The sequence below is a fragment of the Type-F symbiont of Plautia stali genome, assembly GCF_059731105.1.
This window is the reverse complement of record NZ_AP035909.1, coordinates 3308799-3365439: the sequence shown is the minus strand read 5'-3', so window position 1 is coordinate 3365439 and position 56641 is coordinate 3308799. Positions and strand designations below refer to the sequence as shown.

54 protein-coding genes and 1 other RNA gene (1 of these 55 running past the window's edge) are annotated in these 56641 nt (G+C 56.9%); 33 read left to right on the top strand and 22 right to left on the bottom strand.

What is annotated here, in order from left to right; all coding sequences use genetic code 11:
- Positions 1-91, top strand: the 3' end of a protein-coding gene (locus AC6I7A_RS15970; protein WP_009087151.1) for a YggN family protein. It extends 626 nt beyond the left edge of the window; only the last 91 of its 717 coding nucleotides appear in the window; its start codon lies off the left edge, out of view; it ends in the stop codon at positions 89-91.
- Between the two features lie 36 nt (positions 92-127).
- Here AC6I7A_RS15970 and hemW read toward each other — a convergent pair whose 3' ends face one another.
- Genes hemW through AC6I7A_RS15950 form a run of 4 tightly spaced genes read right to left on the bottom strand, consistent with a single transcriptional unit; the run spans position 128 to position 3149 of the window.
- The gene (gene hemW, locus AC6I7A_RS15965; RefSeq protein WP_046102514.1) at positions 128-1267 is read right to left on the bottom strand and encodes a radical SAM family heme chaperone HemW; all 1140 of its coding nucleotides are present in this window, start codon (positions 1265-1267) and stop codon (positions 128-130) included.
- Complete coding sequence (locus AC6I7A_RS15960) at positions 1260-1853, bottom strand: XTP/dITP diphosphatase (protein ID WP_058958118.1); 594 nt, start codon at positions 1851-1853, stop codon at positions 1260-1262. Before AC6I7A_RS15960 ends, hemW begins: the two co-directional genes overlap by 8 nt.
- A gap of 21 nt (positions 1854-1874) precedes the next feature.
- Positions 1875-2429 carry a YggT family protein gene (locus AC6I7A_RS15955; protein ID WP_009087146.1) on the bottom strand — a complete coding sequence of 185 codons (555 nt, stop codon included), beginning with the start codon at positions 2427-2429 and terminating at the stop codon, positions 1875-1877.
- Positions 2430-2441: 12 nt separating this feature from the next.
- On the bottom strand, positions 2442-3149 hold the full coding sequence (locus AC6I7A_RS15950) for a YggS family pyridoxal phosphate-dependent enzyme (RefSeq protein ID WP_058958119.1): 708 nt from the start codon (positions 3147-3149) through the stop codon (positions 2442-2444).
- A 14-nt stretch (positions 3150-3163) separates the two neighbouring features.
- On the opposite strand from AC6I7A_RS15950, the gene AC6I7A_RS15945 reads away from it, so the two are divergent.
- A complete protein-coding gene (locus tag AC6I7A_RS15945; protein WP_058958120.1) occupies positions 3164-4168 on the top strand; it encodes a type IV pilus twitching motility protein PilT in 1005 nt (334 codons plus the stop codon).
- On the opposite strand, the gene ruvX is transcribed toward AC6I7A_RS15945, so the two are convergent.
- The 6 genes from ruvX to AC6I7A_RS15915 form a co-directional block, all read right to left on the bottom strand.
- Positions 4162-4581, bottom strand: coding sequence for a Holliday junction resolvase RuvX (ruvX, locus tag AC6I7A_RS15940; protein ID WP_009087141.1), 420 nt, complete (start codon positions 4579-4581; stop codon positions 4162-4164). The genes AC6I7A_RS15945 and ruvX overlap by 7 nt on opposite strands.
- Positions 4581-5144, bottom strand: coding sequence for a YqgE/AlgH family protein (locus tag AC6I7A_RS15935; RefSeq protein WP_009087140.1), 564 nt, complete (start codon positions 5142-5144; stop codon positions 4581-4583). Before AC6I7A_RS15935 ends, ruvX begins: the two co-directional genes overlap by 1 nt.
- 87 nt (positions 5145-5231) lie before the next feature.
- The gene (gene gshB / locus AC6I7A_RS15930; RefSeq protein WP_009087139.1) at positions 5232-6176 is read right to left on the bottom strand and encodes a glutathione synthase; all 945 of its coding nucleotides are present in this window, start codon (positions 6174-6176) and stop codon (positions 5232-5234) included.
- Positions 6177-6279: 103 nt separating this feature from the next.
- On the bottom strand, positions 6280-7011 hold the full coding sequence (rsmE, locus tag AC6I7A_RS15925) for a 16S rRNA (uracil(1498)-N(3))-methyltransferase (protein ID WP_009087137.1): 732 nt from the start codon (positions 7009-7011) through the stop codon (positions 6280-6282).
- Between the two features lie 69 nt (positions 7012-7080).
- Complete coding sequence (endA, locus tag AC6I7A_RS15920; protein ID WP_009087136.1) at positions 7081-7785, bottom strand: deoxyribonuclease I; 705 nt, start codon at positions 7783-7785, stop codon at positions 7081-7083.
- Between the two features lie 75 nt (positions 7786-7860).
- Positions 7861-8373: a SprT family zinc-dependent metalloprotease gene (locus AC6I7A_RS15915; RefSeq protein ID WP_009087135.1), complete on the bottom strand. Its 513-nt coding sequence runs from the start codon at positions 8371-8373 to the stop codon at positions 7861-7863.
- A 249-nt stretch (positions 8374-8622) separates the two neighbouring features.
- On the opposite strand from AC6I7A_RS15915, the gene AC6I7A_RS15910 reads away from it, so the two are divergent.
- On the top strand, positions 8623-9729 hold the full coding sequence (locus AC6I7A_RS15910; RefSeq protein WP_058958121.1) for a glycosyltransferase: 1107 nt from the start codon (positions 8623-8625) through the stop codon (positions 9727-9729).
- Complete coding sequence (locus tag AC6I7A_RS15905) at positions 9719-10987, top strand: O-antigen ligase family protein (protein ID WP_058958122.1); 1269 nt, start codon at positions 9719-9721, stop codon at positions 10985-10987. The genes AC6I7A_RS15910 and AC6I7A_RS15905 overlap by 11 nt, the downstream gene beginning before the upstream one ends.
- 69 nt (positions 10988-11056) lie before the next feature.
- On the opposite strand, the gene AC6I7A_RS15900 is transcribed toward AC6I7A_RS15905, so the two are convergent.
- Both AC6I7A_RS15900 and metK read right to left on the bottom strand, forming a co-directional pair.
- On the bottom strand, positions 11057-12454 hold the full coding sequence (locus AC6I7A_RS15900) for a sugar porter family MFS transporter (RefSeq protein WP_009087132.1): 1398 nt from the start codon (positions 12452-12454) through the stop codon (positions 11057-11059).
- 520 nt (positions 12455-12974) lie between these two features.
- A complete protein-coding gene (gene metK, locus AC6I7A_RS15895) occupies positions 12975-14126 on the bottom strand; it encodes a methionine adenosyltransferase (RefSeq protein ID WP_058958123.1) in 1152 nt (383 codons plus the stop codon).
- A gap of 843 nt (positions 14127-14969) precedes the next feature.
- On the opposite strand from metK, the gene speA reads away from it, so the two are divergent.
- The 3 genes from speA (at position 14970) to AC6I7A_RS15880 (ending at position 18638) form a co-directional block, all read left to right on the top strand.
- Positions 14970-16946, top strand: a complete 1977-nt coding sequence (gene speA / locus AC6I7A_RS15890; protein WP_058958124.1) for a biosynthetic arginine decarboxylase — start codon at positions 14970-14972, stop codon at positions 16944-16946.
- Positions 16947-17114: 168 nt separating this feature from the next.
- Positions 17115-18035 carry an agmatinase gene (speB, locus tag AC6I7A_RS15885; protein ID WP_009087129.1) on the top strand — a complete coding sequence of 307 codons (921 nt, stop codon included), beginning with the start codon at positions 17115-17117 and terminating at the stop codon, positions 18033-18035.
- A 192-nt stretch (positions 18036-18227) separates the two neighbouring features.
- Positions 18228-18638 carry a YidB family protein gene (locus tag AC6I7A_RS15880; RefSeq protein WP_009087128.1) on the top strand — a complete coding sequence of 137 codons (411 nt, stop codon included), beginning with the start codon at positions 18228-18230 and terminating at the stop codon, positions 18636-18638.
- Positions 18639-18700: 62 nt separating this feature from the next.
- On the opposite strand, the gene loiP is transcribed toward AC6I7A_RS15880, so the two are convergent.
- Positions 18701-19456: a metalloprotease LoiP gene (gene loiP, locus AC6I7A_RS15875; RefSeq protein WP_058958125.1), complete on the bottom strand. Its 756-nt coding sequence runs from the start codon at positions 19454-19456 to the stop codon at positions 18701-18703.
- Between the two features lie 271 nt (positions 19457-19727).
- Between loiP and tkt the strand changes: the two genes are divergently transcribed.
- The 7 genes from tkt (at position 19728) to AC6I7A_RS15840 (ending at position 28159) form a co-directional block, all read left to right on the top strand.
- Positions 19728-21722, top strand: a complete 1995-nt coding sequence (gene tkt, locus AC6I7A_RS15870) for a transketolase (RefSeq protein WP_009087124.1) — start codon at positions 19728-19730, stop codon at positions 21720-21722.
- 315 nt (positions 21723-22037) lie between these two features.
- Positions 22038-23057, top strand: a complete 1020-nt coding sequence (epd, locus tag AC6I7A_RS15865; protein ID WP_009087123.1) for an erythrose-4-phosphate dehydrogenase — start codon at positions 22038-22040, stop codon at positions 23055-23057.
- A gap of 51 nt (positions 23058-23108) precedes the next feature.
- On the top strand, positions 23109-24272 hold the full coding sequence (gene pgk / locus AC6I7A_RS15860) for a phosphoglycerate kinase (RefSeq protein WP_009087121.1): 1164 nt from the start codon (positions 23109-23111) through the stop codon (positions 24270-24272).
- 105 nt (positions 24273-24377) lie between these two features.
- On the top strand, positions 24378-25457 hold the full coding sequence (fbaA, locus tag AC6I7A_RS15855) for a class II fructose-bisphosphate aldolase (protein WP_009087119.1): 1080 nt from the start codon (positions 24378-24380) through the stop codon (positions 25455-25457).
- A 191-nt stretch (positions 25458-25648) separates the two neighbouring features.
- On the top strand, positions 25649-26545 hold the full coding sequence (gene mscS, locus AC6I7A_RS15850) for a small-conductance mechanosensitive channel MscS (RefSeq protein ID WP_009087117.1): 897 nt from the start codon (positions 25649-25651) through the stop codon (positions 26543-26545).
- 123 nt (positions 26546-26668) lie between these two features.
- Complete coding sequence (gene argO / locus AC6I7A_RS15845; protein WP_058958469.1) at positions 26669-27292, top strand: arginine exporter ArgO; 624 nt, start codon at positions 26669-26671, stop codon at positions 27290-27292.
- A gap of 144 nt (positions 27293-27436) precedes the next feature.
- A complete protein-coding gene (locus AC6I7A_RS15840; protein WP_009087113.1) occupies positions 27437-28159 on the top strand; it encodes an oxidative stress defense protein in 723 nt (240 codons plus the stop codon).
- 266 nt (positions 28160-28425) lie between these two features.
- On the opposite strand, the gene AC6I7A_RS15835 is transcribed toward AC6I7A_RS15840, so the two are convergent.
- Positions 28426-29331: a LysR family transcriptional regulator ArgP gene (locus AC6I7A_RS15835; RefSeq protein ID WP_009087111.1), complete on the bottom strand. Its 906-nt coding sequence runs from the start codon at positions 29329-29331 to the stop codon at positions 28426-28428.
- A 182-nt stretch (positions 29332-29513) separates the two neighbouring features.
- Between AC6I7A_RS15835 and rpiA the strand changes: the two genes are divergently transcribed.
- Positions 29514-30173, top strand: a complete 660-nt coding sequence (gene rpiA, locus AC6I7A_RS15830) for a ribose-5-phosphate isomerase RpiA (protein WP_046102502.1) — start codon at positions 29514-29516, stop codon at positions 30171-30173.
- 279 nt (positions 30174-30452) lie between these two features.
- Complete coding sequence (gene serA / locus AC6I7A_RS15825; RefSeq protein ID WP_009087106.1) at positions 30453-31691, top strand: phosphoglycerate dehydrogenase; 1239 nt, start codon at positions 30453-30455, stop codon at positions 31689-31691.
- A 110-nt stretch (positions 31692-31801) separates the two neighbouring features.
- Here serA and AC6I7A_RS15820 read toward each other — a convergent pair whose 3' ends face one another.
- The 3 genes from AC6I7A_RS15820 to zapA all read right to left on the bottom strand — a co-directional run bounded on the left by AC6I7A_RS15820 (position 31802) and on the right by zapA (position 33040).
- Positions 31802-32410 (bottom strand): 5-formyltetrahydrofolate cyclo-ligase, encoded by a 609-nt coding sequence (locus tag AC6I7A_RS15820; RefSeq protein WP_140924980.1) that lies wholly within the window; start codon positions 32408-32410, stop codon positions 31802-31804.
- A 77-nt stretch (positions 32411-32487) separates the two neighbouring features.
- A non-coding RNA gene (gene ssrS / locus AC6I7A_RS15815) (6S RNA) lies at positions 32488-32671 on the bottom strand.
- 39 nt (positions 32672-32710) lie between these two features.
- Positions 32711-33040, bottom strand: a complete 330-nt coding sequence (zapA, locus tag AC6I7A_RS15810; RefSeq protein ID WP_009087102.1) for a cell division protein ZapA — start codon at positions 33038-33040, stop codon at positions 32711-32713.
- Between the two features lie 170 nt (positions 33041-33210).
- Here zapA and AC6I7A_RS15805 point away from each other — a divergent pair, with 170 nt between their 5' ends.
- The 8 genes from AC6I7A_RS15805 (at position 33211) to AC6I7A_RS15770 (ending at position 43257) form a co-directional block, all read left to right on the top strand.
- The gene (locus AC6I7A_RS15805; RefSeq protein ID WP_009087101.1) at positions 33211-33789 is read left to right on the top strand and encodes a YecA/YgfB family protein; all 579 of its coding nucleotides are present in this window, start codon (positions 33211-33213) and stop codon (positions 33787-33789) included.
- Between the two features lie 54 nt (positions 33790-33843).
- Positions 33844-35166, top strand: a complete 1323-nt coding sequence (gene pepP, locus AC6I7A_RS15800) for a Xaa-Pro aminopeptidase (RefSeq protein WP_084690459.1) — start codon at positions 33844-33846, stop codon at positions 35164-35166.
- Positions 35163-36341 carry a 2-octaprenyl-6-methoxyphenyl hydroxylase gene (gene ubiH, locus AC6I7A_RS15795; RefSeq protein ID WP_046102501.1) on the top strand — a complete coding sequence of 393 codons (1179 nt, stop codon included), beginning with the start codon at positions 35163-35165 and terminating at the stop codon, positions 36339-36341. Before pepP ends, ubiH begins: the two co-directional genes overlap by 4 nt.
- 13 nt (positions 36342-36354) lie before the next feature.
- The gene (ubiI, locus tag AC6I7A_RS15790; protein WP_058958034.1) at positions 36355-37557 is read left to right on the top strand and encodes an FAD-dependent 2-octaprenylphenol hydroxylase; all 1203 of its coding nucleotides are present in this window, start codon (positions 36355-36357) and stop codon (positions 37555-37557) included.
- A gap of 432 nt (positions 37558-37989) precedes the next feature.
- Positions 37990-39087, top strand: coding sequence for a glycine cleavage system aminomethyltransferase GcvT (gene gcvT / locus AC6I7A_RS15785; RefSeq protein WP_058958033.1), 1098 nt, complete (start codon positions 37990-37992; stop codon positions 39085-39087).
- A 23-nt stretch (positions 39088-39110) separates the two neighbouring features.
- Entirely contained in the window at positions 39111-39497 is a 387-nt protein-coding gene (gcvH, locus tag AC6I7A_RS15780; protein WP_058958032.1) for a glycine cleavage system protein GcvH, read from the top strand.
- Positions 39498-39576: 79 nt separating this feature from the next.
- On the top strand, positions 39577-42450 hold the full coding sequence (gene gcvP, locus AC6I7A_RS15775; protein ID WP_058958031.1) for an aminomethyl-transferring glycine dehydrogenase: 2874 nt from the start codon (positions 39577-39579) through the stop codon (positions 42448-42450).
- Positions 42451-42513: 63 nt separating this feature from the next.
- On the top strand, positions 42514-43257 hold the full coding sequence (locus AC6I7A_RS15770) for an SDR family oxidoreductase (RefSeq protein ID WP_058958030.1): 744 nt from the start codon (positions 42514-42516) through the stop codon (positions 43255-43257).
- 30 nt (positions 43258-43287) lie between these two features.
- On the opposite strand, the gene AC6I7A_RS15765 is transcribed toward AC6I7A_RS15770, so the two are convergent.
- Both AC6I7A_RS15765 and AC6I7A_RS15760 read right to left on the bottom strand, forming a co-directional pair.
- The gene (locus AC6I7A_RS15765; protein WP_058958029.1) at positions 43288-44727 is read right to left on the bottom strand and encodes a 6-phospho-beta-glucosidase; all 1440 of its coding nucleotides are present in this window, start codon (positions 44725-44727) and stop codon (positions 43288-43290) included.
- A gap of 115 nt (positions 44728-44842) precedes the next feature.
- Entirely contained in the window at positions 44843-45562 is a 720-nt protein-coding gene (locus AC6I7A_RS15760) for a MurR/RpiR family transcriptional regulator (protein ID WP_009087083.1), read from the bottom strand.
- A 168-nt stretch (positions 45563-45730) separates the two neighbouring features.
- Here AC6I7A_RS15760 and trhA point away from each other — a divergent pair, with 168 nt between their 5' ends.
- Positions 45731-46396, top strand: coding sequence for a PAQR family membrane homeostasis protein TrhA (trhA, locus tag AC6I7A_RS15755; RefSeq protein WP_058958028.1), 666 nt, complete (start codon positions 45731-45733; stop codon positions 46394-46396).
- Positions 46397-46442: 46 nt separating this feature from the next.
- Here trhA and ygfZ read toward each other — a convergent pair whose 3' ends face one another.
- Positions 46443-47429, bottom strand: a complete 987-nt coding sequence (gene ygfZ, locus AC6I7A_RS15750) for a tRNA-modifying protein YgfZ (protein WP_058958027.1) — start codon at positions 47427-47429, stop codon at positions 46443-46445.
- 226 nt (positions 47430-47655) lie between these two features.
- Between ygfZ and sdhE the strand changes: the two genes are divergently transcribed.
- Complete coding sequence (gene sdhE / locus AC6I7A_RS15745; protein ID WP_009087078.1) at positions 47656-47922, top strand: FAD assembly factor SdhE; 267 nt, start codon at positions 47656-47658, stop codon at positions 47920-47922.
- Positions 47897-48307 carry a protein YgfX gene (locus tag AC6I7A_RS15740; protein WP_046102493.1) on the top strand — a complete coding sequence of 137 codons (411 nt, stop codon included), beginning with the start codon at positions 47897-47899 and terminating at the stop codon, positions 48305-48307. Before sdhE ends, AC6I7A_RS15740 begins: the two co-directional genes overlap by 26 nt.
- A gap of 110 nt (positions 48308-48417) precedes the next feature.
- Here the strand turns inward: AC6I7A_RS15740 and fldB are convergent, their stop codons facing one another.
- Positions 48418-48936: a flavodoxin FldB gene (fldB, locus tag AC6I7A_RS15735; RefSeq protein ID WP_046102492.1), complete on the bottom strand. Its 519-nt coding sequence runs from the start codon at positions 48934-48936 to the stop codon at positions 48418-48420.
- 102 nt (positions 48937-49038) lie between these two features.
- Here fldB and xerD point away from each other — a divergent pair, with 102 nt between their 5' ends.
- From xerD to AC6I7A_RS15705, 6 genes are all read left to right on the top strand, one after another.
- Complete coding sequence (gene xerD / locus AC6I7A_RS15730) at positions 49039-49932, top strand: site-specific tyrosine recombinase XerD (protein ID WP_009087070.1); 894 nt, start codon at positions 49039-49041, stop codon at positions 49930-49932.
- 21 nt (positions 49933-49953) lie between these two features.
- Entirely contained in the window at positions 49954-50667 is a 714-nt protein-coding gene (gene dsbC / locus AC6I7A_RS15725; RefSeq protein ID WP_009087068.1) for a bifunctional protein-disulfide isomerase/oxidoreductase DsbC, read from the top strand.
- Between the two features lie 3 nt (positions 50668-50670).
- On the top strand, positions 50671-52407 hold the full coding sequence (gene recJ, locus AC6I7A_RS15720; protein WP_046102491.1) for a single-stranded-DNA-specific exonuclease RecJ: 1737 nt from the start codon (positions 50671-50673) through the stop codon (positions 52405-52407).
- A 225-nt stretch (positions 52408-52632) separates the two neighbouring features.
- Positions 52633-53731, top strand: a protein-coding gene (gene prfB, locus AC6I7A_RS15715; RefSeq protein WP_153009225.1) for a peptide chain release factor 2 whose coding sequence is annotated in 2 segments (ribosomal slippage) — positions 52633-52707 and positions 52709-53731 — 1098 coding nt in all. Because the reading frame shifts where the segments join, the coding sequence is not laid out codon by codon here.
- Positions 53732-53740: 9 nt separating this feature from the next.
- On the top strand, positions 53741-55261 hold the full coding sequence (lysS, locus tag AC6I7A_RS15710; RefSeq protein ID WP_009087062.1) for a lysine--tRNA ligase: 1521 nt from the start codon (positions 53741-53743) through the stop codon (positions 55259-55261).
- Between the two features lie 139 nt (positions 55262-55400).
- Positions 55401-55895, top strand: a complete 495-nt coding sequence (locus AC6I7A_RS15705) for a cupin domain-containing protein (RefSeq protein WP_058958026.1) — start codon at positions 55401-55403, stop codon at positions 55893-55895.
- On the opposite strand, the gene AC6I7A_RS15700 is transcribed toward AC6I7A_RS15705, so the two are convergent.
- A complete protein-coding gene (locus AC6I7A_RS15700; RefSeq protein ID WP_046102490.1) occupies positions 55892-56518 on the bottom strand; it encodes a S1 family serine peptidase in 627 nt (208 codons plus the stop codon). The two genes, AC6I7A_RS15705 and AC6I7A_RS15700, sit on opposite strands and share 4 nt — an antisense overlap.
- Between the last annotated feature and the right edge of the window lie 123 nt (positions 56519-56641).

Here is a 56641-nt window from a genome sequence, read left to right as displayed (position 1 = left end):
GGATTTCCAGAACTTCGGTCACGAGGTCTGTAATCGCGTCATTTCGCTGGAAGATCAGCGTAAGCAGCTTACGGGCGCCCTGAAAAAATAGTGTTACGCCTCAGCCTGCCGGGCTGAGGCGCCTTTGTTACTCTTCCGCCAGAAACAGCTCCAGCAGCGAATTCAGAAACAGTTTTCCTTTCTCTGTAATCTGCCACTGATCCGCCGTTTCCGTCACATAACCCGCAGCGATCGCGGCATCCATCTGCGGACGGATCGCCTGCTCTGACAGACCGGTGTAGCGGCTGAACTCGTCGCGCGGTGCCGCTTCCAGCAGGCGAAAGCGGTTCATGAAATATTCAAACGGCTTGTCGCTGTCGGCCACCTCATACTGCTTCTCGCGGTAATTTCCCTGCATGAATCCACGCGGATGACGGGTTTTCACCGTGCGTACAATGCGCCCATCCGGTTGCGTCAGCTTGCCGTGTGCGCCACAGCCGATCCCCAGATAGTCGCCGAAACGCCAGTAGTTAAGGTTGTGCTCACAGCGATAACCCGGCTTCGCGTAGGCGGAGGTTTCATACTGCTGATAACCTGCCTCCCGCAGCAGCTGATCGCCCTGTTCGAAAATGTCCCACAGCGCATCATCATCCGGCAGCACCGGCGGACGGGAACCAAACAGGGTGTTGGGTTCGATGGTCAGCTGATACCAGGAGAGGTGCGGCGGATTGAGTGCAATCGCCTGACGCAAATCGTCGAGCGCCTCTTCCAGCGACTGGTCCGGCAGGCCGTGCATCAGGTCGAGGTTGAAGCTGCGCAGCGACAGCGACTGTGCCAGCTGGGCGGCACGGGTCGCCTCGTCAGGCCCGTGAATGCGGCCGAGGCGCTGCAGCTTCTGCGGACTGAAACTCTGAACGCCAATCGAAATACGGTTAATGCCGGCGCGCTGATAGGCGCTGAAGCGATCGGCTTCCACGGTGCCTGGGTTGGCCTCCATGGTCACCTCCGCATCGGGAGCCAGCGTCAGACGCGCCCGCACCCCATCCATCAGCATCTGCATCGCGCTGCTGCTCAGCAGGCTGGGTGTGCCGCCACCAATGAAGATGGTGCGCACTTCGCGGCCATGAATCAGCGGTAAATCGATCTCCAGATCGCGCAGCAGGTGCTGCACGTATTCAACGTGCGGCACCTCATCCTTCAGCGCATGGGAGTTAAAATCGCAGTAGGGACACTTCTGAACGCACCACGGAATATGGATATAGAGACTTAACGGCGGCAGATTAGGCATTACGCATCGCTTCCAGCAGCAGCGTCAATGCTTTACCCCGGTGAGAAACGGCACCTTTTTCCGCTTTGCTCAGTTCAGCGGCCGTTTTACCCAGCGCCGGAACAGAGAAAATCGGGTCATATCCAAAGCCACCGGCACCCGCAGCGGAACGGGTAATTTCCCCCTCCCAGCTGCCGTGGAACACCAGCGGCGTAGGATCGTCCGCATGACGCAGATAGACCAGCACGCAGTGGAACTGCGCCTGACGCTGACCGTCCGGCACATTTTCCAGCGCCTGCAGCAGCTTCTCCAGATTCTGCTGATCGCTGGCATCTTCTCCGGCGTAACGCGCCGAATAGATACCAGGCGCGCCACCCAGCGCATCAACGGCCAGGCCGGAGTCGTCGGCAATCGCCGGCAGTCCGGTGATCCGCGCCGCGTGACGCGCTTTGAGAATGGCATTCTCGATAAAGGTCAGGCCGGTCTCTTCCGCCGACTCAACCCCCAGGTCACTCTGAGCGACGATATCCAGACCAAAGGCGGAGAGCAGCTCCGCCAGTTCACGCACTTTGCCGGGATTACCGGTGGCGAGCACAACTTTTTGCATAACAGTTCCAGTTTGATTCATTTACAGCAGGTACCAGAGACCCGGGAACAGGTCCATGCCGAGAAAGTTCAGGGCATACAGCACCAGGATGACGATCATCGCGGAGAAATCGATACCGCCCATGGCAGGCAGAATACGGCGAATCGGTGCCATCATCGGTTCGGTCAGCTGCACCAGCAGGTAGTCGACCGGGCCGCGACCCTGGCTGATCCAGCTCATCAGTGAGCGAATGATGATCACCCAGAAGACCAGATAACCGGCCGATTTAATCAGCGACAGCAGGCCGACCAGCAGGTTGGTCGGATCAACCGAGAACACGCCCACCTGAATCAGCAGTAAAATCGGGTATTTCAGCGTCGTCAGGACAAAGGCCAGCAGCAGCGAGGCGGTATCAATCGGCCCCAGTGCCGGAATGATGCGGCGCAGCGGCTTAACAATCGGCTGCGTGACTTTGACGACGAACTGCGCCACGGGATTATAAAAATCGCAGCGTGACCACTGCATCCAGATGCGCAGCAGCAGCACCATGACGTAGAGATCGATCAGCGTTTTTACTAAAAACGTCAGTGTTAACATGAAGTTCCTCTGTTATTGTTGTGAGTTGTGCGCATAATCGCGTGCGCCAAAAATGGCGGTGCCGATGCGCACCATCGTACTGCCTGCGGCGATGGCCGCCTCCATGTCATCGCTCATTCCCAGCGAAAGCGTATCAATATGCGGATAGTGCTGCTGCAGCTGACGGAATGCTTCCGCCATCTGCTGACACACCGCCAGCTGCTTCGTGTAGTCACTCTCCGCCGCCGGAATCGCCATTAATCCCCGCAGTCGCAGCTGCGGCAGGGCCGCTATCGCCTCTGCCAGCCCGGAAACGGCCTCCAGCATGATGCCAGATTTACTCGTCTCGTCACTGATATTTACCTGAATTAACACATTCAGCGGTGGCAGTGAGGCGGGACGCTGATCGCTGAGCCGCTGGGCAATGCGCAGACGGTCAAGGGTGTGGCACCAGGCAAAATTTTCCGCCACCAGCCGGCTCTTATTGGACTGCAACGGACCGATGAAGTGCCACTCCAGTTCCGGATGTGCGGCCAGCGCCTGAACCTTTTCAACCCCTTCCTGCACGTAATTTTCGCCAAAGGCGATCTGACCCGCGGTAAAGGCTTCTTCGACCGCGCTCGCAGGTTTGGTTTTACTGACGGCAAGCAGGGTAATTTCTTCTGGTGCGCGGCCGCAACGCGCGGCAGCGGCCGCAATGCGCTGCCGGACTTGCTGTAGGTTGTGCTGGATTGAGGTCATAGTCAGGAGACATTATGAATCTGGATGAAATGGTGGCGCTTAGTGTAAAGCATAATGCGGCCGATCTGCACCTTTGCAGCGGACATTTGCCCTACTGGCGGCGGCAGGGGAGGCTGGAGGCGATTCCGCAGCAGAGCCCGCTCTCGGCGGCCTGGATGACGGAGTTTATGGCCCGCTGGCTCAGTGAACCCCAGCGCCAGCAGCTGGCGCGTGACGGGCAGATCGATTTCGCCCTGAGCCTCGCCGACGGTCAGCGTCTGCGCGCCAGTCTGTTTATGCAGCGCAATGGCCTGTCGCTGGCGCTGCGCCTTATCTTTGCGGTCTGTCCCACGCTGGAGAGCCTGCAGCTTCCCGCCGTGGTGCCGACGCTGCTGGAGCAGCAGGATGGATTGATTCTGGTCACCGGGGCGACCGGAAGCGGCAAATCCACCACGCTGGCGGCGCTGGTGGATGCGCTGAATCGCCAGCATGCCCGTCATATCATCACTCTGGAAGATCCCATTGAATTTATCCACCACAGCCAGCAGTCGCTGATACAGCAGCGTGAAATCGGCCTGCACTGCTCCTCTTTCTCACTGGGCATCAGAGCGGCGCTGCGGGAAGATCCCGATGTGATTCTGCTGGGCGAGCTGCGCGACAGCGACACCATCCGTCAGGCGCTGACGGCGGCGGAAACGGGGCATCTGGTGCTGGCAACCCTGCACACCCGTGGCGCGGCGCAGGCGGTGGACAGGCTGGTGGATGTTTTTCCGGCGGAGGAGAAACCGCTGGTGCGAACGCAGCTGGCGGGCAGCCTGAAAGCGGTCATTGCGCAGCGGCTGGTGCCTGCCGTTGCCGGATCGCGCATCGGGCTGTTTGAGATCCTGGTTGCGACACCGGGCATCACTCATCTGATTCGTGAGGGCAAGATGCACCAGATCCCTGCTCTGTTGCAGACCGGCGCACAGGCCGGTATGCAAACCTTTGAGCAGAGCAGGCTGGCGCGTGAGGCTGCCGGACTGATCGCGTCAGGTCAGTAGTGGTTCTCGAACCAGTCCTGCAAAATGATGGCGGCCGACTGTGAATCCACCGACCCTTTACTCAGCGCACGATAACCGCCACGTTCGAAGAGACCCGCACGCGCTTCGACGGTGCTGAGGCGCTCATCCTGTAGCTCGACCCGGATGCCAAACCGACCGTGCAGGCGATTGGCAAATTTTCGCGCCCGGGCCGTTAACGGCTGTTCAGTGCCATCCATATTGAGGGGTAAACCCACCACCACGAAATCGGGCTGCCACTCTTTCAGCAGCTTTTCAATGAGCAGCCAGTCTGGCGTACCATCCTGGGCTTTCAGCGCCGCCAGGGGGCGGGCGCTGCCGGTGAGTTGCTGACCGACGGCGACACCAATGCTTTTGGTGCCGAAGTCGAAACCTAACAGTGTTTGCGTTGACATCAGGCGTGTCCGGCGTCGCTGGCCATGTTGTGAATATCGACGCCGATACTGCGCGCCGCTTCGCGCCAGCGCTCTGCGATAGGCGTCTGGAACAGGATATTGCTGTTGGCTGGGGTCGTGAGCCAGGCATTTTCCATCAGCTCATTCTCCAGCTGATCTTTTTCCCAGGCGCAGTACCCCAGCGCCACCAGCACATTTGTGGGCTGAGAGGCGGTGCCAATCGACTCCAGCACGTCACGGGATGTGGTGATGACGGTGTTGTCGGAGACACGAATGCTGGAGGTAAAAGTCCGTTGCGCTGAGTGCAGAATAAAGCCGCGATCTTCCGCCAGCGGGCCACCGGTGAAGACCGGCTTATCCAGCCTGATGGCCGGGTCGCGATCGTCAGCAGAGATTTTCAGCTTCTTCAGAATGCCTTCAACCGTCAGGTTTTCCATGGGTTTATTGATGATCAGTCCCATTGCACCTTCTTCGTTATGTTCGCAGAGATAGACCACGGAACGCTTGAAGAAAGGGTCCTGCAATGAAGGCATGGCAATCAAAAAGTGATGTTGTAAATTCATTCTCACACGATGTACCAAAAAAATAACCGGCACGTGACGGCCGCACCGGTATTGGGTTGATCACGGAGCCTCGCCCCGGCGTCTTGCTCAGCCCAGGCGTTTCTCAATGGCATCCATCAACATGCCGGTGATGGAAATCGGGAACGCAGCCTCAATTTCACGAATGCAGGTCGGGCTGGTCACGTTAACTTCAGTCAGTTTATCACCGATGATGTCGAGACCGACAAAAATCAGTCCTTTTGCTTTCAGCGTCGGGCCAACACGGCGCGCAATTTCCCAGTCGCTTTCGCTCAGTGGACGGGCTTCACCGCGCCCACCGGCGGCGAGATTGCCGCGCGTTTCACCGCCCTGCGGGATACGCGCCAGGCAGTAAGGAACCGGCTCACCATCCACGACCAGCACACGCTTGTCACCCTCTTTGATAGCCGGGATATAGTTCTGCGCCATGCAGAAGCGGCTTTCGTGCTCGGTCAGGGTTTCCGTGATGACGCCAAAGTTAGGATCGTCCTGCTTCACGCGGAAGATAGAGGCGCCGCCCATGCCATCCAGCGGTTTCATGATGATGTCGCCGTGCTCCTGCCAGAAGGCGCGCAGCTGCTCTTTGCGGCGGGTCACCAGGGTCTCAGGCGTGAACTCCGCAAACCAGGCGGTGTAGAGCTTTTCGTTACAGTCACGCAGGCTCTGCGGTTTGTTCACGATCAGCGTTCCCAGCTCTTCTGCGCGCTCCAGAATGTAGGTCGCATAGATGAACTCGGTGTCGAAAGGGGGATCTTTACGCATCAGGATCACATTCAGGTCAGCCAGCGGGATCTCCTGCTCGCTGCCGAACTGATACCACTTATCCGCATTCTGCTCAACGCTCAGCAGGCGGGTGCGGGCAGAGGCCACGCCACCGCGCATCGAGAGATCGTGCATCTCCATGTAGTGAATTTCATAACCACGGCGCTGTGCTTCCAGCAACATGGCGAAGCTGGAGTCTTTTTTAATATTGATGGACGAAATAGGGTCCATCACGATGCCAAGCTTAATCATTATTATCTCCTCGGTAAGGCGTTGATCGCCTCGTTCGGTTCGGTCTGCAGTGGGCCGAACAGTCAGGACACTATGCCTGCTCTCTCACCGCCGAAAGTATCGCTTAACCCAGGTCGCCAAACCTCACCTGAAGTGCCGTAATGGCGGTCAGCGCGGTGGTTTCGGTTCGCAGAACCCGTGGGCCAAGCAGGATGTCCGTAAAATCGTGCTGCGCCGTCATCGCAATCTCGTCCGCTGACAGGCCGCCTTCCGGGCCAATCAGCAGCCGGACCCGCTCCACAGGCTGTGGCAGCGTGTTAATACTCTGGCTGGCACGCGGATGCAGGTTGAGCTTCAGACCGCTGTCCGCTTCCGCACACCAGGCTTCCAGCGTCATCGCTTCACGAATTTCCGGCACGCGATTGCGGCCACACTGCTCGCAGGCGGCAATCGCAATTTTCTGCCACTGCTGGATCTTCTTCGCCAGACGTTCAGCATCAAGCTTTACGCCACAGCGCTCGGAAAACAAGGGTGTAATGACGTTCACGCCCAGTTCAATTGATTTCTGGATAGTGAATTCCATTTTTTCACCGCGCGACATCACCTGACCTAAATGCAGATGCAGAGGTGACTCGCGATCGTCCGGCTGGCTCTCTGTGACCGATACTTTTACACGCTTTTTATCAACATGCGTGATCTCTGCTGCAAAAGTCAGATTAGTGCCATCAAAGAGTTCCAGACGCTGGCCTGCCGTCATCCGGAGGACCCGGCCTACATGGTTGGATGCATCTTCATCCAGAGTAATTTCACTGCCGATGTTCAGAGGCGCGGCGTGATAGATGCGAGGTATGCGCATAAGGTTCCTGAGACCGGACGCCGCGCTGCAGCGGCGTCATGGGAAAAGAGCTAGTGTAGGGCAGGGATTTTAGCGCTGGCAAGCCTGCTGCACATAAGGATTGTGATTGCCCTGCACCCTGGCAATCCGCTGGTCGCGTTCGCACTCCCACGGCGTGACAGGATAGAGCTTATCCCAGGCGGTAAACAGCTGCGTCTGCTGGCGTGAAATGCGCAGATGGTATTGGTCGCGCATATAGAAATAGGTGCGGGCAATCGCGCCCCGCGCCCGCGCAGGCGGCTCCGCCTGCTTCAGTTTAAAGTCGATCTTCATCTCACACTGACCATACTGCTTCTCGCTGCCGTTCCACTGACTGTAGGCGAAGTTGCCGCGGTCGCCATTCACTTCACCCACCGCAGGCTGCAGGTTGTGCAGATCGGTTTCGATGCGGCGATAGTCGGGGTCTTTGTTGCAGTTTTTGCGGCCACCGTCCTGCCAGCACTGGCGCTGATGTCCAAACTCCCACGCAGGCATCACATGTTCCCACTCAATGCGTGCGGCGCGATTCGCATTTTTGCGCACCTGATAGCCACAGCTGTTGAGATCGGGGATGCCCTTTTTTCCCTGCCACGTAATTTTACAGCCACAGTAAAAGGAGCCCGGTGCATCGGCATTAATCGCCGCAGCAAAGGTTTTGGCCTGCTGAAAGTTATTCTGATGATAGTTATTCAGGTTGATAGCGTCAGCGGCAGGGGCAAACAGCAACGCCACCGCCAGACTTAAAATGCGAGACATATTCCAGCTTCTGTTCAGTACAAAAAAGGGCGGCAGGTTAACAGAATGTCCAATAGGGCGGAATGGGGATTAGTCTCAGGCTGGCACAAACTCGCCCGCGGTCAGCAGGCTTCCGCAGTGCACGCAGCGATACTCACTCTCTTTGCGCACCACCCGATTGTGGCGTCGCACCGTAAGCTGGTGCTGCTGGCACTGACAGCGATAGGCAAAGGTCTTGCTGCGCACGGAAGCGATCTCAAACTGATGGGTGCGCCGCGCCGGCACGCCCAGCACCTGCTCCATCATCCACTTCCACTCTTTGCCGTGTGGCGCAACGCGACCAAACTGTTTCCAGACCAGCAGATGCGCCAGCTCATGCGGCACCACTTCATCAATAAACGCCTGCTGATTTTCCAGCAGCAGCACCGGATTAATGCGGATTTCCCAGGCGGCCAGCCAGGCCGTGCCCGCCGCCGTGCCGCGCTGCTGGTAGAGCAGGGCAGGTTCCGGGTAGTCCGTTTTCAGGGCCTGATTGGCACGCGCAAGCGACTGGCGCAGCGAGCGCATCACCGCCTGCTGCAGGGCAATAGGGAGACGAGGTGTTTTCATGGCGTTCAGGATAATCATCGCTGTCCGGGAACTCAACATAACCCGCGAAAATGGCAGCAGCGTGGCTATAATCTGCCGCCCCGTTTCCGGCACGGCAGGCGGCGGCCACAGGGTGGTCAGACGAGGCGCGGCAGCGGCGGAAATTTCCGGATTCAATATGGTTATCGGCGTTTTTAGAATATCCTATTGATAAGGTTCACTGCAGCGTGAACCGATGAGATGCGACAGGCACAGTGTACGGACAACGCAATGAAAAATAATAACATCAGGAAGCAGCGCATTGTGCTGGTGACCGATTTGATGGCAGGTCGCGGCGGTATGGAGAATGTGACCGGTCAGCTGATTACCGCGCTGAATGCGGAGGCCGGAACGGAAGCGGGGCTGTTTATTATCAACAGCGGCGAAGAGAGCCACTCCCGCGCCTGGACCGCCAACGCTGTTTTAGCCGAGAGCGTCTGCACGCTGCGCAACAAAAAGATAAAAAATCTGATTCATACGCTGCGAATGGCCGCCTTTTTTCGCCGCTATCAGCCCGATCATGTCCTGACCCTGAATACGATTCCCTGCCTGATGACGCGCCGCGCCATCAGCCTCTCCGGCCGTAAAATCATGCTGTCGAGCTGGATGCATCTGCCCCCGCGTGAACGTTACCGTCCCCACTATCTGCTGCGGGCCGATCACCATTTCGCCATCAGCCAGCAGATTAAACAGCAGCTGGTGGAGCTGGGCGCGCGCGATACAGACGTTGATGTGATCTATAACCCGGTAAAGCGCACTGAGGTGGTCATTGGCCGCCCGCAGGGGCTGAAGTTTCTCTATATTGGGCGCATCCACTTCCAGCGACAGAAACAGCTGAAAGATCTGTTTGATGCCCTGCAGCAGGTCAGCGTCCCCTGGACGCTGGAGATGGTGGGAGATGGCGAGGATCTGGCGCAGTGCCAGCACTACGCGGCGCAGCTTGGGATTGCGGATCGCATCACCTGGCATGGCTGGCAGGAGAACGCCTGGGAGTATGTCCTCCACCACATCAGACAGGTCAGCTGTCTGCTCATGACCTCCAACTTTGAGGGATTCCCGCTGATCCTGCTGGAGGCGATGTCGCGCGGCGTCTACTGCGTCTCATCCGACTGCATCAGCGGTCCGGCGGAAATTATTCAGAACGGTCACAATGGTCAGCTCTACCCTGTCAATGACAGCATGGCGCTGGCCGCTATTCTCAACGCCATGAGCGGGGATTTCCGTTTCCCTGACCATCAGGTTATTAAAGCGAGCATCACCGGTTTTTATGAGGAAAATTATATGAAGCACCTGATGACCGTGCTTAATCGCCTTACTGAGGTTAAGCATGACGAATAAAACCGAACGCAATGGATTAACGTTACTGGTTAATTTCTCCGTGATTGCGCTCTGCCTGGCACTCTCACTGAATATGTTTGTTACCGGTCTGCCGCAAAAAATATTCTACTTCGTCTCCTATCTCTCCGTTGCCTCCATACTCTATGGCCTGGTGCGCAGACGGATCGACTTCAGGGGAGCGGGTTTTTATCTCGCGCTGTTCGCTGTTCTGGTTATCTTTGCCCTGATCCGTCTGTTCTGGGCCCTCCACGTTAAGGGGATTGAGACAGCCCCCTCAACCGATGCGATAACCAATATCGGCAACTACCTGCTGGGCGCGAAGCGGCTGTTGCTGGGCGCGTTTATTCTCCTCAGCCTGGCTATTTATGGCGATCGGGTTTCCCTGACCACACTGCGTATCGGGAGAGTGCTGATTCTGATCGGACTGCTGATTACGCTGGGCTTCGGTATTCATGAGCATCTCTACACCGCGAACATCCGCATCAAACTCACGACTGAAGCGGCGTCGATGTCCTCCTACATGATTCTGTTTATCTACTGCGCCTGGCTATGGCTGAGTCGTTTTGAGACGCATCGCTACTGGAAGGTGGCCGATGTGGTGGTGCTGGCTGTCACCTTCGCGCTGCTCTACCTGTGTGCGACCCGCGTGACCCTGATTGCGCTGATCGCCACAGGCCTGCTGTTTGTGGTGCAGAGTTACCGGTTGTCGCTGCTCACTAACTGGCGTGTCGGCACGCTGGCGGTGGGCGTCGTGGCGCTGCTGATCCTGATGACCAGTAACCGCTGGGTGGAAGGGGTGCAGGATATTGAGAACTTTGGCTCCAACAGCTCGACCTCGCTGGGTGCACGCGTGGCGATCTGGGGTGGAGCGATGAATTTTATTGAGCATCACGGCGGCTTCGCAACGCCGGATGCGCGCACCACGGAGGCGCGTCAGTTCATCATCAAACACTATCCGCTCAATGTGGAAGGCTACACCAACGTCAAATACAACATGCACAACGAGTTTCTCGAAGTGACGACGTTACAGGGATGGCTGGGGACGCTGTCGCTGGCGCTGCTCTATCTGACGATGCTGGCGGGCTGGCTGAAGAAGTGCGATCTGCGCGGGGCGGCGCTGCCGATGCTGGCGCTGTTTATCACCGGGCTGACCGATTCGGTGCTGCCCTATAACCAGACTGCCACCATCTTTATCATGGCGCTGGCGCTCTGCTGCCTGCCGCGGCCTCGGCCGGACGTGCGGGTCACCCCGGTATGATGAGGGGCTGAACCAATAAAAAGGGCGGGGTTTCCAGAAAAACCCCGCCCTTTTTTTAATGCTTAACGGTTAGTCGCGTGCACCGATGTCGCGCAGTTTTTTACCGGCCATCAGGTTACGTTCGATGTGTTCCAGCGAGACGTTTTTGGTCTCCGGAATCAGCATCAGCGTCAGCAGAATGAAGAACAGGTTAAGCAGCGCGTAGACCCAGAAGGTGTTGGCGTTGCCCAGGGTATTCAGCATCGTCAGGAAGGTCGCACCCACGATCATGTTGGCGATCCAGTTGGTGGTGGTCGAGACGGTGATACCGAAATCGCGGCCTTTCAGCGGCTGAATTTCAGAACAGAGTACCCAGATCAGCGGACCGGCTGACATCGCGAAGCCAACGATGAACATCAGCAGCATGCCTACCGCGAAGTACTGTGCGCCCGGCGAGGTAATGCCAAAGTGCAGCATCGTTCCCAGCACGCCCATACCGGCAGCCATCACCATAAAGCCCAGAATCAGGGTCGGTTTACGGCCCCAGCGATCCACCAGGCCAATGGCAATAAAGGTCGCCAGCACGTTGACCAGACCGACGATGACCGTACCCCACATCTGCTGCGTGGTGTTGGCGAAGCCGGCAATTTCAAAGATTTTAGGTGCGTAGTACATGATGACGTTCATACCGGTAAACTGCTGCATAACCTGCAACAGAATGCCGAGGTAGACGGCACGACGGAAGTGGCTGCTGCTGGTGAACAGACCCCAGCCAGACTGCTTGATCTTCAGGCTTTCACGAATCTCATCCAGCTCACGTTTTGCCTGCTCACTGGTGTCGCGCAGACGGTCCAGTACGCGTTGCGCATCGCGGAAGTTGCCACGCGCCGCCAGCCAGCGTGGGCTGTTTGGCAGGAAGAAGACACCGATCAGCAGCAGCAGGGCAGGGATGGTGATGACGCCCAGCATCCAGCGCCAGTTGCCGGTAAAGCTGAAGGCGGTATCAGACAGGTAAGCACCCAGAATCCCGATGGTGATCATCAGCTGATAGAGCGAAATCATACTGCCGCGAATTTTTTCTGGTGCGATTTCAGAAAGATAAAGCGGGGCGGTATAAGAGGCGACACCGACTGCCAGACCCAGCAATACGCGGGCGCTGATCAGCATTTCCGGGTTTGGCGCCATCGCCGACCAGAGAGAACCGATAACGAACAGAATCGCACCGGCCATCAGGCTCTTTTTACGGCCCAGGCGGGAGGACATCCAGCCGCTGCCGATAGCCCCCACCGCAGCACCAAACATCATGGAACTGACGATCCACTCCTGCTGATGAGCGGTAACGTTGAAGTCCTTTGCGATAAACGGCAGGGCACCGGCAATCACGCCGATATCCAGACCGAACAGCAGACCCGCAAGGGCTGCCAGAAAGCAGACAAATAAGGTCATCGCCTTATTTGAAGTTCTGCTTTTGTGTGTATTGCCAGGCATTTTAGCCTCCAGGTTTATCCATCATTGTTTTTATCAATGTTAAAAAACCTTTTACGGGAAAAAAGTGAGTCTGATCACATCAGTGTAATCGCTTACACACGCTGAAACCCTGAAATTCAGCATATTTTACCCGTAAAGATTAATTAACCAGTGAGGTATAGCACTCATTAAGTTTCTGACAATGCTCTATTTATTGGCTATCAGACGACGCTGAAAATAACGCATTTTGAACAGAATAACCACGTGCGTTAAATCTTAAATGTCAGATAAACAAAGCATTTCAATTTGTAATCGTTAACATTTTGTTGTCAGAAAAAGCGCAATGAAGTGTAGCTGAGATTAGAAAACCTGCTGAGGAGCGGCGGGAAGGTCGGGCAGAAGCGTTTTATCCGGTCAGGAGCAGGCAGGCCGGGAGTGCAAAACAGATAACAATCTGCCCGTGCTGCACGAAGGCAAAGCCACTGAAAAAGCAATAAAAAACCCTGCCGGCGTGGCAGGGTTTCATGATCAGCCGGAAAACTTACAGGCCAGCCGCTTCACGCAGCAGGGCGGCTTTATCGGTTTTTTCCCATGGGAAATGTTCGCGACCAAAGTGACCGTAAGCGGCGGTCTCTTTGTAGATAGGGTGCAGCAGATCCAGCATCTGAATCAGACCATATGGACGCAGGTCGAAGAATTCACGCACCAGCAGCGTCAGCTGTTCGGTCGCAATTTTCTCGGTGCCAAAGGTTTCCACCATGATGGAGGTCGGTTCAGCAACGCCGATCGCATAAGAGACCTGAATTTCACAACGGTCAGCCAGACCGGCTGCGACGATGTTTTTCGCGACATAACGCGCTGCATAGGCCGCAGAGCGGTCAACTTTTGACGGATCTTTACCGGAAAACGCACCGCCACCGTGACGCGCCATGCCGCCGTAGGTGTCGACGATGATTTTACGACCGGTCAGACCGCAATCGCCCATCGGGCCGCCGATCACAAAGCGGCCGGTCGGGTTGATGTGATATTTGGTTGAGGCGTTCAGCCACTCGGCAGGCAGAACCGGCTTGATGATCTCTTCCATCACCGCTTCCTGCAGATCTTTCTGGCTGATGGACTCCGCGTGCTGCGTTGACAGCACGACCGCATCGATGCCGACAATTTTGCCATCGTCATACTGGAAAGTGACCTGGCTCTTGGCATCCGGACGCAGCCACGGCAGGGTGCCGTTTTTACGCACTTCTGCCTGACGCTGAACCAGACGGTGTGCATAGGTCACCGGTGCAGGCATCAGAACGTCGGTTTCGTTGGTCGCATAGCCGAACATCAGGCCCTGGTCGCCCGCGCCCTGTTCGAGCGGATCGGTGCGGTCAACACCCTGATTGATATCCTGAGACTGTTTGCCAATCGCACTCAATACGGCGCAGGAGTTGGCATCAAAGCCCATATCGGAATGAACATAGCCGATTTCGCGAACGGTGTTACGGGTGATCTCTTCGATATCGACCCAGGCGCTGGTGGTGATTTCACCACCAACCAGTACCATACCGGTTTTAACGTAGGTTTCGCAGGCCACACGCGCTTTTGGATCCTGTTCCAGGATCGCATCCAGCACGGCATCGGAAATCTGGTCGGCGATTTTATCGGGATGTCCTTCTGATACGGACTCGGACGTAAAAAGGTGTTTAGCCATTCTGTTCTTTACCTTAAATATGGTTTGAATTCGACTGCATAGCGCCAGTGAGGTTATCTGACCTGACGCCCCTTCAGGCAAAGCCGCGAGCAGTGAGGTTGTGTCAGCACAGCAGGCCAACACCGCCTGGATATTAACCTGTTTAGATGGAAAACCATCTGGACGGCTATTTTAGGATAGAGGATAAACCAATTACCAGCCCTTTTTCTGTTTCGGCATTTTACCTGTCAGCTTTATCGGCATAATTTGCTGACACTCCACGGAATTACCCGATAATCTTTTTGCTTTTTAGCGCCGTAAACGGTATAAAACGCCGCTGCTTCGCTAGCCGCAGCAAGGATGACGCCACTGAGTGCGTCGCGCCCGTCAGACACCGCTCTGGCTTTCACCCTGGTTGTTCTCCATGTGCCCCTGGCATATGCGGAGGTGATACAAGTAATGAACCACGCTTTTTCTTCTCCCGGTTCTCTGCGCTCTGGCGCAACACTGGCGCGCTCCTGCCTCCCCTCTGTTTCTCTTTCCAGCCGACAATATCTGCGATGCGGTAATTTTACCGACACGAGCGCTGGCTAATCTTTACCTCTGTTCTCAGGGCTTTGTCTCTTCTCTGCGTCCCCGCAGCGGAACGAGACCGGTTATCTATGGTCAATAAAGATCGGGTAAATGTTCTCTGTTTAAACGGATCTGGCCAGGGTGTTTTACACTTAACTCATATGCGTGAAGCGTGCTGACGGCAACGTCAGGTGAACAGGACATGACGTTTAATGGGGTATCTGCGTTTCAGATTAGCGGCCATAAAGCCGGTTAACAGTTTCATCTTTCAACGGAAAATTGAGGTTCGCGATGTCTGACGACATGAAGAATATCAAAGGTTCGTCAGCTGGCGAACAGGGTGCACTCCGCTCCATGCAGGAGGTTGCAATGAACGATCAGGACGCGAGCAAAATGTTGCGGACGTACAACATCGCCTGGTGGGGCAACAACTATTACGACGTCAACGAACTGGGCCACATCAGTGTCTGCCCGGATCCGGATCGCCCGGATGTGCGCGTCGATTTAGCCCGGCTGGTGAAAGAGCGCGAAGCACAGGGCCAGCGTCTGCCCGCGCTGTTCTGCTTCCCGCAGATTCTGCAACATCGTCTGCGCTCTATTAACGGCGCGTTCAAACGTGCGCGTGAATCCTACGGCTATACCGGTGACTACTTCCTGGTTTACCCGATTAAAGTCAACCAGCATAAACGCGTCATTGAATCCCTGACCCAGTGCGGTGAACCGCTGGGCCTGGAGGCTGGCTCGAAAGCGGAGCTGATGGCGGTGCTGGCACATGCGGGTCAGACCCGCACGGTGATCGTCTGTAACGGTTATAAAGACCGGGAATATATTCGTCTGGCGCTGATTGGCGAGAAGATGGGCCACAAGGTCTATCTGGTGCTGGAGAAAATGACCGAAGTGCGGCTGGTGCTGGAAGAGGCGGAGCGTCTGAACGTGGTGCCGCGTCTGGGTATCCGTGCTCGCCTGGCGTCACAGGGCTCCGGCAAGTGGCAGTCGAGCGGCGGCGAAAAGTCGAAGTTTGGCCTGTCAGCGACGCAGGTGCTGAAGCTGGTTGAGATTATGCGCGAAGCGGGCCGCATCGACAGCCTGCAGCTGCTGCATTTCCATCTCGGTTCACAGATGTCCAATATCCGCGATATCGCCACCGGTGTGCGTGAGTCGGCGCGTTTCTATGTCGAACTGGCGAAGCTGGGCGTAAACATCAAATGTTTCGATGTCGGCGGCGGTCTGGGTGTCGATTATGAAGGCACGCGCTCGCAGTCTGACTGTTCGGTCAACTATGGCCTCAACGAGTACGCTAACAACGTGATCTGGGGCATCGGGGCCGCCTGTGATGAGCACGGCCTGGAGCACCCGACGGTGATCACCGAGTCCGGTCGCGCCGTGACCGCACACCATACGGTGCTGGTTTCTAACATCATCGGCGTGGAGCGCAACGAGTTCAGCGAACCTGAAACGCCGGATGCCGATGCGCCGCGCCCGATTCTCAGCATGTGGGAAACCTGGCAGGAGATGCACGAGCCGGATACCCGCCGTTCGCTGCGTGAGTGGCTGCACGACAGCCAGATGGATCTGTTCGATATCCACACTGGCTATTCCTCCGGCGCTTACGATCTTAAGCAGCGTTCATGGGCTGAGCAGCTCTATCTGAGCATCTGTCACTATATTCAGCAGCATCTCGATCCGAGCAACCGTGCGCATCGTCCGATCATCGACGAACTGCAGGAGCGAATGGCGGATAAGATCTACGTTAACTTCTCGCTGTTCCAGTCGATGCCGGATGCATGGGGTATCGATCAGCTCTTCCCGGTTCTGCCGCTGGAGGGGCTGAATAAGAAGCCGGAACGCCGCGCTGTGCTGCTCGACATCACCTGTGACTCTGACGGTACCATCGATCACTATGTGGATGGCGACGGTATCGCCACCACCATGCCGATGCCGGAATATGACCTGGATAACCCGCCGATGCTGGGCTTCTTCATGGTCGGGGCTTATCAGGAAATTCTGGGCAACATGCACAACCTGTTCGGTGACACCGAGGCGGTGGATGTCTACGCACGCGAAAATGGCGAAGTGGAAGTGCAGCTGTCGGATGAGGGTGACACCGTGGCAGACATGCTGCGCTATGTGCAGCTTGATCCTAACCAGCTGATGTCGCTGTTCCGCAATCAGGTGCAGGCGTCCGATCTCGACGAAGAGCTTCGTGCCCAGTTCCTGGAAGAGTTTGAGAGCGGCCTCTACGGATACACCTATTTAGAAGATGAGTAATCGCATCGTTCAGCCCGCAATCGTATATTGCAGTTGCCGCTGACTATGCCGATAATCTGACTCACTCAATCCCTTCCTCGTCGGGCCTAACGACGCGGAGGGGATTTTTTTCATCTATATCTTAATGGCTTGCGGGCCTGGCCCGACTTACGCATAGAGAGAGCAATTATGTATAACACGCTTGGCAATCAGTACGACAACTCCCTGGTCTCTAACGCCTTCGGCTTCATGCGCTTTCCGCTGAACTTCCAGCCTTATGACAGCGACGCAGAGTGGGTGATTACCGGTGTACCGTTTGATGCTGCCACCTCTGGTCGTCCGGGCAGCCGCCTGGGGCCGGGCGCCATCCGCCAGATCTCCACCAACCTGGCCTGGGAAGGCTGCCGCTGGCCGTGGGATTTCGATTTGCGTCAGCGTCTGAACGTTGTCGACTGCGGCGATCTGGTTTACGCCTTCGGTGACTCACAGGATCTCTCCGATAAATTACAGGCTCACGCCGAAAAACTGCTGGCCAGTGGCAAGCGCATGATGACCTTTGGCGGCGACCACTACGTGACGCTGCCGCTGCTGCGCGCGCATGCGAAACATTTCGGCAAGATGGCGCTGGTGCACTTTGATGCCCACACCGACACCTACTCCAACGGCCCGACGTTTGACCACGGCACCATGTTCTTTACCGCGCCGAAAGAGGGGCTGATCGATCCTCAGCACTCGGTGCAGATCGGTATCCGTACCGAATTTGACCGGAGCCTGGGCTTCAACGTGCTGGATGCGGCGCAGGTCAACGATCGCAGCGTTGACGATATCCTCGCTGAAGTAAAACGCACCGTCGGCGATCTGCCGGTCTATCTCACCTTCGATATCGACTGTCTGGACCCGGCTCATGCACCTGGCACCGGTACGCCGGTCATTGGCGGCCTGACCACCGATAAAGCCACCAAACTGATCCGTGGCCTGCAGGGCATGAACATCGTGGGTATGGATCTGGTGGAAGTGGCACCGGGCTATGACCATGCAGATTTAACCGCGCTGGCCGCGGCGACGCTGGCGCTGGATATGCTGCATGTTCAGGCGGCCAACAAGGGCTGATTTGCCGCACCCCTCTGATAAGTCTGCCGGGATAATCCGGCAGGCTTTGCTGCCGTCTCCCGCCATTCCCCCTCTGCGTTTTCCCCACGAATACCCTGTCTGACCGGCTGCTGGCTTCGGCCATGCGGTTCAGGCGCAACTGCACATCAGCAACTAAACTTAGTGACATCAATTTTCGACGTGGAGGCAACCATGGGCTTTCTTGATGAACTGGCGGGCTCACTGCAGGGCAGTCAGAGTGACGGGCATCTGCCCGGCCAGCTGCAGGCGGTGTGGCACTGGGTACAGGAGCAGGGCGGCATTGAAGTGCTGCTGCAAAAATTTCAGCAGGGCGGGCTGGGTGAAGTCTTTAGTTCGTGGATTGGCACCGGCAGCAATCAGCCGGTCGCGCACAGCGATATCCACTCGGCGTTTGGTCAGGCGGAACTGCAGTCACTGGCGGATAAGCTGGGAACCGACGTTAAGGGCGCAGCAGGCACGCTGGCGGTGATTCTGCCGCAGCTGATTGACAGGATGTCACCGCAGGGGCGCATGGATGAGGCGTCACTGCATGAGAATAAACTCGATTTAGGCTCAATGGTGGATCAGATATTTAAGCGCTGAATCAGCCAGAGCCGGAAGGTATCAGGCGCATCGCCCTGAAGGATGATGCGCCTGATTGTCTCTTATTTCGCGTCGGCAGCAATGCGATCGCGGATATGCTGAGCGCGCGCTTCTGAAGCCGGGTGGGAGTCAAACATCGAACTCTGACGGCCCTGTTCCAGCTTCGCCAGTTTCTCAAAGCTGGTGACCAGCCCCATCGGGTTAATGTTGCGCTTCTTCATCAGGTCATAGGAGTAGTCATCCGCCTGTGACTCCTGCGACTGGGAGAACTGCGCGTTGACCAGTTTCTCACCCAGTTCGCCCAGCTGCGACTGCGACAGCGAACCGATCACCCCGCCAACCGACGCGGCAGCCGTGCGGGCCGCAGTGGTGGCATACGCCAGCTGCATCGCTTTACGGGTGTGGCCCAGCGCAACGTGACCCATCTCATGGCCCAGTACCCCTTCGACTTCATTGTCGGTCATCATATCCATCAGTCCGCTGTAGACACGGATACAGCCATTTGCCATCGCCCAGGCGTTGACATCTTTCGTCTGGTAAACCTTGTAATTAGCCGGGACGCCATTGATGTTGTCGCCCAGCGCGGCGGCAATCTTGTTCAGACGCTGCTGATATTGGCTGTCAGCCGGCGCGATCTGATTCTCTTTGTCCATCTGCTCACAGGACTTATCGCTCAGCTGCTTAACCTGATCGTCGCTCAGCGTGTAAGCCTGATAGGCCTGAGCGCCTGACTGCATCAGCGCGTTATTGTCCAGCCCCTGACAGCCGCTCAGCAGCGTCGCCAGTCCAAGCGCTAATACCGTTTTCTGGATTTTCATGCTCTATCCCATTCATAACAAGGTAAGAAAAACAAACACCTGAAACCGTGCCAGGTGAATAAACGTTTTGGTTATAGCCTGCCAGTCTGCACTTTGCTAGCAGAGTTGGCCGGAAAAGCCATACGAAGCGGTGACATTTAGCGTTTTACAGCATGTACTTTTGCCCCGATTTTCATGTACATTGATGGGCAACTTTTTCCTTGTTTTGCCCGGTAACTCATTAATAACAATAAGTTAAGGCGCGAAGCATTAATCCGACCTGGAGTAGAAAATGCCCTCTCGTAAAGAGCTTGCCAACGCCATTCGTGCGTTAAGTATGGATGCAGTACAGAAAGCGAAATCGGGACATCCGGGTGCCCCAATGGGTATGGCGGACATCGCTGAAGTACTCTGGCGCGGTTACCTGAACCACAACCCGACCAACCCGCAGTGGGCTGACCGCGACCGTTTCGTGCTTTCCAACGGTCACGGCTCCATGCTGATCTATAGCCTGCTGCACCTAACCGGCTACGATCTGCCGATGAGCGAACTGGAAAACTTCCGCCAGCTGCACTCAAAAACTCCAGGTCACCCGGAATATGGCTACACCGCCGGCGTTGAAACCACCACCGGTCCGCTGGGGCAGGGCATCGCTAATGCGGTCGGCTTCGCTATCGCTGAGCGCACCCTGGCCGCGCAGTTCAACCGTCCGGGTCATGACATCGTAGACCACAATACCTATGTCTTCATGGGCGATGGCTGCATGATGGAAGGCATCTCGCACGAAGTCTGCTCACTGGCGGGTACGCTGAAGCTGGGCAAACTGGTGGCCTTCTATGATGACAACGGTATCTCTATCGACGGTCACATTGATGGCTGGTTCACCGATGACACCGCTAAGCGCTTTGAAGCTTACGGCTGGCACGTTGTGCGCGGCGTTGATGGTCACGATGCGGATGCGATTGCTAAAGCGATCGACGAAGCGAAGAGCGTCAGCGACAAGCCATCACTGCTGATGTGCAAAACCGTCATCGGCTTCGGTTCGCCGAACAAAGCGGGCACCCATGATTCACACGGCGCACCGCTGGGTGATGACGAAGTGGCGCTGACCCGTAAACAGCTGGGCTGGAACCACGCACCGTTCGTTATCCCGTCAGAGATCTACGCTGAGTGGGACGCGAAAGAAGCGGGTCAGGCGAAAGAGTCCGCCTGGGATGAGAAATTCGCGGCTTACGCGCAGGCTCACCCGGAACTGGCCGCTGAGTTTAAGCGTCGCATCAGCAATGAGCTGCCTGCTAACTGGCAGGAAGAGTCTCAGAAATTTGTTGAGCAGCTGCAGGCGAACCCGGCGAAGATCGCCAGCCGTAAAGCCTCACAGAATGCGATTGAAGCCTTCGGTAAAATTCTGCCGGAATACCTGGGCGGTTCAGCTGACCTGGCGCCGAGCAACCTGACTGTCTGGTCGGGCTCTAAGCCGATCAATGAAGATGCGGCAGGTAACTACATCCATTACGGCGTGCGTGAATTCGGTATGACCGCTATTGCTAATGGCCTGGCGCTGCACGGCGGCTTCCTGCCTTACACGGCCACCTTCCTGATGTTCGTTGAGTATGCGCGTAACGCTGCGCGTATGGCGGCACTGATGAAGATCCGTCAGATCATGGTCTACACCCACGACTCCATCGGTCTGGGCGAAGATGGCCCGACGCACCAGCCGGTTGAACAGATGGCCAGCCTGCGCACCACGCCAAACATGAGCCTGTGGCGTCCGTGTGACCAGGTTGAGTCTGCCGTGGCGTGGAAATACGCGATTGAACGTCAGGATGGCCCGACGGCACTGATCTTCTCCCGTCAGAACCTCGCGCAGCAAGCGCGTGACGCTGAGCAGCTGGCTAACGTGGCGCGCGGCGGCTATGTGCTGAAAGATTGCGACGGCACGCCTGAGCTGATCCTGATCGCCACCGGTTCAGAAGTTGAACTGGCTGTCGGTGCGTGGGACAAACTCACCAGCGAAGGTCGTAAGGTGCGTGTCGTCTCTATGCCTTCAACGGATGCCTTCGACAAGCAGAGCGATGCGTATCGCGAAGCCGTTCTGCCAAAAGCGGTCAGCGCGCGCGTGGCTATCGAAGCGGGCATCGCAGATTACTGGTTCAAATACACCGGTCTGAATGGGGCCATCGTCGGCATGACCAGCTTCGGCGAATCAGCGCCTGCGGATCAGCTGTTTGAACTGTTTGGCTTTACCGTCGACAACGTTGTGGCGAAAGCCAAAGCGCTGCTGGCGTAAAAACCGGTCAGGCGGGCCTGAACCCGCCTGGCGCTAAACGCAGAGGGACGACTTTTTCGTCCCTCTCGCTCTTTTATTCCTGCAGTAATAACCTGTTTTCGCCTCAATTTGTGACGCAGATCTAAATATAAGCAGTCAGATTGATCACAGTCATTCCCGTTATTCCTTCCTTCTATTATTGTAGCTGAACCGTTTCAGTCGCCAGGCAACTTGCCCTGGTTTCGGACAATGCCGGGTAAGAATCTCCTGTACAAAATGCAGTGAAACGCTCAGGCTAACGGCACGTTTTTTTCAGTCTGACGTGGCAGGAGAGAAATGACGGTACGGGTAGCAATAAATGGTTTTGGCCGGATTGGACGCAACGTTCTGCGCGCGTTATATGAAACGGGCCGGCGGGCGGAGATTACGGTGGTGGCGATCAACGAGCTGGCGGAAGCCACCGGGATGGCGCACCTGCTGAAATATGACACCAGCCATGGCCGTTTTGCTTTTGATGTGCGGCAGGAGCGCGATGTGATGTGGGTGGGGGGCGATACCCTGCGCATTCTGCACCGTGCAGAGATTGCCGATCTGCCGTGGCGTGAACTCGACGTTGATGTGGTACTGGACTGCACCGGCGTTTATGGTTCGCGCGCGGATGGCGAAGCGCATCTTCAGGCGGGTGCCAAAAAAGTGCTGTTCTCTCATCCCGGCGGAAACGATCTCGACGCGACCGTGGTGTATGGCGTTAATCAGCAGGATTTGAGCGCCAGCGACCGCATCGTCTCCAATGCCTCCTGTACCACCAACTGCATTATTCCGGTGATTAAACTGCTGGATGATGCGTTTGGCATCGAATCCGGCACCGTCACCACGATTCACTCGGCGATGCACGATCAGCAGGTGATCGACGCTTATCACAGCGATCTGCGCCGCACCCGAGCAGCCAGCCAGTCGATCATTCCGGTCGACACCCGGCTGGCGGCGGGCATCACCCGCATTTTTCCGAAATTCAACGATCGCTTTGAGGCGATAGCGGTTCGCGTCCCGACGATCAACGTGACGGCTATTGATCTCAGCGTTTCTGTTCGTCAGGCAGTGAAGGCGTGCGAGGTTAACACCCTGTTGCAAAGCGCGGCAGAGGGGGCATTTCGTGGTATAGTTGACTATACGGAATTACCGTTAGTCTCAGTAGATTTTAACCATGATCCGCACAGCGCCATTGTGGACGGAACGCAAACGCGGGTCAGCGGTCAACACCTTATCAAGACCCTGGTCTGGTGTGACAACGAATGGGGCTTTGCTAACCGAATGCTCGACACGACGTTAGCCATGGCCGCAAGCGGTTTCAGGTAAGACGCGGTTTGCGTCTGGCAAAACTTATGAGAATCAACGAGAGGGTTCACCATGTCTGTAATTAAGATGACCGATCTGGATCTGGCTGGCAAACGCGTGCTGATCCGTGCCGATCTCAACGTACCGGTTAAAGAAGGTAAAGTGACGTCTGATGCACGTATCCGTGCTTCTCTGCCCACCATTGAAGCGGCGTTGAAACAGGGCGCGAAAGTAATGGTTACCTCTCACCTGGGTCGTCCGACCGAAGGTGAATACAACGAAGAGTTCTCGCTGCTGCCGGTCGTGAACTACCTGAAAGAGAAGCTGAGCGGCACCAATGTGACCCTGGCAAAAGATTACCTCGACGGCGTGGAAGTGGGCGCTGGCGAACTGGTGGTGCTGGAAAACGTTCGCTTTAACAAAGGCGAGAAGAAAGACGACGAAGCGCTGTCTAAAAAATATGCTGCCCTGTGCGACGTCTTCGTGATGGACGCGTTTGGTACTGCACACCGCGCGCAGGCCTCTACTCACGGCGTCGGCAAATTTGCGCCTGTTGCCTGTGCCGGTCCGCTGCTCTCCGCTGAACTGGAAGCGCTGGGCAAGGTGATGACCAACCCTGAGCGTCCGCTGGTCGCTGTCGTAGGCGGTTCTAAAGTTTCAACCAAATTTGATGTGCTGCAGTCGCTGGTGAAAATCGCAGACACCGTGATTGTCGGCGGCGGCATCGCCAACACCTTCGTGGCTATCGACAATAAAGTCGGTAAATCCCTGTATGAGCCAGACTTCGTTGAAGCAGCGAAAGGCCTGCGCGATCAGCACGGTATTCCGGTTCCGACTGACTCACGTGTCGGCACGGAATTCTCTGAAACTGCACCAGCGACCGTGAAAAAGGTTTCGGAAGTGGCGGATAACGAAGAGATTATGGACTTCGGTGACGAAACCGCACAGGCGATGGCTGCCATCCTGAAGGATGCGAAAACCATCCTGTGGAACGGCCCGGTGGGCGTATTCGAGTTCCCTAACTTCCGTAAAGGCACCGAAATCGTGGCAAACGCCATTGCAGACAGTGAAGCGTTCTCTGTGGCTGGCGGCGGCGACACCTTAGCGGCGATCGACCTGTTCGGTATCGAAGACAAAATTTCCTACATCTCTACCGGTGGCGGCGCGTTCCTTGAGTTCGTGGAAGGCAAGAAACTGCCTGCCGTCGCCATGCTGGAAGAGCGTGCGAAGCAGTAAACCTTTGGGGGTGATGCCCTGCGGCATCGCCTGAAGTCTTGCCCGTCTGGGCGTTTAAATCGACGTTCCTTAAGGGGAACAACGGTCACGAAACAGGACACAATCATGTCTAAAATTTTTGATTTCGTAAAACCCGGCGTTGTCACTGGTGATGACGTACAGAAGATCTTCAAAGTCGCGAAAGAGAACAAATTCGCACTGCCAGCCGTAAACTGCGTCGGCACCGACTCTATCAATGCCGCATTGGAAGCTGCTGCGAAAGTTAAAGCACCAATCATCATTCAGTTCTCAAACGGTGGTGCGGCTTTCATCGCGGGTAAAGGTTTCAAGACTGACAAACCACAGGGCGCCGCTATTTTCGGTGCAATCTCGGGTGCACACCATGTTCACCTGATGGCTGAGCAGTATGGCGTGCCGGTAATTCTGCACACTGACCACTGTGCCAAGAAACTGCTGCCGTGGATCGACGGTCTGCTGGACGCGGGTGAAGAGTACTACCAGAAAAACGGTAAACCGCTGTTCTCTTCTCACATGATCGACCTGTCAGAAGAGTCTCTGGAAGAGAACATCGAAATCAGCAGCAAATACCTGGCGCGCATGGCGAAACTCGACATGACCCTGGAGATTGAACTGGGCTGCACCGGCGGTGAAGAAGATGGCGTTGATAACAGCCACATGGACGCATCCGCACTCTACACCCAGCCAGAAGATGTGAACTACGCGTACGAAAAACTGCATGCGATCAGCCCGCGCTTCACCATTGCGGCGTCATTCGGTAACGTTCACGGCGTGTACAAGCCAGGCAACGTGAAACTGACCCCGACCATTCTGCGTGATTCGCAGAAGTTTGTGTGTGAAAAACATGGCCTGCCGCACAACGCGCTGGACTTCGTTTTCCACGGCGGTTCAGGTTCTTCAGCAGCAGAGATCGAAGAGTCTATCAGCTACGGCGTGATCAAGATGAACATCGATACCGATACCCAGTGGGCAACCTGGGATGGCATTCTGCAGTACTACAAAAAGAACGAAGGCTATCTGCAGTCGCAGCTGGGTAACCCGGAAGGCGACGACAAGCCAAACAAAAAATACTACGACCCACGCGTCTGGCTGCGTTCTGCCCAGGCGTCTATGGTGGTCCGTCTGGAGCAGGCTTTCAAAGAGCTTAACGCTGTCGACGTACTGTAACACCCAAGTGGTTACCGTATAAAAAAGGCCCGAAAGGGCCTTTTTTTTGCCTTTTTTTCAGCAGATTTATGTCAAAGGTCATGCAGGTTTGGCACACCGGCATTTATTGTTTACCCTTTTGTCAGGGATTGTCAGAGCGGTTCTGACAATGTGGTCTCATTCCCTTTGGGATTTAATTACAGGATGGTTACATGCAGGATACGGGCATGATCGATGAAATCAACAACGCGGGAAACTGGATTATACGAAATCAGGAACTCCTGATTAGCTATGCGGTAAACATCGTCGCCGCGATTGCGATTATCGTGGTAGGGCTGATGATTGCGCGCATCATCGCCAATGCGGTCAATCGTCTGCTGCGCGCGCGTCACATTGATACCACGGTCGCTGACTTCCTGTCTGCGCTGGTACGCTATGGCATTATCGCGTTCACGCTTATCGCCGCGCTGGGGCGTATCGGCGTCCAGACCACCTCGGTCATTGCTATTCTGGGTGCAGCCGGTCTGGCTGTAGGCCTGGCATTAAAAGATTCCCTGTCAAACCTCGCGGCGGGTGTGCTGCTGGTGATTTTCCGCCACTTCCGGGCCGGTGAGTTTGTCGATCTGGGCGGCATCATGGGGACGGTCATGAACGTACAGATCTTCTCTACGACCCTCAAATCGGCTGACGGCAAGCTGGTGGTGGTGCCTAACGGTAAAATCATCACCGGTAACATCGTTAACTTCTCGCGCGAGCCGGTACGCCGCAATGAATTTATCATTGGCGTCTCTTACGATGCGGATGTTGATCAGGTGCTGACGCTGCTGCGCGAAGTGGTGGATGCTGATAGCCGTGTTCTGCAGGAGAAAGGCGTGCAGGTGGGTCTGAATGAGCTGGCGGCCTCCTCAATGAACTTTGTGGTGCGCTGCTGGAGCAACAGCGGAGACCTGCAGGATGTTTACTGGGATCTGCTGAAGAACTTTAAGCGTGCGCTGGATGGAAAAGGGATTGGCATTCCTTATCCTCAGATGGATGTGCATCTGCACCGTGTTAAAAAGCCGGAGACCGCCGCGCCAGAGACAATCGCGCCACAGGCCCAGCCGGAGTAATCGTTTATGGGCGACCCCGGTCGCCCATTCATTTTGCTAATCGCAGATTAATTCTTTCAATTTCCGCTAATCATCGCCCCCTCTTATACTGCTTCACATCTGACGATGTGAGGACATAATTCTGTGATATCTCTCTACTTTCAGGGGCTTGCCCTGGGTGCCGCACTGATTCTGCCGCTGGGTCCGCAGAACGCCTTTGTCATGAATCAGGGGGTAAAGCGGCAGTACCATCTGATGACAGCGGCGCTCTGCTCGCTGAGCGATATTTTGCTGATTTGCGGCGGTATTTTCGGCGGAAGTGCACTCCTGAGTCACTCTCCGCTGCTGCTGGGGGCAATCACCTGGGCGGGCGTGGCCTTTCTGCTCTGGTACGGCTGGGGCGCACTGCGTCACGCCTTTCGCGGCGATGTCGATCTGGCAGAGGGGACGTCGCGCAGGCAGAGCAGGGGACGGATCGTGGCGACGCTGCTGGCGGTGACCTGGCTCAACCCGCACGTCTATCTTGATACCTTTGTGGTGCTGGGCAGCCTTGGCGGTCAGTTGCCGACCACCGCGGCGCGTCAGTGGTTCGCGCTGGGAACCATCAGCGCCTCTGTCCTGTGGTTTTTTGGCCTGGCCCTGCTGGCCGCGTGGCTCTCACCGCGTCTGCGCACCGCGACGGCACAGCGCATCATTAACCTGCTGGTCGGCGCAGTGATGTGGTTTATTGCCCTGCAACTGGCGCGCCAGGGTATCGCCGCTTTCTGAACAGAACGCGAATAGCCTGCGGTTATTGCCGCACCGCTGGCGAACTTTTGCCATAATGACCACTCAAAGCATGGCGCATACCGATGCGCTGCTGGGCTTCGCCGGTTAGAAGCCGTCATAGTGACCTTTTCAAGGAGGACTTTCATGAAACTGAAAGCATTGGCTCTGGCCGCAATCATGAGCGCCGGAGCACTGCCTGGCGTACACGCTGATGAGTTACCAAATGGGCCGCACGTGGTGACCTCAGGCAAGGCAACAGTCGATGCCCGTCCCGATATCGCCACGCTCTCTATCGTGGTGAATGTCTCATCCAAAGATGCCGCCGATGCGAAAAAGCAGGCGGACAGCCGGGTTGCACAATATTTCGATTTTCTGCAGAAAAACGGCATTGAGAAGAAAGATATCGATGCGGCTAACCTGAGTACCCAGCCAGAGTACGATTACACCAAAGAGGGTAAATCCGTCCTGAAAGGCTATCGCGCGGTGCGTCAGGTTCAGGTCACTCTGCGTCAGCTGGACAAGCTGAACGATCTGCTGGATGGCGCACTGAAATCGGGTCTGAACGAGGTGCGCAGCGTCGAGTTAGGCGTAGCAAACCCGGAGAGCTACAAAGAGCAGGCACGTAAAGCGGCGATTAAGAATGCGACTCAGCAGGCCTCACAGCTGGCTGAAGGCTTTAACGCGAAGCTGGGCCCGATCTACAGCATCCGCTATCAGGTCGCTAACTATCAGCCGATGCCGATGAACCGCATGTATAAAGCGGCGGCAGCCGCCGATACCTCAGCCCAGGAAACCTACGATCAGCAGAGCATTAACTTTGACGATCAGGTCGATGTGGTGTTTGAACTCAAGCCCAACGCGCCATAATGCAAAACGGGGCTGATGTCCCGTTTGAAATTGTTGACAAAACCTGGCCCGGTTCGCTGTGAGACGGTGCCTGCACAGGAAACAGGGTCAGATCGGAAAGTCGCTAAGGCCAATCCCTGGCCGCTCGGCCCGCACCCATCCCTGGCGCGGGACGCTTTCCTCTTCTGACCCTGCTCCCTGCGCGTTTAACTTTTCTGTTGTTGTAAGAGTCTTCTTTATCCCGATTTGTCAGCAACAAAAACGGGGCTTTCGCCCCGTTTTTGTTTTCAGGCTGCCACGTCATCCTGACGCAGCACCCGATGTCCATGCGCTATCAGCGCATCGGTGACCCGACGCATCAGACGGCTCTCCGGCGCAAAACGATGCCAGTAGAGCATCCGGCGCTGATACAGGCCAGGCGTCAAATCGATTAACTCCCCGCTTGCCAGCTCGCGCTCAATCTGCAGATGCGGAATCATACAGCAGGTCGATCCCTGTCGCGCCATCTGCACAAAGGCTTCCGATGAGTTGACGATGTGGCAGGGCACGCTCCCGGGTGAGAGGTCGAAATTCTGCTGCAGAAAGGCCTGATGCATATCATCAAGGTGGTCGAACGCGACCGCAGGCGCCTTCAGCAGGGCAGAGCGGGTCACCCCGTTGGGGAAGAAGCGATCGGCAAAGTCGCGCGACGCCACAAACAGATAGTCGAGCGCGCCGAGCTGGTCCACCAGGCAGCTGGGCAGCGGCTGCGGCTGAATACTGACCGCGCCCACCACCTCACCGCGGCGCAGACGCTCCTGGGTGCGGGTTTCATCTTCCACCTGCAGATTCAGGCGCACGGGCGAGTCGGCCAGCACATCTTTCAGGGCGGGCAGCAGCCAGGTCGCCAGACTGTCGGCGTTGACCGCCAGCGACAGCAGCAGCGGCGTGGTTCCACTGTTCTCATCACCCAGCCACTCCTCTTCCAGCAACTCGACCTGATGCAGTAATGCGAGCAGTTTCTGGCCCTGTTCGGTCGGACGCGGCGGCACGGTGCGCACCAGCAGCGGCTGACCAAACAGGTTCTCCAGCTGCTTGATACGCTGAGACACCGCCGACTGGGTGATGCAGAGTTTCTGTGCGGCTCGCTCAAATCCGCGTTCGCGGATCACTGAATCCAGCGCCTGAAGCGTTCGATAATCCGGGCGTTTCATTATTCTTCTCTCTCCTTCAGGGTGGACGTCACTATGCCACAAAAGTGCCGCCTGTGATGGCTCACCTGTTTTTTGTGGGCTGGCTTCCAAAGCGTTAAATCCGCGTCGGTCAGCCGAGCATTTTCAGCCAGCCTTGTTTTATACTACGCGCACTTCGTTGTCGCACAGGTTTTAAACATACCATGACCCAGGATGAACTGAAAAAAGCCGTTGGCTGGGCTGCACTTGAGTACGTGCAGCCGGGGACGGTTGTTGGCGTAGGCACCGGATCCACCGCTGCCCACTTTATCGATGCGCTTGCCACAGTCAGGCATCAGATCGAAGGTGCCGTCTCCAGCTCGGATGCCTCGACCCTGAAACTGAAAAGCCTGGGCATTCCGGTGTTTGACCTGAACGAGATCGATCTGCTGTCGGTTTACGTCGATGGTGCGGATGAGATCAACCCGCAGATGCAGATGATCAAAGGCGGTGGCGCGGCGCTGACGCGTGAAAAGATCGTGGCCGCGGTGGCGCAGACCTTTATCTGTATCGCCGACGCCTCTAAAGAGGTCGATGTGCTGGGCCGCTTCCCGCTGCCGATCGAGGTGATCCCGATGGCGCGCAGTTACGTTGCGCGTGAGCTGGTTAAAATGGGCGGCCTGCCGGAGTATCGCCAGAATGTCATCACCGATAACGGCAACATCATTCTCGACGTGCATAATCTGACTATTCTCGATCCGATTGCGCTGGAAAAGAGCATCAACGCTTTGCCTGGCGTGGTCACCGTGGGCCTGTTTGCCGCACGCGGCGCCGATATTGCGCTGATAGGCGGTCCGGATGGCGTGAAAACCATCAAAAAATGATCTGTCCGGCGTCGATACGGCGCCGCTTATTTCTGCCTGCAAATCATCTTTTCTCGCCCGAGTGAAATTTGGTGACTTATGTCACATAACCGTTATCCGCAACGGTTTCATTCTCTGTTCAACCCTGACCCCGTGATTTTGTCTGGCATTGTGGTGCTGCCAGCCGTTGCCGTGCTGGCTCCCGGGCAATCGTTTGTATTGCCCGACGCGATTTTTTTGATATTTTGACAGAAGGCTGGCTTATGGTACTCCTCATTGAATGCTGAATAGGATCGGGAAATGGCAAAGGTATCACTGGATAAAGATAAGATTAAGTTCCTGCTGGTGGAGGGTGTGCATCAGAGCGCGCTGGACAACCTGCGGGCTGCAGGCTACACCAACATCGAATTTCACAAGGGCGCGCTGGACGCTGACGCATTAAAAGCCTCCATCCGTGATGCGCACTTCATTGGTATCCGTTCCCGCTCCCAGCTCACTGAAGAGATTTTTGCGGCGGCTGAAAAGCTGGTCGCTGTCGGCTGTTTCTGTATCGGTACCAACCAGGTTGACCTGCAGGCCGCCGCCAGCCGCGGGATTCCGGTCTTCAATGCGCCATTCTCCAATACCCGCTCGGTCGCTGAACTGGTGATTGGTGAGATGCTGCTGATGCTGCGTGGCATCCCGGAAGCGAACGCCAAAGCGCACCGTGGTATCTGGAACAAGAATGCCAAAGGCTCATTCGAAGCGCGTGGGAAAAAACTCGGCATCATCGGTTACGGCCATATCGGGATGCAGCTGGGCGTGCTGGCAGAGAGCCTGGGCATGCACGTTTTCTTCTACGACATTGAAAACAAGCTGCCGCTGGGTAACGCCACTCAGGTTCGCCATCTGGCGGAACTGCTCAACATGAGCGACGTTGTGAGCCTGCACGTACCGGAAACCGTGTCGACACAGGATATGATCGGGGCGGAGCAGCTGGCGCAGATGAAGCCTGGCGCGCTGCTGATTAACGCCTCTCGCGGCACGGTTGTGGATATCCCGGCGCTGTGCGAGGCACTGGCCAGCAAGCATGTGGGAGGCGCGGCCATCGACGTCTTCCCGGTCGAGCCAGCCACCAACAGCGATCCCTTTATCTCTCCGCTGAGTGAGTTCGACAACGTGATCCTGACGCCGCACATTGGCGGATCGACAGAAGAAGCGCAGGAGAACATCGGTATTGAAGTTGCGGGCAAGCTGGCGAAATACTCCGACAACGGTTCCACCCTGTCGGCGGTCAACTTCCCGGAAGTTTCACTGCCGATCCACGGCATCAGCGCCAGCCGTCTGCTGCACATCCACGAGAACCGTCCGGGCGTGCTGACGGCGATCAACCAGATTTTCGCCGAGCAGGGCATTAACATCGCCGCTCAGTATCTGCAGACGTCGCCATTTATGGGCTATGTGGTCATCGATATCGATGCTGAGCCGGAAGTGGCTGAGAAAGCTCTGCAGCTGATGAAGGCTATTCCGGGGACTATCCGCGCGCGTTTACTTTACTAAGCGCTACCCGTCTGGAGAGGCGCTTAATCGCGTCTCTTCAGGTTTCATTGCAGACAGATGCGCCCGGACAGGGGATTAAGCCATCTGAAAGTGTCGTAATATCACTTTCTCTACTCCCACTGCCACAGCTTTGACGGCGTCATTACGGCCGGCAAAGGCACATCCCATTCTGCCACCGGCAGGCTGTCAACCTGCTGACAATCGTGGGCCAGACCCACGGGCAAAAAGCCGTGCTGCCGCCAGTTCTGCAGCGTGCGATCGTAGAAGCCTCCGCCCATCCCCAGACGCTGACCGGCGTGATCAAACGCCACCAGCGGCACCATCATCAGATCCAGCTGATCCAGGGTGATTAACTGCCGGATATCCAGCGGCGGTTCGGGAATACGCAGCTTATTGGTCTGCAAGGGGGTATCGGGCGAATAGCGCAGAAACAGTAAATTACCGGGAGAGAAGGGGTGCAAAACCGGCAGACAGACCGTTTTTTTCAGATGCCACAACCGGGCAATCAGCGGACGGGTATTGAGCTCCCCATCCACTGACAGAAACAGCGCAATGTTTTGTGCGGCAGTAAGCGGGGCGTAGTTCAGGGCCAGCTCCGCAAGCTGTTCGGCCGCCTGGGCCTGCTGCTCGTCCGTCAGCGCCCGGCGCAGATGACGCACCTGCTGGCGAATTTCCTGACGCTGTAACATGGAAGGTGCAGAGATGGAAGGTTCAGACATGATTTCCCCGCCGGATAAGTCGCTGTTCAGCGACTATAACATGTCGGTCGGGGGAAAAAAGCAGGAGTGCTGAAAGGGAGATCTCCGAGATGCCGCCGTAGGCTGTAACCCTTGAACCCTTGGTTCAAGGTGAACATGCCGTCGTAACCATCAGGCTTCTCGGACGGACCGAGCATGCACACAGGTTACAGAGCGTCACATTCTGTTTTTTCGAAATATCGGCTCAGGGGACTGGCCCACTTGCAAACATCTCAGAGAAAATTTACCTCACCGTTACTGTAGCACAGCAACCATGAAGTTTTATTCGAACTTCGCATCCTGGCGGTCGGTTATGCGACCCTGCTCAACTAACGCCTGCTCAATCGTCTGCTGCAGCATACGGATACGCTGTTCCATATTAGCAGCATAATCGCGCGTTTTCACTTTCTCTTGCGCCAGTTCATGGCAGACGTTTAACGCGGCGATGAACACCAGTTGCTCTGTATTTGTGACTCTAGTGCGAACTTTTAAATCTTGCAACCGCTGATTGAGATCGTCAGCCGCACTATTGAGCGCATCTTGCTGCTCTGGCGGACAATTCACTCTTAACGAACGACCAAAAATTTGTAAATCTACCGGTTGTGCAGACATGCCACCTTCCTGACTGATTACTTCGCTCGCAACTCCCTTAGCAGTCAATGGCTTGGGAGGCGGGCAACTATATAGACCCACGAAATAAGATACAACCCCTTTTCTGGAAACCTTGAGGCAGCTAGTGGTAGCATAACACGAACTTATTCTGCCAACGACGATGAAAACTTATGTCCTTACAGAACGCAACCCCCGATTACAACGCGCTTGCGGCGGTGCTCTCACAGCAGGGTGTTGGAATGACGCCCGCAGAAATGCACGGCCTGCTGAGTGGGATCCTCTGCGGCGGTAACCAGGACACCAGCTGGAAGACGCTGGTCCACGATCTGGCTAACGAAGGCATGGCGTTTTCTCACTCTCTCGCAGTGCCACTGACAGAACTGCACGCGCACACGGCGACCACGCTGGAAGATGAAGGCTTTCTGTTTCAGCTGCTGCTGCCCGCTGATGATGACATCACCGTCTTTGACCGTGCCGATGCGCTGGCGGGCTGGGTGAACCATTTTCTGCTCGGCCTGGGCGTAACACAGCCTAAACTGGATAAGGTCACCGGTGAAACCGGCGAAGCCATTGATGACCTGCGCACCATCGCTCAGCTCGGTTATGAAGAGGATGAAGACCAGGAGGAGCTGGAGCAGTCGCTGGAAGAGGTGATTGAGTATGTGCGCGTGGCAGCCCTGCTGTGTCATGACACCTTTACCCGCCCACAGCCCACTGCGCCAGAAGTGCAAAAGCCGACGCTGCATTAAGTCAGGCGTTTCAGGTCAACGAGTTTAACCGGTCAGTTTACAGGGAGTGCAGAGATGATTTCACTGGAACGATTCCTGCAGCGCCGTCAGGCGCTGTTAGCGAAGATGGCGCCAGGCAGCGCCGCGTTAATTTTTGCTGCGCCTGAAGTGACGCGCAGTAATGACACCGAGTATCCGTTTCGTCAGAGCAGCGATTTCAGCTATTTCACCGGTTTTAACGAGCCACAGGCGCTGCTGGTCCTGATCAAAAGCGATGAGAATCACAACCACAGCGTGCTGTTTAACCGCGTGCGTGACCTCACGGCAGAGATCTGGTCTGGCCGTCGGCTGGGTCAGGAGGCGGCTCCTGCGAAACTGGGCGTGGATCGCGCCTTGCCCTGGGACGACATTGGCGAACAGCTGCACCTGCTGCTCAACGGCTTGGATGTGATCTACCACGCACAGGGTGACTACAGCCATGCCGATGCCCTGGTGTTCAGCGCCCTGGAAAAACTGCGTCGTGGGTTCCGCCAGAACCTCAGCGCGCCTGCCACCCTGACCGACTGGCGTCCTTGGGTGCATGAGATGCGCCTGTTCAAGGATGCGGATGAAATCGAGCTGATGCGCCGCGCCGGGAAGATCAGTGCCCTGGCCCATACCCGTGCCATGCTGGCCTGCCAGCCAGGTATGTTTGAGTATCAGCTGGAGGGAGAGATTCATCACGAATTTGCCCGTCATGGCGCGCGCTTCCCGGCCTACAACACCATTGTCGGTGCCGGAGAAAACGGCTGCATTCTGCACTACACCGAAAATGAAAGTGAAATGCGCGACGGCGATCTGGTGCTGATCGATGCCGGCTGCGAGTTCCACGGCTATGCCGGGGATATCACCCGTACCTTCCCGGTTAACGGCAAATTCAGCCCGGCGCAGCGCGCGATTTATGACATCGTTCTGGCTTCACTGAACCGGGCGCTGGAGATGTTCCGGCCTGGCATCAGCATTCGCGAAGTCAACGATGAAGTCGTACGCATTATGATCACCGGCCTGGTTGAGCTGGGCATTCTCGACGGTGACGTCGATACGCTGATTGCCGAAGAGGCGCATCGTCAGTTCTACATGCATGGTCTGGGCCACTGGCTGGGGCTGGATGTTCACGATGTTGGCCACTACGGCACGCCGAGCCGCGACCGGATACTGGAACCGGGCATGGTGTTAACGGTTGAACCGGGCCTCTACATCGCGCCGGATGCGGATGTTCCTGTGGCGTATCGCGGCATCGGTATCCGTATCGAAGATGACATCGTGATCACCGAAGAGGGCATTGAAAATCTCACCGACAGCGTCGTGAAAGAGGCCGATGAGATTGAGGCGCTGATGGCGGCGGCTAAACAGGCATGACGATTCTGATTGCCGGTGGCGGCATGACCGGGGCGACGCTGGCGCTGGCGATCTCCCATCTCACTCAGGGCAAACTGCCGGTGACGCTGATCGAGCGCAGCGAGCCTGCCAGCCGGGCGCACCCCGGTTTTGATGGCCGGGCGATTGCGCTCTCAGCCGGCACCTGCCAGCAGCTGGCGGCGATTAACCTCTGGCAGCGCATCGCCAGCTGTGCCACGCCGATTACTGATATCCATGTCTCCGACCGCGGCCACGCAGGCTTTGTCTCGATGGCGGCGGCTGACTATGAGATTCCGGCGCTGGGGCAGGTTGTCGAGCTGTTTGACGTCGGTCAGCGGCTGTTTGCTGAACTGAAAAAAGCGCCGGGCGTGACGTTGCGCTGTCCGGCTCGTGTGACCCAGGCAATCCGCAGTGATGAGCAGGTTGAGGTGACGCTGGACAACGGCGAGCAACTCAGCGGAAAAGTGCTGGTGGCGGCAGACGGCACACGCTCTGCACTGGCGGCATCCTGTGGCATCCAGTGGCAGACTGAGGCGTATCAGCAGCTGGCGGTTATCGCCAACGTCTCCACCGCGCTGCCTCATCAGGGCCGGGCGTTTGAACGTTTCACCGAGCATGGCCCGCTGGCGCTGTTGCCGATGTCCGGGAACCGTCTGTCGCTGGTCTGGTGCCATCCGGCGTCGCAGCGCGAAAAAATAGTGCAGTGGAGTGATGCTGAATTCCTCAGCGAGTTGCAGCGCGCCTTTGGCTGGCGGCTGGGGAGATTCACCCACACCGGTCAGCGCGAATGCTACCCGCTGGCGCTGCACCAGGCGGTGCAGACGGTAACGCATCGCGTGGCGGTGGTAGGCAATGCGGCACAGACGCTGCATCCGATTGCCGGGCAGGGCTTTAACCTGGGCCTGCGCGACGTGATGTCGCTGGCGGAAACGCTGGCCGCTGCCCATCGGCAACAGCAGGACCCTGGCAGCTATGCGGTCCTGAATCACTATCAGCAACGCCGGCAGTCGGACCGTGCCGCCACCATTGGCATCACAGACGGGCTGGTTCGCGTCTTTGCCAATCGTTACGCCCCGATGGTGGCGGGACGTAACCTGGGCCTGCTGGCGATGGACCATCTGCCGTGGCTACGAAATCAACTGGCTGAGCGCACGCTTGGCTGGGTTAAGCGTTAATAAAGAGGCTCAGATGCAAACTTTTGATGTGGTGATTGCCGGTGGCGGAATGGTGGGGCTGGCTGTCGCCTGCGGCTTGCAGGGCAGTGGACTGCGCATCGCCGTACTGGAAAAATCGCCGGAGCCGCCCCTGGCGCTGAGCGCGTCACCCTCCGTCCGTGTTTCGGCAATTAATGCCGCCAGTGAGCGTCTGCTGCAGAAGCTGGATGTCTGGTCGACAATCCTTTCCCTGCGCGCCAGCCCCTATCACGGTATGGAAGTGTGGGAGAAGGACAGTTTTGGAGCCATCGCGTTTGATGATGAGCAGCAGGGCCTGTCGCATCTTGGCCATATCATCGAGAATCCGGTGATCCAGAGCGCGCTCTGGCAGCGCGCCAGCACCTGCAGTGACGTCACGCTGATGGCGCCTTCGCAGTTGCAGCAGGTGGCATTTGGTGACAACGAAGCCTTTATCACGCTGCAGGATGGCAGCATGCTAAGCGCGCGCTTAATGATTGCTGCTGATGGCGCAAACTCCTGGCTGCGCAACAAAGCGGATATTCCATTGACCTTCTGGGATTACGACCACCATGCGTTAGTGGCTAACGTTCGCACCGAACAACCTCACGACGCGGTGGCGCGTCAGGTGTTCCACGGCGACGGCATACTGGCGTTCCTGCCGATGCAGGACCCACACCTCAGCTCTATCGTCTGGTCGCTGTCGCCTCAGGAAGCCAGCCGCCTGGAAACCATGCCGGACGCGCTGTTCAACCAGCAGCTCTCCGTGGCGTTTGATATGCGCCTCGGCCTCTGCCAGCTGGAAAGCGAGCGCAAAACGTTTCCGCTGGTGGCGCGCTACGCCCGCAACTTCGCGGCGCACCGTCTGGCGCTGGTCGGGGATGCGGCTCACACCATCCATCCGCTGGCAGGACAGGGGGTTAACCTGGGCTTCATGGACGCCGCAGAGCTGATCGGTGAGATCCGGCGTCTCCATCAGCAGGGCAAAGATATCGGTCAGCACCTCTATCTGCGCCGCTATGAGCGCAGCCGTAAACACAGCGCCGCCATGATGCTGGCGGGCATGCAGGGCTTCCGCGAAATGTTTGCAGGCAACAACCCGGCGAAAAAACTGCTGCGTGATGTCGGTCTGAAGCTGGCGGACCGTTTACCGGGCGTCAAACCGATGATGCTGAAACAGGCGATGGGCCTGACCGATTTGCCCGCCTGGCTTCGCTGAATCTGCCCCTCTGCTAAGCCAGCTTCTGCTGGCTTTTTTATCTCTCAACTCCCCTCTGCACCACAAAAAGGCAACGCTGCACCAGCAGGGTTCCTCATTTGATTTATTCTAATTTTGCGTGACATTTCGCATTACTTTTTTTTATCCGGAAGCGCGCGGAAGGCGGGATCTTTTTAACAACCTGAACGTCGTGCCGCATAAATTTGCTACGTATATTTAAATAGCCTGCATTTATTGCGCGATTAATCACAAAAATGCAGTTTATTATCCTGTAGATTCCGATTCCTGGTTAGTCTGTGCCTCTGCTTTCGACCCCGATTTGCTTATGGTTAATCGCCAGATTCGGTGGTAACGTCAGCCTCAGGAGAACGTTTGCGTCGGCACAGTATGACGGCGCGCTTTTGTACTCATTCGCTTCTGCACAGGATGGTTATGACTCAGCAAACACCTCTGTTTGAACAGCATCAGGCCTGCGGTGCCCGCATGGTGGACTTTCATGGCTGGATGATGCCTTTGCACTACGGCTCCCAGATGGATGAACATCATGTCGTGCGCAGTGACGCCGGCATGTTTGATGTCTCCCACATGACCATTGTCGATCTGACCGGTCCGCGCACCCGCGAGTTTCTGCGCTACCTGCTGGCGAACGATGTGGCAAAACTGACCCAGCCCGGCAAGGCGCTCTACACCGGGATGCTCAATGCCTCGGGTGGCGTCATTGACGATTTAATTGTTTACTTTATGAGCGAGACGTTTTTCCGGCTGGTCGTGAACTCCGCGACCCGTGAGAAAGATCTCGCCTGGATAGCGCAGCACGCGCAGCACTACGGCATTACGCTGACCGAACGCGATGATCTGGCGCTGATTGCCGTGCAGGGTCCGCAGGCACAGCAGAAAGCGCAGACGCTGTTCAGCGAAGAGCAGCGTCAGGCCGTCGCAGGCATGAAGCCCTTTTTCGGCGTGCAGGCGGGCGATCTGTTTATCGCTACAACGGGTTACACCGGTGAAGCGGGATATGAGATTGCGCTGCCCGCAGGCGAGGCGGCGGGGTTCTGGCAGCGCCTGCTGGCTGCAGGGGTGAAACCGGCCGGACTGGGCGCGCGCGACACCCTGCGTCTGGAAGCGGGGATGAACCTCTATGGTCAGGAGATGGATGAAGGTGTCTCACCGCTGGCCGCCAACATGGGCTGGACCGTCTGCTGGGAGCCAGCAGACCGCGATTTCATCGGCCGGGAAGCCCTGGAGCTACAGCGTGAACGCGGAACGGAAAAGCTGGTGGGACTGATCATGACGGAAAAAGGGGTGTTGCGTCACGGGCAGCCGGTGCGTTTCACGGATGAGCAGGGCCAGCAGCAGGAAGGGATCATTACCAGCGGTTCTTTCTCACCGACCCTGGGTTGCAGCATCGCCCTGGCGCGCGTCCCCGCTTCCGTCGGCAGCGCCGCCATCGTTGAGATCCGTAACCGCCAGATGCCGGTACAGGTCACCCGTCCCATTTTTGTCCGCGCCGGTAAGCCGGTCGCTCAGTAAATTTTATTCAGGAGAAATGGCCAATGAGCAATGTGCCGAATACGTTGAAATACCGCGACAGCCACGAATGGGTGCGCAAAGAAGAGGATGGCAGCTACACCGTGGGCATTACCGAACATGCGCAGGAGCTACTGGGCGACATGGTGTTTGTCGATCTGCCGGAAGTGGGCGCGACGTTCGCAGCCGGTGAAGAGTGTGCGGTAGCGGAATCCGTTAAAGCGGCTTCAGATATTTACGCGCCCCTCAGCGGTGAAATTGTGGCGGTTAACGACGCGCTGACCGACTCACCGGAGCAGGTTAACAGCGAGCCTTATGATGGCGGCTGGTTATTCAAAATCAAAGTCAGCGACGCGTCCGAACTTGACTCGCTGCTGGATGCGGATGCCTATAAAGCCTCCATCGACGAGTAATCGTCAGGCGGCCTCCTGCAGAGGCCGCTGACTTCTGTTTGATCCCCGGTTCCACAGCCCGATTCAGGATTTACTGCTAATGACTCAGACTCTCAGCCAGCTTGAACACAACGGTGCCTTTATTGAGCGCCATATCGGTCCTTCACCTGAGCAGCAGGCGCAGATGCTTGACGCGATTGGTGCCCGTTCGCTGGACGCGTTAATTGGCACCATTGTGCCTGCCGACATTCAACTGCCAGGCCCGCCTGCGGTAGGCGAAGCCGCCACTGAACAGCAGGCGCTGGCGGAACTGAAAGCCATCGCCAGCCAGAATCTGCGTTACAAATCCTGGATCGGCATGGGATACAGTGCGGTGATCACCCCGCCGGTGATCCTGCGTAACATGCTGGAGAATCCCGGCTGGTACACCGCTTACACCCCTTATCAGCCTGAGGTGTCGCAGGGCCGTCTGGAAGCACTGCTGAACTTCCAGCAGCTGACGCTGGATCTCACCGGCATGGATATCGCCTCCGCCTCACTGCTGGATGAAGCGACCGCCGCCGCCGAAGCGATGGCGATGGCAAAACGCGTCAGCAAGCTCAAAAACGCGAATAAATTTTTCATTGCCGATGATATTCATCCGCAGACGCTGGATGTGGTGCGAACCCGTGCAGAAACGTTCGGCTTTGAACTGATTATCGACCGTGCAGAGAAAGCGCCTGAGCATGACGATCTGTTTGGCGTGCTGCTGCAACAGGTGGGCACCACCGGTGAAGCGCACGACTACCGCGCACTGATTGCCGCACTCAAAACGCGCAAAGTGGTCGTCAGCGTGGCCGCCGACTTTATGTCGTTAGTCCTGCTGGAAGCGCCAGGTAAGCAGGGCGCGGACATCGTGTTTGGTTCGGCTCAGCGCTTCGGCGTGCCTATGGGTTACGGCGGACCTCACGCGGCGTTCTTCGCCAGCCGTGACGAGCATAAACGCTCTATGCCGGGCCGCATCATTGGTGTCTCGCGCGATGCCGCAGGCAACACGGCGCTGCGCATGGCGATGCAGACCCGCGAGCAGCATATCCGCCGCGAAAAGGCCAACTCCAACATCTGTACTTCACAGGTGCTGCTGGCCAACATTGCCGGTCTCTACGCGGTGTTCCACGGCCCGGCCGGACTTAAACGTATCGCCTCACGCATTCACCGCTTCACCACGATCCTGGCAGCCGGCCTGCAGCAGGGCGGCCTGATGCTGCGCCATCAGCACTGGTTCGATACGCTGACAGTTGAGGTGGCGGATAAAGCCGCCGTGCTGAACCGCGCCCTGAGCTTTGGCGTTAACCTGCGCAGCGATATTCTCAACGCGGTCGGCATCACGCTGGATGAAACCACCTGCCGCGAAGATATTCTGACGCTGTTCGCTATTCTGCTGGGTGACGATCAGCGTCCGGACCTGGACAAACTCGACAGCGAAGTCGCCAGCGAAGGCCACGCTATTCCCGCCGGCCTGCTGCGCCAGAGCGACATTCTGACTCATCCGGTCTTCAACCGTCATCACAGCGAAACTGAGATGATGCGCTACATGCACAGCCTGGAGAAAAAAGATCTGGCGCTGAACCAGGCGATGATCCCGCTCGGCTCCTGCACGATGAAGCTCAATGCCGCGGCGGAGATGATCCCGATCACCTGGCCGGAGTTTGCTGAGCTGCATCCTTTCTGCCCGGCTGAACAGGCCGCCGGTTATCTGCAGATGATCGGTCAGCTTTCACAGTGGCTGGTGCAACTCACCGGCTATGATGCGCTCTGTATGCAGCCCAACTCCGGGGCGCAGGGGGAGTACGCCGGACTGCTGGCGATCCGCCGCTATCATGAAAGTCGCGGCGAGGGGGATCGCCATCTCTGCCTGATCCCCAGCTCGGCCCACGGCACTAACCCGGCCTCTGCTCAGATGGCGGGTATGGATGTGGTGGTGGTGGCCTGTGATAAACAGGGCAACATCGATCTGGGTGACCTGCGCGAAAAAGCCGCTCAGGCAGGAGATAAACTCTCCTGCATCATGGTGACTTATCCCTCTACCCATGGCGTCTACGAAGAGACCATCCGGGAAGTGTGCCAGATTGTTCATCAGTATGGCGGTCAGGTCTACCTGGATGGCGCAAACATGAATGCGCAGGTCGGCATCACCACGCCGGGATATATCGGCGCGGATGTGTCGCATCTCAATCTGCACAAAACCTTCTGCATCCCGCACGGCGGTGGCGGCCCGGGTATGGGACCGATTGGCGTCAAGGCGCATCTGGCCCCGTTTGTACCGGGTCACAGCGTGGTGCAGATCGACGGTGTGCTGACGCAGCAGGGCGCGGTTTCCGCTGCACCGTTTGGCAGCGCCTCCATCCTGCCTATCAGCTGGATGTACATTCGCATGATGGGAGCCGAGGGACTGAAACAGGCCAGCTCGGTCGCTATCCTCAATGCTAACTACATCGCCAGCCGCCTGCAGTCCGCCTATCCGGTACTCTATACCGGCCGCGACGGCCGCGTGGCGCACGAATGTATTCTCGACATTCGTCCGCTGAAAGAGCAGACCGGCATCAGCGAGCTGGATATTGCCAAGCGCCTGATCGATTACGGCTTCCACGCGCCGACCATGTCCTTCCCGGTCGCGGGCACCCTGATGGTGGAGCCAACCGAGTCGGAGAGCAAAATCGAACTGGATCGCTTTATTGATGCGATGCTGGCGATCCGCATCGAGATTGACCGGGTGGCGGACGGTGAATGGCCGCTGGACGATAACCCGCTGGTGAATGCACCGCACACCCAGCTGGAAATCGTCGGTGAGTGGTCTCACCCTTACAGCCGTGAACTGGCGGTCTTCCCGGCGGGCAGCCACAACAAGTACTGGCCGACGGTGAAGCGTCTTGACGATGTCTTTGGCGACCGCAATCTGTTCTGCTCCTGCGTACCGATCAGCGACTATCAGTAAATCGCGGCAGCAGAATCTCATCCCCAGGGGCCGGTTTCCGGCCCTTTTTTATGGAGAAACAGTATGAAGCTGGCACTGGTTACGGGAGGCAGCCGCGGCATCGGACGGGCAACATCACGGCTGCTGGCCGCTCGCGGTTATCGGGTCGCGGTGAACTATCGCCAGCGCGAGGCAGAAGCGCAGGAGGTGGTCAGCCAAATCCGGCAGCAGGGCGGAGAAGCCTTTGCGATTCAGGCTGATATCGCGGATGAAGAGGCGGTGAAGGCGATGTTTGCGCAGCTCGATCAGCAGGCGGAACCGCTGGCGCTGCTGGTGAACAACGCCGGTATTCTGTTTCAGCAGTGCCGCACCGAACAGCTGGATGCGGCGCGTCTGCAAAAGGTGTTTGCCACCAATGTTATCGGCACCTTTCTCTGCTGCCGGGAGGCGGTTAAGCGGATGGGTACCCATCATGGCGGCCAGGGTGGGGCGATCGTGAACGTTTCATCGGCGGCGTCCCGCACCGGTGCACCGGGCGAATATGTCGATTACGCCGCCTCAAAAGGGGCGATGGATACCCTGACCAGAGGATTGTCGCTGGAAGTGGCGCAGCAGGGTATCCGGGTAAACGGTGTCCGGCCGGGCTTCATCTATACAGAGATGCATGCTGACGGCGGCGAGCCGGGCAGAGTAGACCGGCTTGCCAGTGCGATTCCGATGGGACGTGGCGGAGAAGCGGAGGAAATTGCGGAAGCGATCGTCTGGCTGGCCAGTGAAGCGGCCTCATACGTGACCGGCAGCATCATTGACGCTGCCGGTGGGCGCTGAGGCGTTTCGCCGCGGCGGCGGCGGGGCGCGTCAGAGGTTTTCGCCGTTGCTGGCGATAACCTGCTGATACCAGCCAAAGCTCTTCTTCTTCGCACGGGAAAAGTCGCCGCTGCCATCATCGTTTTTATTCACATGAATAAAGCCGTAACGCTTGTCGTACTGTCCGGTGGTGAACGAGACGCAGTCCAGGCAGCCCCACGGGGTGTAGCCCATTAACTCGACGCCATCATAGCTGACGGCTTTCTTCATCTCTTCGATGTGCGCGCGCAGATAGTCGATGCGGTAATCATCGTTAATCATCCCGTCGGCACCCGGCTTATCGATCGCGCCAAAGCCATTTTCCACAATAAACAGCGGCTTCTGATAACGTTCATAAAGGTCGTTCAGGGCATAGCGCAGGCCAACCGGGTCGATCTGCCAGCCCCAGTCGGAGGCTTTCACATGCGGGTTTTTCACTACGCCTTCAAAGCCGGTAATCGGATCGTCAACGCCGCTGGCATCGGTCTTCACGGCGTTGCTCATGTAGTAGCTGAAGCCAACGTAGTCTGCGCAGCCCTGACGCAGCGTTTCGGCATCGTCAGCGTCCATCTGAATGTCATACCCTTTGCGTGCCCACTCTTTCAGGGTATAGGCCGGATAGTATCCGCGCATCTGCACATCACTGAACACGTAGCGCTGATGCATCGCTTCCTGCGCCAGGGCCACATCATCCGGATGGCAGGAGAACGGGTAGACCGGCACCATGGCGATCATGCAGCCAATCTGAAAGTCCGGATTGATGTCGTGCCCGAGTTTCACCACTTTTGCGCTGGCAACAAACTGATGATGCATCACCTGATACATCGCCTCTTCAGGCTTCTCATGTTCAGTGAAGATCACCCCTGAGCAGCAGTATCCAAACAGCGGATAACGCCAGTTGCGCTGGTTGTTGATCTCGTTGAAGGTCATCCAGTATTTCACTTTGTTTTTATAGCGCTTCAGCACCACTTCACTGAAGCGCACAAAGAAGTCGACCACTTTACGGTTATGCCAGCCGCCATACTCTTTAACCAGGTGATAAGGCATTTCGAAGTGAGAGAGGGTGATGACGGGTTCAATGCCATACTTCAGCAGTTCATCAAACAGGTCGTCATAGAATTGCAGGCCCGCTTCGTTGGGCTGCTGCTCATCCCCGTTCGGGAAGATGCGGGTCCAGGCAATGGAGGTGCGGAAACATCTGAAGCCCATCTCGGCAAACAGCGCGACATCCTCTTTATAGTGAGAGTAGAACTCCACGCCCTGATGGTTCGGATAGAAATGGCCGGGCTGCACGCCATCGGTAATGACCCGATCAACACCATGTGAACCGCCGGTCAGCACGTCTGCAATGCTGACTCCTTTGCCGCCCTGATCCCAGCCGCCTTCAACCTGATGCGCTGCCACCGCGCCACCCCAGAGAAAGTCTTTGGGTAACTGCAATTCTGCACTCATGTTTCACTCCGTTCCGGATAAAGAAATTGCGATGAGTGTAGCAAGGCAATAATCAAAGTCACGATATAACACCGCGCGAGAAATGGCGTTTGTTACCTGTGAAAAACAGGCTGTTTTATTTTCGCAGCTGGCGGCCGATCGCCTCAATAATATAGGTTACCGGAACCTGTGTCGTAATATCCGTGTTGTCAGCCAGACGAATAATCGGCACATGGTAGCAGAGGGTAAAATCGCCGATTTTTGCCAGCGAGCTGCTCTCCGTATTCGTTATCGCAATGATTCTGCACTTGTTCAGGCTGAACTGGCTGGCAATACGCAGGATCTCTTCGGTTTCACCGGAGACGGATAAAATAATCGCAATCGCGTTCTGATAGAGGTCGGGACTGATCGGATAATAGGGATCATCAATTGCGTGGCTGAATTTACCGAGGTTAGAGAAAAAGCGGGCGCCATATTTCGCCAGGCTGCCTGATGTGCCGACGCCAATAAAGAAAACCTGCTCAGCCTGAGCAATTTTCTGTGCGGCCTGAGCGATGAGCTGTTCAAACGCCGGATTGTTAATGCTGTTAAAGAAACTCAGCATCTCGCTCACTCCGGCGGTATTCAGCTGAGGCGTATGCTGCTGTTCGGCTAAGCGCAGACGAATGCGAAATTCTGACCAGCCTTCACAGTGCATCTTACGGCAGAAGCGCAGCACGGTGGTCGTGGAGACTCCCGCCTGCTCAGCCAGTTCGCGGATGGTCATATAACTGACGCCTTCACGATGTTTAATGATGAACTGATAGACCTGCATTTCCAGATCGTTAAGACGGGCGAGATCGCGGTGCGAAAACATGGATGACTCGTTGAACGGTTGACCTGGGGTCAGTTTATCAGATTCAGCAGCCGGTTTAACGGTTACAGAATTTCATAAGATAATTTTAGCGTACAGGTGTACACTGAAATCGTTATCAACCCGGCTGGAGAATATTATCACTGCGATTACGCTGTTCAGGACACACTTATGACCCCCACACTTTCTCACAAACCACGACCCGCAGCGGACGACTGGTTCGGCGAAGAAATTGCCAACAGTATCAGTCATGGTCTGGGCTGTCTGTCAGGCATCGCTGGCCTGGTGCTGATGCTTCATCAGGCCATCGAACGCCAGGCGGATACTCTGACCTTTGTCAGCTACAGCCTTTATGGCGGCAGTATGATCCTGCTGTTTCTGGCTTCGACGCTCTATCACGCCATTCCCGATGGCCCGGTCCGGCCCTGGCTGAAAACGTTCGACCACTGCGCGATCTATCTGCTTATCGCCGGAACCTATACGCCGTTTCTGCTGGTGGGACTCAGGACGCCGCTGGCGTATGGATTAATGGCGGTAATCTGGGGGCTGGCGCTGGCCGGTATTCTGTTTAAGCTTACCATTGCCCATCGCTTTAAAGTGCTGTCGCTGGTGACCTATCTCTGTATGGGGTGGCTGTCGCTGATCGTGGTTTATCAGCTGGCCATAATTATGCCGCCAGCCTGTATCTGGCTGCTGGCAGCAGGCGGGATAATCTACTCGCTGGGGGTGATTTTCTATGTGGCACGCCGCATTCCCTACAATCATGCCATCTGGCATGGATTCGTGCTGGGCGGCTCACTCTGTCATTTCTGCGCCATCTACTTCTATGTACGCTGACGCTTCGCGAATGTGGCCCTGACGTGACGCCAGGGCCGGAAGGTGATCAGCTCTCATCCAGCGAATAGGGCAGGGGCTGCACCGTCAGATGACCACCTTCATCGCCTTCAACCCGCAGCACGCTGTCCGGCTCCAGATCGTTGTTCAGCACCACCTGAATCCAGTTGGTGCCATCATCCAGCTGCACAGCCGCCAGCACGCTGCCGGTACGACGCCAGCGCTCACCCATCTGCAGCTCCAGCGGCGCGTTGGCTTCAGGCAGATGGCTTGCCTTACCCGCCAGCCAGTAAAGGGCGCGTTTGTTAGCACCGCGATATTTCGCCCGGGCCACCATCTCCTGTCCGGCATAGCACCCTTTTTTAAAGCTGATGGCATCCAGCGCCTGCAGGTTGGTGGCCTGCGGAATAAACTGCACGCTGGTGGCGGGAACGATCACCGGAATACCGGCTTCGATATCCAGCGCCAGCCACTGCTGGCTGTCGTTGAACTGTGCATCCTCGCTGAGTTTCTGCTTCAGCACGTCGGCCTGGGCCGGTGATGTCACAATCAGAAAACGTTCGGCCGGATGCGCAAACCACAGCAGGGTAGTTTCACCCTGATGCACCACCGGCTTCTCGCTGTCAGGCAACGCCTCAAACAGGTTAGCCAGGGCAGCACGCGCCTGGAAACCAGCCACACCCAGCAGAAGTGCTTCATCGTCGGGCGTCATCGTGACTTTTGAAAACACCGCATATTTCTTCAGCTCGGCCAGCTGGGTGTCGCGCAGTTCGCGCCGGATCAGGTAGGCATACCCTTCACCGCGATGAAACAGACGCAGATTGCTCCACATTTTGCCTTTGGCGTCGCAGTGCGCGGCGGGGGAGTGATGATCGGCATCCAGCGCCGCGACATCCAGCGTTAACTGACCCTGCAGGTAGGCAGTGCTGTCCGCACCGGTAATCGAAACCAGTGCCCAGCTGTCCAGTGACATCAGGGTTAACGGCAGACGGGACGACGCGGCAGGCTGGCGCGGCGGTAAAGTAAAAGTGGGCATGGAGATATCCTGTGTAAGAAGGTTCATCCGGAACAATGTCTTCAATGTTAAAAGAGCCGCCTGGCAATGCAACCTGTTTACGGAAAACGGCGCACAAAAGGCGTGATAGCCCTGCAAAGAGGCCGCCTGAAATGTGGCAGGTTGCACAGCATGCGACGCAGCGCCTGCGAGCTGTATTAAACCAGGTTACACTAAGCGCCACGTTGTGAACTGTGGAAACTGATGCATGGATATTAATGATAAATCACGTATTCAGTGGGCCTGCCGTCGCGGCATGCTGGAACTGGATGTGGCGATTATGCCGTTCTTCAAATTTGAGTATGACACGCTGAGCGACACCGATAAGCAGGTCTTTGTCGCGCTGCTGAAGAGTGACGATCCTGATCTGTTCAACTGGCTGATGAATCACGGCGAGCCAAAGGATCCTGAGCTTAAGCGGATGGTCAATCTCATCCAGCAGCGCAACCATGAGCGCGGCCCGGTGGCAATGTAAGCTGCGGCCCTCCCGGCTGGCGTGCGGGGTGCTGTGCGTCTGGCTGGTGGCTGCCGTCTCGGGCGTGCTGCTGATGGCGCTGCCCGTGGGTGGGGAGCTGCTGCGGAGCGGAATGATCCTGCTGTTGCTGGCGGAGGGCGGTCGTGTCTGCCGGCGGCTGAGGCTGCGGCGCGGGACGCTGGAGCGGGAAAGTGTCCATTGCTGGATCTGGCAGGGAAAACGCTGGCGTCCCACTCAGCCACTGCGCTGGTTACCAGCGGGCGTGCTGCTGGTGGCGAAGAGCGAAGAGGGTGACAGGCTGCGCTGGTGGCTGATGCAGGACGCTATGCAGCCTGACGAATGGCGGGCGTTGCGCGCCTGCTGCTTCAGCAGGGCGCGACATTAACGGCGAAGAGGCATAAGCGCGCATGTCGACTGACCCGCGGCCGGTCAGATTCTGCCGGGCATTCCGCGCCGTCTCCGTATGTGGCTGGCGGCCGCAACGGCTGAAGAGGGTTACAGCAGTCCGGCAGTCTCGGTTAACACCTGCTCGCACCACTGCTCTACGCGCTCATCCGTCACTTCAAACTGATTCACGTCATCCAGCGCCAGGCCGACAAACTGTGTACCATCGGCAGTGAGTGGTCGGGGACTGGTGAACTCATAGCCCTCCAGCGGCCAGTAGCCCACGAAACGTACCCCCATCGGCTGCAGCAGATCGTGCAGCATACCGAGCGCATCCAGAAACCATTCACCGTAGCCAATCTGATCGCCCATACCATACAGCGCCACAATCTTATTCTGCAGATTCAGCGCGGGCAGCTGCGTCCAGATCGCCTCCCAGTCCTCCTGCAACTCACCAAAATCCCAGGTGGGGATGCCCATGATCAGCAAATCGTACTGCTCCATCAGGCGTGGGTCATCATCCTTAACGTTATGCAACGTGACCAGCTCGTCGCCGATGAAATCGCGAATTTTCTCCGCCACGATTTCGGTGTAACAGGTACTGGAACCGTAAAACAGACCGATTTTCATGCAGATAACACTCTGTAAATACTGACTTTGGCGCAATTGTACCAGAAGCGCTGCTGAATCAGGCATAATGAGCATGATTTTACACCAGACGGCGGAGATAACGTGCAGGACAGCGAACTGACAGAACAGTTTCTTGACGCGCTCTGGATTGAGCGCAATCTGGCGCAGAACACGCTCTCCTCCTATCGCCAGGATCTCCAGACGCTGACCGGCTGGCTGGCGCATCACCAGCTGACGCTGCTCAGCGTGACGCCAGCCGATCTGCAGCAGTTTCTGGCTGAACGGCTGGAAGGAGGCTACAAGGCGACCAGCTCAGCGCGGCTGCTCAGCGCCATGCGTCGCCTGTTCCAGTATCTGTACCGTGAAAAAGTGCGCCCCGACGATCCCAGTGCGCTGCTCTCGGCACCCAAACTGCCACAGCGACTGCCGAAAGATCTCACTGAGGCGCAGGTCGAGCGGCTGCTGCAGGCACCCAATACCGATATCCCACTGGAGTTGCGCGATAAGGCGATGCTGGAGCTGCTCTATGCCACCGGCCTGCGCGTCTCCGAACTGACGGGGCTGACGCTCAGCGACATCAGCCTGCGTCAGGGCGTCGTCCGGGTAATCGGTAAAGGTGATAAAGAGCGGCTGGTGCCATTAGGTGAAGAAGCGGTTTACTGGCTGGAGCAATATATGGAACATGGTCGCCCGTGGCTGCTTAATGGTCAGACGCTGGACGTGATGTTTCCCAGTAATCGGGCGCAGCAGATGACGCGGCAGACCTTCTGGCATCGTATTAAGCATTACGCCACGCTGGCGGGCATCGACGCCGAAAAGTTATCACCCCATGTGATGCGCCATGCCTTTGCCACGCATCTGCTGAACCACGGCGCTGATTTGCGTGTCGTACAGATGTTGCTGGGGCACAGCGATCTCTCCACCACGCAAATTTATACGCATGTCGCCACCGAGCGCCTGCGTCAGTTGCATCAACAACACCATCCGCGAGCCTGAACCGCGGCCATAAGGACAACGATGAACAAGCATTTTGCCATGCTGGCCCTGTTAGCCAGCGCCTTTTCCGGTCTTGCTCAGGCCGATGACAGCGCCATTCAGCAATCCCTGAAAAAGCTCGGGCTGAATCAGACAGAGATCAGCCCGTCCCCGCTGCCAGGGTTCAAAACCGTGCTGTCAGAGAGCGGTGTGCTCTACGTGACCGACGACGGTAAACATATGATTCAGGGCCCGCTGTATGACGTCAGCGGCACTCAGCCGGTGAACGTCACCAATAAGCTGCTCGACAAAAAGGTCGAGGCGCTGGTGCCGGAGATGATCGTCTACAAAGCGCCTAAAGAGCAGCATGTCGTGACCGTCTTTACCGACATTACCTGCGGCTACTGTCACAAGCTGCACGAGCAGATGGCGGACTACAACGCACTGGGTATCACCGTGCGCTACCTGGCGTTTCCACGGGAAGGGCTGAATGGTCAGATCGCACCGGCGATGAAAGCGATCTGGTGCAGCGCCGACCGCAACAAAGCCTTTGACGAGGCAATGAAAGGCAATGCGCCGAAGATGGCTGCGCCCGACAGCTGCAAAATTGATATTGCTCAGCACTACAAACTGGGCGTGCTGTTCGGCATTCAGGGCACCCCGGCCATGCTCACCGACAGCGGCATGATGATCCCCGGTTATCAGACGCCGCAGGAGCTGAAGCAGGTGCTGGACAATCAGAAGCGTGGTGGTTAATCGGTGGTAAAACAGGATGTGGAACTCCGTCGCCGTGAGGTGACGGTAGACGATGCGCTGCCGGCGACCCTGCCGCCGCTGCTGAAGCGACTCTATCTGCACCGCGGTGTGCGCGATGCCGCAGAGCTGGAGCGCGGTGCAAAAAATCTGCTGCCGTTTCAGTCCTTAAGCGGGATTGAGAGCGCCGTTGCGCTGCTGCATCAGGCGCTGCTGGATGGCCGTCGTATCATGGTGGTCGGCGACTTTGATGCCGATGGCGCGACCAGTACCGCGCTGACGGTGATGGCGCTGCGCAGTATGGGCGGCAGTAACGTGCAGTATCTGGTGCCGAATCGCTTTGAAGATGGGTATGGCCTCAGCCCGGAAGTGGTAGAGCAGGCGCGTGCACGGGGCGCCGCCATGATCCTGACGGTCGATAACGGCATCTCCTCCCACGCCGGGGTGGAGTACGCGCATCAGCACGGCATTCCGGTGCTGATCACCGACCATCACCTGCCGGGCGAGACCTTACCGGCCGCTGAGGCGATCGTGAATCCTAACCTGCCCGACTGCGACTTTCCTTCACGGGCGCTGGCGGGCGTTGGCGTTGCGTTCTATCTGATGCTGGCGCTGCGCGCCCATCTGCGCACCCAGGGCTGGTTCGGCGTTACCCGCGCTGAGCCAAATCTGGCCGGGATGCTGGACCTGGTGGCGCTCGGCACGGTCGCCGATGTGGTGCCGCTCGACGTTAACAACCGTATTCTGGTATGGCAGGGGCTGAGCCGTATCCGGGCCGGAAAATGCCGGCCAGGCATCCGGGCGCTGCTGGAGATTGCGAATCGCGATGCGCGTCAGCTGGCGGCCAGCGATCTCGGTTTTGCGCTGGGGCCACGGCTTAATGCCGCGGGGCGGCTCGACGACATGTCGGTGGGCGTGGCGCTGCTGATGACTGATGACCTGAGTCAGGCGCGGATGTTAGCCAGTGAGCTGGACGCACTCAACCAGACGCGAAAAGAGATCGAGCAGGGCATGCAGAGCGAGGCGCTGGCGCTGTGTCAGGCGCTGGAGCGTGAGCAGCGCGATTTGCCGCTGGGACTGGCCTTCTATCATCCCGAGTGGCATCAGGGCGTCGTCGGCATTCTGGCCTCACGACTGAAAGAGCGTTTTCATCGTCCGGTCATTGCCTTCGCCCCCGCGGGCGATGGCACGCTGAAAGGCTCGGGACGTTCGATTGCCGGTCTGCATCTGCGTGATGCGCTGGAGCGGCTGGATACCCTGAACCCCGGCCTGATGCTGAAGTTTGGTGGCCACGCGATGGCGGCAGGCTTATCGCTGGAAACGGACCGCTACGAGGAGTTTCGTCAGCGCTTTGCCGACCTGGTCGGTGAGTGGCTGGACGGCGAATCGCTGCAGGGCATCATCTGGTCTGACGGTGCGCTGCAACCGCAGGATTTTTCGCTGCAGACGGCTGAGATGCTGCGTGAGGCGGGCCCCTGGGGCCAGGCGTTCCCGGAACCGGCCTTCGACGGCCGGTTTAAGCTGCTGCAACAGCGGCTGGTGGGCGAGCGGCATCTGAAAGTAATGGTCGAACCGCTAGACGGCGGTCCGCTGATCGACGGTATCGCCTTTAATGTCGATACCACACTGTGGCCCGACAGCAGCGTGCGTCAGGTCGAACTGGCTTATAAGCTGGATATCAACGAGTATCGCGGTAACCGCTCGGTACAGCTGATCATCGACCATCTCTGGCCGCTGAACTAGGTTCTGTCAGGTTTGCGCCTCTGCGGTGATGGCAGGTGCGCATGCCTGACTGCCTTCCGTTGTCTCCTCTGACGGGGCCACAGCGCCATCAGCCGGGAAGAAAATGCGGCGCGTCACGCCGTTCCCGCATCCCCCCTGTCTCAACGCTACAAACTGCCGCCAGTTTCGGGTAAACTTGTGCGTTAAATTTCCTGTCCCATCGAACATAAGAAAGACGCTAAAGCCATGTTTGAAATCAACCCGGTCAAAAACCGTATTCAGGACCTCAGTGAGCGCAGCGACGTTCTTCGGGGGTATCTTTGACTACGATGCCAAGAAAGAACGCCTCGAAGAAGTAAACGCCGAGCTGGAACAGCCCGATGTCTGGAACGAACCTGAGCGTGCTCAGGCGCTGGGCAAAGAGCGCGCCTCGCTGGAAGCGATCGTGCAGACGCTGGATCAGATGTCGCAGGGCCTGGAAGATGTGCAGGGTCTGCTGGAGCTGGCCGTCGAAGCGGAAGACGAAGAGACTTTCAACGAAGCGGTTGCCGAGCTGGACGTGCTTGAGGGCAAGCTGGGCGAACTGGAGTTCCGCCGCATGTTCTCCGGCGAGTATGACAGCGCTGACTGCTACATCGATCTGCAGGCCGGTTCCGGCGGCACCGAAGCGCAGGACTGGGCCAGCATGCTGATGCGTATGTATCTGCGTTGGGCCGAAGCAAAAGGCTTCAAAACCGAAATTATCGAAGAGTCTGAAGGTGAAGTCGCGGGCATCAAATCCGTGACCATTCGCGTGTCAGGCGACTACGCCTTTGGCTGGCTGCGCACGGAAACCGGCGTCCATCGCCTGGTGCGTAAGAGCCCGTTCGACTCCGGCGGCCGTCGTCACACCTCATTCAGCTCCGCCTTTATTTACCCGGAAGTGGATGACGATATTGATATCGACATCAACCCGGCGGATCTGCGTATTGACGTCTATCGCGCATCGGGCGCGGGCGGCCAGCACGTTAACCGGACGGAATCTGCGGTGCGTATTACCCACATTCCGACCGGAACGGTGACCCAGTGTCAGAACGACCGTTCTCAGCACAAGAACAAAGATCAGGCGATGAAGCAGATGAAGGCGAAGCTGTACGAGCTTGAGATGCAGAAGAAAAATGCTGAGAAACAGGCGCTGGAAGACAACAAGTCTGACATCGGCTGGGGAAGTCAGATCCGTTCTTACGTGCTTGATGATGCCCGCATCAAAGATCTGCGCACCGGCGTAGAGACGCGTAACACCCAGGCGGTACTGGACGGCGATCTGGATCGATTCATTGAAGCTAGTTTAAAAGCAGGGTTATAAGGAACCGACATGTCTGAACAACAACCGCAGAGCGCTGACGCCGCCGTTGAGTTAAATAACGAACTGAAAACGCGTCGCGAAAAGCTGAGCGTGCTGCGTGCAAATGGCGTGGCGTTTCCTAACGATTTCCGTCGTGACAGCCTCTCTGACCAGCTGCACGCCAGCTATGGCGAGAAGAGCAACGAAGAGCTTGAAGATCTCGGCATCGAAGTGAGTGTTGCGGGTCGTATGATGACCCGTCGCATCATGGGTAAAGCCTCTTTCGTGACCCTGCAGGATGTGGGTGGCCGCATTCAGCTGTACGTTTCGCGTGATGACCTGGCGGAAGGGATCTACAACGAGCAGTTCAAAAAGTGGGATCTCGGCGATATCCTCGGCGCGCGCGGCAAGCTGTTTAAAACCAAAACCGGCGAACTGTCGATTCACTGTTCTGAACTGCGCCTGCTGACCAAAGCCCTGCGTCCATTGCCGGACAAGTTCCACGGCCTGGCCGATCAGGAAACCCGTTACCGTCAGCGCTATCTCGATCTCATCGCCAACGATGAGTCGCGCAATACCTTCCGCATTCGTTCGCAGATCATGGCCGGCATTCGTCAGTTCATGGTGAGCCGCGACTTTATGGAAGTGGAAACGCCGATGATGCAGGTGATCCCGGGCGGCGCGTCTGCGCGTCCTTTCATCACCCATCACAATGCGCTGGATATCGACATGTATCTGCGTATTGCCCCGGAGCTTTACCTGAAGCGTCTGGTGGTGGGCGGGTTCGATCGCGTGTTCGAGATCAACCGTAACTTCCGTAACGAAGGGATTTCGCCACGTCATAACCCAGAGTTCACCATGATGGAACTCTATATGGCCTATGCGGATTACAAAGATCTGATCGAGCTGACCGAGAGCCTGTTCCGCACGCTGGCGCAGGATGTGCTGGGCAGCACGGTGGTGCCTTACGGTGAGCAGGAGTTTGATTTCGGTAAGCCGTTTGAAAAACTGACCATGCGCGAAGCGATCAAAAAGTATCGTCCCGAAACCGATCTGGCCGATCTGGAAGACTTCGATAAAGCGGTGGCGATTGCGCAATCACTGCACATCAAAGTTGAGAAGAGCTGGGGTCTGGGTCGCGTCGTAACGGAGATTTTCGAAGAGACGGCAGAGGCGAATCTGATTCAGCCAACCTTCATCACCGAATATCCGGCAGAAGTGTCGCCGCTGGCCCGTCGTAACGACGAGAACCCGGAAATTACGGATCGCTTTGAGTTCTTCATTGGTGGTCGTGAAATCGGTAACGGCTTCTCGGAGCTGAACGATGCGGAAGATCAGGCTGAGCGTTTCCTGCAGCAGGTAAATGCCAAAGATGCCGGTGACGACGAAGCGATGTTCTATGACGAAGACTACGTTACCGCACTGGAACATGGTCTGCCGCCAACCGCCGGTTTGGGTATCGGTATTGACCGTATGGTGATGCTGTTTACCAACAGCCACACCATCCGTGACGTCATCCTGTTCCCGGCACTGCGTCCAGGCAGCAAGTAAGTCTGACTGTTAACAGAAAAGGCCGGGAAATCCCGGCCTTTTTTATACCTATGCCAGAATCAGACACTGCTGTTCGCCTCGCGATGCTTGAGCCGTGCGGCTCCTTATGCCAGGCTGAATACCTTAACCAGGAGCAAACATGATGCAACGTCCCGACTGCATTCGCCACTGGCAAGCGCTGGAAGGTGAAGATAACGAACATTATGCCGACAGCGATGAGCGCATGTCGATTGGTGCTCCACTGGGTAGGTTGCTGGGATTAACCCGCCTTGGCATTCATCATGAGAGGCTGTTGCCCGGACGTCGCATGTCTTATCCCCACGCAGAAAGCGCAGAAGAAGAGTTCATTTTTGTGCTTGAAGGTCATCCTGATGCCTGGATCAACGGCGAGCTGTACCCGTTGTCGCCAGGTGATGCCGTGGCTTTTCCGGCGGGCACTGGCATTTGCCACACCTTTATAAACAACAGTGAGCATGAGGCACGCTTTTTAGTGGTGGGAGAGACCAGTAAGCCTGAAAATCGTATTGCTTACCCTCTTAACCCGTACTACGAAGCAACCCGTGAAGACAGATGGCTCAATCCGCCCGAACATCCGATGGGCAACCATCCTGGTTTGCCCGACAAAAAATCTTAGGATTTAATCGCCTGATCCAGCCAGGTCTGAAAGCGGGAATAGGGCACATAGAGCGCAACGTTCTTGTAGAGCGTCTTACCGGTGACATTGTCATCGATGTTATTGCTGTAGCCCACAATCACCCCCGCCAGCGTATCGTCAGAGGCGTTATAAACCGCACCGCCTGACATGCCTTTTACCACTCCTGCATTCGCCGCTACCACGACGCAGTCTGGCTTGTTCCAGCTGTTCGCCAGCGTGGTATTGATGAGGTTCTGCCCGCTGGAACTGACCGGCATCGCCGAAATAAAGCTGTAGCCGTAGAGGTTCACCCTGTCGCCGATATGGCTGTTGCGGAAGCTGGGAGGCAGGTTTGCTTCGCTGTTTTTGTGGTAGACCACCGCCAGGTCGCATTGCGGATGCCAGGCTTTGACCCGATAAAGCGAAAACTTCGCCACATGGGCAGCGGTCAGGCTGTACTCCGGCGTCAGCGGGATGGTGGTGCCGAGCGTGCCGATACCCAGTATGGTCGGAATGCCGGTCACGGTCATATCAACCCGCTTTTCAGCTTCTTTACTGTACTCATAATGACCAACCGAGCAGCCGGTCAGAGCAAAGACCATCAAGGCTATGAGTCGTTGCATTCTCTCTCCCTGCGTCAGAAGTTGATAACTACACCTGGCAATTGATTAGGGATATATCGGCAACGTTGCGGAATAATTAATGAATCACATATAAAAAAGGTAACCGGTTAACGGGAAATGGCA

Excerpts from the sequence above, each read along its gene's own strand:
- hemW (WP_046102514.1), bottom strand. The coding sequence starts at position 1,267 with ATGCCTAATCTGCCGCCGTTAAGTCTCTATATCCATATTCCGTGGTGC.
- AC6I7A_RS15960 (WP_058958118.1), bottom strand. The coding sequence starts at position 1,853 with ATGCAAAAAGTTGTGCTCGCCACCGGTAATCCCGGCAAAGTGCGTGAA.
- AC6I7A_RS15955 (WP_009087146.1), bottom strand. The coding sequence starts at position 2,429 with ATGTTAACACTGACGTTTTTAGTAAAAACGCTGATCGATCTCTACGTC.
- AC6I7A_RS15950 (WP_058958119.1), bottom strand. The coding sequence starts at position 3,149 with ATGACCTCAATCCAGCACAACCTACAGCAAGTCCGGCAGCGCATTGCG.
- AC6I7A_RS15945 (WP_058958120.1), top strand. The coding sequence starts at position 3,164 with ATGAATCTGGATGAAATGGTGGCGCTTAGTGTAAAGCATAATGCGGCC.
- ruvX (WP_009087141.1), bottom strand. The coding sequence starts at position 4,581 with ATGTCAACGCAAACACTGTTAGGTTTCGACTTCGGCACCAAAAGCATT.
- AC6I7A_RS15935 (WP_009087140.1), bottom strand. The coding sequence starts at position 5,144 with ATGAATTTACAACATCACTTTTTGATTGCCATGCCTTCATTGCAGGAC.
- gshB (WP_009087139.1), bottom strand. The coding sequence starts at position 6,176 with ATGATTAAGCTTGGCATCGTGATGGACCCTATTTCGTCCATCAATATT.
- rsmE (WP_009087137.1), bottom strand. The coding sequence starts at position 7,011 with ATGCGCATACCTCGCATCTATCACGCCGCGCCTCTGAACATCGGCAGT.
- endA (WP_009087136.1), bottom strand. The coding sequence starts at position 7,785 with ATGTCTCGCATTTTAAGTCTGGCGGTGGCGTTGCTGTTTGCCCCTGCC.
- AC6I7A_RS15915 (WP_009087135.1), bottom strand. The coding sequence starts at position 8,373 with ATGAAAACACCTCGTCTCCCTATTGCCCTGCAGCAGGCGGTGATGCGC.
- AC6I7A_RS15910 (WP_058958121.1), top strand. The coding sequence starts at position 8,623 with ATGAAAAATAATAACATCAGGAAGCAGCGCATTGTGCTGGTGACCGAT.
- AC6I7A_RS15905 (WP_058958122.1), top strand. The coding sequence starts at position 9,719 with ATGACGAATAAAACCGAACGCAATGGATTAACGTTACTGGTTAATTTC.
- AC6I7A_RS15900 (WP_009087132.1), bottom strand. The coding sequence starts at position 12,454 with ATGCCTGGCAATACACACAAAAGCAGAACTTCAAATAAGGCGATGACC.
- metK (WP_058958123.1), bottom strand. The coding sequence starts at position 14,126 with ATGGCTAAACACCTTTTTACGTCCGAGTCCGTATCAGAAGGACATCCC.
- speA (WP_058958124.1), top strand. The coding sequence starts at position 14,970 with ATGTCTGACGACATGAAGAATATCAAAGGTTCGTCAGCTGGCGAACAG.
- speB (WP_009087129.1), top strand. The coding sequence starts at position 17,115 with ATGTATAACACGCTTGGCAATCAGTACGACAACTCCCTGGTCTCTAAC.
- AC6I7A_RS15880 (WP_009087128.1), top strand. The coding sequence starts at position 18,228 with ATGGGCTTTCTTGATGAACTGGCGGGCTCACTGCAGGGCAGTCAGAGT.
- loiP (WP_058958125.1), bottom strand. The coding sequence starts at position 19,456 with ATGAAAATCCAGAAAACGGTATTAGCGCTTGGACTGGCGACGCTGCTG.
- tkt (WP_009087124.1), top strand. The coding sequence starts at position 19,728 with ATGCCCTCTCGTAAAGAGCTTGCCAACGCCATTCGTGCGTTAAGTATG.
- epd (WP_009087123.1), top strand. The coding sequence starts at position 22,038 with ATGACGGTACGGGTAGCAATAAATGGTTTTGGCCGGATTGGACGCAAC.
- pgk (WP_009087121.1), top strand. The coding sequence starts at position 23,109 with ATGTCTGTAATTAAGATGACCGATCTGGATCTGGCTGGCAAACGCGTG.
- fbaA (WP_009087119.1), top strand. The coding sequence starts at position 24,378 with ATGTCTAAAATTTTTGATTTCGTAAAACCCGGCGTTGTCACTGGTGAT.
- mscS (WP_009087117.1), top strand. The coding sequence starts at position 25,649 with ATGCAGGATACGGGCATGATCGATGAAATCAACAACGCGGGAAACTGG.
- AC6I7A_RS15840 (WP_009087113.1), top strand. The coding sequence starts at position 27,437 with ATGAAACTGAAAGCATTGGCTCTGGCCGCAATCATGAGCGCCGGAGCA.
- AC6I7A_RS15835 (WP_009087111.1), bottom strand. The coding sequence starts at position 29,331 with ATGAAACGCCCGGATTATCGAACGCTTCAGGCGCTGGATTCAGTGATC.
- rpiA (WP_046102502.1), top strand. The coding sequence starts at position 29,514 with ATGACCCAGGATGAACTGAAAAAAGCCGTTGGCTGGGCTGCACTTGAG.
- serA (WP_009087106.1), top strand. The coding sequence starts at position 30,453 with ATGGCAAAGGTATCACTGGATAAAGATAAGATTAAGTTCCTGCTGGTG.
- AC6I7A_RS15820 (WP_140924980.1), bottom strand. The coding sequence starts at position 32,410 with ATGTCTGAACCTTCCATCTCTGCACCTTCCATGTTACAGCGTCAGGAA.
- zapA (WP_009087102.1), bottom strand. The coding sequence starts at position 33,040 with ATGTCTGCACAACCGGTAGATTTACAAATTTTTGGTCGTTCGTTAAGA.
- AC6I7A_RS15805 (WP_009087101.1), top strand. The coding sequence starts at position 33,211 with ATGTCCTTACAGAACGCAACCCCCGATTACAACGCGCTTGCGGCGGTG.
- pepP (WP_084690459.1), top strand. The coding sequence starts at position 33,844 with ATGATTTCACTGGAACGATTCCTGCAGCGCCGTCAGGCGCTGTTAGCG.
- ubiH (WP_046102501.1), top strand. The coding sequence starts at position 35,163 with ATGACGATTCTGATTGCCGGTGGCGGCATGACCGGGGCGACGCTGGCG.
- ubiI (WP_058958034.1), top strand. The coding sequence starts at position 36,355 with ATGCAAACTTTTGATGTGGTGATTGCCGGTGGCGGAATGGTGGGGCTG.
- gcvT (WP_058958033.1), top strand. The coding sequence starts at position 37,990 with ATGACTCAGCAAACACCTCTGTTTGAACAGCATCAGGCCTGCGGTGCC.
- gcvH (WP_058958032.1), top strand. The coding sequence starts at position 39,111 with ATGAGCAATGTGCCGAATACGTTGAAATACCGCGACAGCCACGAATGG.
- gcvP (WP_058958031.1), top strand. The coding sequence starts at position 39,577 with ATGACTCAGACTCTCAGCCAGCTTGAACACAACGGTGCCTTTATTGAG.
- AC6I7A_RS15770 (WP_058958030.1), top strand. The coding sequence starts at position 42,514 with ATGAAGCTGGCACTGGTTACGGGAGGCAGCCGCGGCATCGGACGGGCA.
- AC6I7A_RS15765 (WP_058958029.1), bottom strand. The coding sequence starts at position 44,727 with ATGAGTGCAGAATTGCAGTTACCCAAAGACTTTCTCTGGGGTGGCGCG.
- AC6I7A_RS15760 (WP_009087083.1), bottom strand. The coding sequence starts at position 45,562 with ATGTTTTCGCACCGCGATCTCGCCCGTCTTAACGATCTGGAAATGCAG.
- trhA (WP_058958028.1), top strand. The coding sequence starts at position 45,731 with ATGACCCCCACACTTTCTCACAAACCACGACCCGCAGCGGACGACTGG.
- ygfZ (WP_058958027.1), bottom strand. The coding sequence starts at position 47,429 with ATGCCCACTTTTACTTTACCGCCGCGCCAGCCTGCCGCGTCGTCCCGT.
- sdhE (WP_009087078.1), top strand. The coding sequence starts at position 47,656 with ATGGATATTAATGATAAATCACGTATTCAGTGGGCCTGCCGTCGCGGC.
- AC6I7A_RS15740 (WP_046102493.1), top strand. The coding sequence starts at position 47,897 with ATGAGCGCGGCCCGGTGGCAATGTAAGCTGCGGCCCTCCCGGCTGGCG.
- fldB (WP_046102492.1), bottom strand. The coding sequence starts at position 48,936 with ATGAAAATCGGTCTGTTTTACGGTTCCAGTACCTGTTACACCGAAATC.
- dsbC (WP_009087068.1), top strand. The coding sequence starts at position 49,954 with ATGAACAAGCATTTTGCCATGCTGGCCCTGTTAGCCAGCGCCTTTTCC.
- lysS (WP_009087062.1), top strand. The coding sequence starts at position 53,741 with ATGTCTGAACAACAACCGCAGAGCGCTGACGCCGCCGTTGAGTTAAAT.
- AC6I7A_RS15705 (WP_058958026.1), top strand. The coding sequence starts at position 55,401 with ATGATGCAACGTCCCGACTGCATTCGCCACTGGCAAGCGCTGGAAGGT.
- AC6I7A_RS15700 (WP_046102490.1), bottom strand. The coding sequence starts at position 56,518 with ATGCAACGACTCATAGCCTTGATGGTCTTTGCTCTGACCGGCTGCTCG.